The organism is Ruegeria sp. CF2, from assembly GCF_056537385.1.
On the sequence record NZ_JBQFRL010000001.1, the window covers coordinates 336,747 to 391,795 of the forward strand.

A 55,049-nucleotide genomic window follows, 5' to 3' on the forward strand; every position below is an offset into this window, starting at 1 on the left:
CCGAGCTTGCCGCCCACGTCGTTCAGGCTGCGCAAGAGATCACGCGGTTGAGCGGTGGTCAAAGTCCGGATCAGTCAGACCGATCAGACGGGTGATTGACCCCGTCATTCCAAGGAATCGGCCCGTGGGTTCTGGGGTTTCCGCCCTCGATGCAGCCAAGGTTGACGCCACACTCCGCCGGATCCGAGCGTCTTTGGTGATAAACGTATATCCCGCAGGTCTTGCAGAAATAGTGTTTCGCCGTGTGCGTTCCCCACGTGTAGAGGCTCAGGTTCTCGGCGCCTTCAAGAATGCGCAGGCTCTCGGTCGTGGCCGTCACGGCGGCGGCCCCGCGGCGGATGCAGAAGGAACAGTCGCATCGGGCAGCCGTGGACAGGCCACCGGGGAACTCGGCCTCGATCTTCACGGCGCCGCAATGGCAGATGGCAGTCATTCGGGTCAACGGCGAGGTACTCTTGGTATACGGGACTGGCTGAGCTTGTAGCGGTGTTCGGGATGTGGCGGGTGACCATGGGTACGGTTCCAATAAGCTGGTCCGCCTCGTTTCAGCCACATCGGGATGCACAGAACCAAACCGATCACAAAGCCACCAGTATGCGCCCAATAGGCGACACCGCCGGCGTCAGGGTTGCTGGACACGCTGCCAAGGAACTGCATTCCCAGCCAGACGCCCAGCATCACGAAGGCCGGGATGGTGAAGACCCGGAAGTAGATGATCAGAATCAGCAGGATATCGACACGCGCCTTTGGGAACATCAGCAGGTAGCCCCCCATCACGGCCGCAATTGCGCCGGACGCGCCGATGGTGGGAACCAACGACCCGGGAGCCGTGACGATATGGACCAGCCCGGCGCCGATACCCGCGACCATGTAGAACAGCAGGAAGGGCAGGTGGCCCATCTCGTCCTCCATGTTGTCGCCGAAGATCCACAGGAACAGCATGTTGCCGATCAGGTGCATCCAGCCGCCATGCAGGAACATCGACGTCACCAGCGTTTCGAGCGCCACGCCGTCGCTGATGCGGGCAGGGATGATCGCATAGTCGAAATAGAACCGGTTGATCAGCCGGGCGTCGTCCATGAATCCGACATAGCTGAGGAAAATCAGGACATTCGCCGCGATCAGCGCATAGACGACAAAGGGCGTCCGCCCCGAAGGGTTGTGGTCTCGAATTGGAAACATGGGGGGACGCTGGGCTTTTCCCGACCCAGCGTCAAGTCAGCTTATGCCGCTCCGCCCAGTAGTGCGGCGTTTCCTCCGGCAGCCGTGGTGTCGACGCAGACATGGCGCTCGGCCATCACCCGCGACCGGTCGGGTAAGCCGGGAATCAGCGGCAGGATGGGGCCGTCTCGCCGCGCCAGATGGCGCTCGATCTGGCGCGCGGTGTCCGCATCACCCCACCACAGAACCCCCGATATTCCCGGCAGGTTCTCAAGCCGGTGCAGGTCAAGCGCGCCCTCGGTCTGAATCGCGGTGCCGCCAAGCGCGAGAATGGCGTTTGCCTGCGCCTTGGCCGCCTCGGGGCCGGGGCCCAGGCACAGGAACGGCGCGCGGGGAAACTCGGTCAGCCGGTTCGATTCGCCGGTCGGTCCGGGCATCGAACGGGTCGTCGGCGCGGCAGGCTGCCCGATCGGTGCGGGCAGGTCGGCTGGGGCGGACAATTCCGCGGCCACGACCTGTCGGTCCGGGGCGCAGAAACGGGCCAGATAGTTCGGGCCGCCCGCCTTGGGGCCGGAGCCGGACAGGCCTTCGCCGCCGAAAGGCTGCGAGCCGACGATCGCGCCGATCTGGTTGCGGTTCACGTAAATATTACCGGCGTGGATCGCCTCGGTCACGTGCTGCACCCGGTCGTCGATGCGGGTGTGCAGGCCGAAGGTCAGGCCGTAGCCGGTGGCGTTGATGTCGGCGATCACCTGGTCGATCTCGTGTGACTTGAACCGGGCGACATGCAGGACAGGGCCGAAGATCTCGCGTTCCAGCGCATTGATGCCTGAGACCTCGATCAGCGTGGGCGCCACGAAGATCCCCTGGGGCGGCAGCGCCAGTTCCTTCAACACACGACCCTCGGCGCGGGCCTTGGCGACGTGGTCGGCGATGCCCTGTCGGGCCTGTTCGTCGATCACCGGGCCGCAATCGGTCGAGAGCAGCCACGGATCGCCCACCGACAAGGCGTCCATCGCGCCCTTGAGCATGGTCAGCACGTCATCGGCGATGTCGTCCTGCAGATACAGGCAGCGCAGGGCCGAGCACCGCTGCCCCGCCGACTGGAAGGCGCTTTCGATGATCGACTGCACGGCCTGTTCGGGCAGGGCAGTGCTGTCCACGATCATCGCGTTCAGCCCGCCGGTTTCGGCGATCAGCGGTGTTCCGGGCCGCATGTGCTCGGCCATTGCAGCGCGGATCTTCAATGCCGTCGCGGTCGAGCCGGTGAAGGCCACGCCCGAGACGCGCGGGTCCGACGTCAGCGCGGCCCCGACCGATGGCCCGCCCGGCAGCAATTGCAGCGCATCGCGCGGCACGCCGGCTTCGTGCAGCAGCTGCACCGCCCGGTGGGCGATCAGCGGAGTCTGCGGCGCAGACTTGGCCAGAACCGCATTGCCCACGGCGAGCGCTGCCGAGATCTGCCCCGTGAAGATTGCCAGAGGGAAGTTCCACGGGCTGATGCAGGTGAAGCTACCGGCAGGTTCTGCGTCGGGGATGCTGGCGGCGTAGTAGCGCAGGAAATCCACCGCCTCGCGCAGTTCGGCGACCGCGTCGGGCAGTGATTTGCCGGCCTCACGCGCAAGAAGGGCGAAGAGCTCGCCGTAGTTGGCCTCGTAGAGGTCGGCGGCGGCATTCAGGACGCGGCCGCGCTCGACCGCTGAGGCCTGCCACGGAGCAGCTGCGGCCAGCGCCAGTTCCACATCCGCGGCGCTGGCCGGGGCGACCGCGCCGGGCCGGTCCTCGGGCAGGGCGGGGTTGATGACAGGTTCCTCGGCCTCGGGCGCTGCGTCACCGGCCAGCAGGGGCTGCGCGAACCAGTGATGTGCGCGAAAGGCGTCGCGGGCGGCATCGATCCGGTCCAATGTCGGTGTGTGATGCAGGTCGAACCCTAGCGAGTTTGGTCTTTCAGGTTGAAACAGTTCGGGGCCGGTTGGGATGTGGCGTGCAGGTTTCCGCACGGCCTCGAACGGATCAGCGGCCACCACTTCGGGGGCAACGTTTTCGTCCACGATCTGGTTGACGAACGAGCTGTTGGCGCCGTTTTCCAGCAGCCGGCGCACCAGGTAGGCCAGCAGGTCGCGATGCGCGCCAACCGGCGCGTAGATGCGGCAGCGGGTATTGCGTTGGTCCTTGACGATCTGGTGCAGGGTCTCGCCCATGCCGTGCAGGCGCTGGAACTCGAAGGGCTGGCCCTCGGCCATGTGCAGGATCGCGCTGACCGTGTGGGCGTTGTGGGTCGCGAACTGAGGATAGATCCGGTCGGTCATGCCCAAGAGCTTGCGGGCATTGGCGATGTAAGAGATGTCGGTTGCCGCCTTGTTGGTGAAGACCGGGAAGCCGTCGACGCCCTCGACCTGCGCGCGCTTGATCTCGGTATCCCAGTAGGCGCCTTTGACCAGACGCACCATCAGCTTGCGGTCGTACCGCTCGGCCATGTCATAAAGCGTGTCGAGCACCAGCCCGGCACGCGGCCCATAGGCCTGTACCACCACGCCGAACCCGTCCCATCCGGCCAGCGCTGGCTCGGACAGCACCGCCTCAATCACCTGCAGGGACAGCGACAGGCGGTCGGCCTCTTCGGCGTCGACGTTCAGGCCCATTCCGGCCGCTTTGGCCAACAGCGCCAGCGCCCGCAGACGCGGCACCAGCTCGTCCATCACGCGCTGTTCCTGCGCAACCTCATAGCGCGGATGCAGCGCCGAAAGTTTAACCGAGATGCCGGGGTTGGCGCGGATGTCGTCCTGCGTGCAGGCATCGGCAATCGCCGCGATGGCACGGGAATATGAAAGGTGATAGCGCGCGGCGTCCGCCTCGGTGCGGGCGGCTTCGCCCAGCATGTCGTAGGAATAGGTATAGCCCTTGGCCTCCATCCCGGCGGCGCGTTTCATGGCGGACTGGATGGTTTCGCCCAGAACGAACTGACGGCCCATTTCCTTCATCGCGCGGCCCACCGCAGTGCGGATCACCGGCTCGCCCAGCCGCTTGATGGCGCCGCGCAGGGCGCTGACCGGCGAGGCCTTGCCCTCGTCCAGCACCTTGCCTGTCAGCATCAGCGCCCAAGTCGAGGCATTGACCAGCGATGACGACGAGTGGCCCAGGTGCTTGCCCCAGTCCGAGGGTGCGATCTTGTCTTCGATCAGCGCGTCGATCGTGTCGGCGTCGGGCACGCGCAACAGCGCCTCGGCTAGGCACATAAGCGCGATGCCTTCATCGGTGGACAGGCCGTATTCGGCCAAGAACACCTCCATCAGCCCCGGCGCGGTGCTGGAGCGGATGTCGCGCACCAGTTGCGCGGCCGCCGCGCAGATGGCGGTGCGGTCCGCTTGGGTCAGGGTGGCCTGATCGGTCAGGGATTGCAGCAACGCGGTCTGGTCCGCGTAGGTCATGGAATCGATGGTGTGGCGCAGGCTGTGGGTCATGTGTCCTCCGGTCTTTCACGCAGTATACTTGCGATTTTGCGGGACAACGGACCGAAAATGAAATATCTGACACCCGATGTCCTGAATATCGGATTAAATGCCATGCGAAACGACTTTCCGGGTTTGGACCGGTTCGACCGCGCGATTCTGTCCATCGTGGCCGAGGACGGGCGGATCTCGGTCGCTGATCTGGCTCGGCGGATCGGGCTGTCGAAATCGCCGACACAGGCGCGGCTGAAACGGCTCGAGTCCGAGGGGGTCATCACCGGCTATCGCGCCATGCTGGATCCAATCCGCCTAGGGTTGGACCATGTGGCCTTTGTCGAGGTGCGCTTGACCGACACGCGGGAAAAGGCGCTGGCTGAGTTCAACGCGGCTGTCCGCAAAGTGCCCGAGATCGAACAAGCGCATATGATCGCGTCGAATTTCGACTATCTGCTGAAGGTGCGGACCGGGTCGATGACGGAATATCGCGCGGTTCTGGCCGAAAAGATTTCGTCGCTGCCGCATGTAGCCAGCACCTCAACCTTCGTGGCGATGGAGGCGGTGAAAGAGACCGGGCTGGCCGATGCCATCGATGGCGCGGGTTGACGAAAGGGCGATCCGCGTCACCATTGAACTATGAGACACCTTATTCTTTCCACAGTTCTGAGCGCGGGCGTTGGGATCCCGGCAATTGCTGAGACCTGCCCGCCTGCGCCCGATCACGCCGCCCGGCTGGGTGAACTTATCGGTCAGATCCAGCAGGCCGAGACCGAGATGGCCGCGCGCGAGATCTCGAACCAGATGTGGGAGCTGTGGGCCGACGCACCTGACGAGGCCGCGCAGACCGTATTGGATCAGGGCATGTCCAGACGTAATGCCTGGGATCTGTTGGGGGCGCTGCAGGATTTCGACCGTTTGATTGCATATTGCCCCGAGTATGCCGAGGGCTACAACCAGCGCGCATTCGTGAATTTCCTGCGTCAGGATTTTGAATCGGCCCTGACCGATCTGGACCGCGCACTGGAACTGTCGCCGAACCATATCGCAGCGATGAGCGGTCGTGCGCTGACCCTCATGGGTCTGCAGAGAATGGAAGAAGCCCGCGTTGCACTGGCAGAGGCGCTGGAACTGAACCCGTGGCTGCCCGAGCGTCACCTTGCAGCCGATGGTGGGCCTTTGGCGATGCCGGGCCAAGATCTCTGAACAGCACTGTCACCCCCGACCCTTCGCCGGGGGTGATCGCTGAGGTAAGACGGTTCAGCCGACCAGTCCGTTGTCCTTGCGTTTGATCGCGATGATCGAGGAACGCGGCGTGCCCCCATCTGGCCAGGATCCACCGGGGTGCTGGATGCCTACGAACATGGTCCGGCGGTCGGCCGACCATGTCAAACCTGTCACCTCGCAGCCGTTCGGGCCGGTCATGAAGCGAACGATTTCACCCGTGATCGGGTCGCCGGCCAGCATCTGGTTGTTGCCGTGGCCTGCAAAATCGCCTTCGTTGTCGTCGTTCCCGTCGGTCTGGATCCAGACCACACCGGTGCTGTCGATCATCATCCCGTCGGGCGAGTTGAACAGGTTGCCTTCGTTTACGTTCTCGGAGCCGGCATACGCATCGGAATGCACTGTCGGATTGCCGGCCATGACGTACAGATCCCACTGAAACGCGGTTTCTGCATGATCCTGGTTGGCTGGCCGCCAGCGAACAATCTGCCCGTATTTGTTGGCTTCCCGAGGGTTGGGGCCATTGACCGAAGTATCATCGCCACCCGCGTTGGGTTTGACTCCGCGGTTCTTGTTGTTGGTCAGGCAGCAATAGGCCTCGGCAAGAACCGGGCTGGTTGCAACCCATTCCGGTCGGTCCATCGTGGTTCCACCGGCCTCAGACGCAGCGATGCGGGCAAAGATCAGAATCTCGGCCTCGTCCATGCCGGTGGTTTCCGGCGTCAGCGGCACCCATTCACCGGACATGTCGTCGTTGAATCTGGCCACATACAGCGTGCCGTCATCCAGCAAACCTTCGGTATCCCCGCCGGGGGTGTAGACGCCGTTCGAGACGAATTTGTACAGGTACTCGCCCCGCTCATCATCGCCCATATAGACGACAACGCGACCATCCTTGGCCAACTCGACCGCGGCGTTTTCATGTTTGAACCGCCCAAGTCCGGTATGCTTGACCGGGGTGCTGTTGGGATCGGTCGGGTCGATTTCGACCACCCAGCCGACGCGATGTGGTTCGTTGGGGTTCTTCGATGTGTCAAACCGCGGATCGAACAATTCGTACCCGTTCCAGCTTTCGGCCTTGATGCCGTATCGCTTGAAGCCATCCGCGACCTTTGGAGTATATGTCGCGCTTTCGTTGCTGGAGCCGAAGTAGCCGTTGAAGTTCTCTTCGCAGGTCAGGTAGGTGCCCCAAGGTGTCTTGCCCGAGCCGCAATTGTTCATCGTGCCCAGCGACGTTGTGCCGGTCGGATCGGCCTCGGTCTTCAGCAGGTCGTGGCCAGCTGCCGGCCCCACGATCTTCATGGGGGTGTTGTGGTGAATTCGGCGATTGAAAGGGCTGTCCTTGACCACGGTCCAGCCATCCGGGGTTTCGGCAATTTCCATCACCGTCACACCCTGCAGGTTCTGCAACTTTCGAACGTCATCCGCGTTTGCGGGCACACCTTCCTGCGCTGCGGGCAGGTTGATTTTGCGATTGGGATACTCGTGATTGATGGCGATCAACTGGTGCCCTTGGAACGAGAAGGTTTCCATACCATCAGTGTTTTCGCCAAAAACCTTGTCCGAGTTTTCGACCGGTCCACCATCGGTGATGTCATACCCGTCAGCCTCGGAGAACAGCGGATCGCCCCAGCGCATGAGGACTTTCCATTCATACCCCTCGGGTACATGCACGGTGCCATCGGTCTGGGCCGCGATCGGAGTGAAGGCAAAACGAGAAGCGGTCTGTGCGTAGGCTGAGGTCGACCCCAGCAGACCGCTGCCCATGGCCGCAGCGCCCGACCCGAAGGCCAACACTCCGCCCAGAAAGCCGCGTCGCGACAGGGCGCTTTCGACGACGCGGTCAAAGTCGTTTTCGTCGGGGCGGGGAAAATGCAGTTCGTCCCAATCGTCGGCGGAAAGGGTGGCTGGATCAACGTCTTTCATTGGATGATTCCTCGCTGTCGGAATGAATTTGTGAAACGGATTTAGGAACTGATTGTTACAGGTACTTAACAACCCCATTAACCGTTTGGGGCGGTACACACGCTAAGCAGGTTTTCGCGAACGGCAAGCACTGCAATCGTATGCTGCGCCAGTGCGCGACCCCAAAACAAGTGCAATTCAGAGCGATGGGCGGTTGGCCGCGCAGTCTGCAATGGTTGACCGCAAGCAGGCAGTCGCAAAAGCGATGCGTAGGTGGATTTCGGTTCTTGACGACGGCCCGGGCATGGACTACTCAGCCCTTCACCAAGCGGGTATAGCTTAATGGTAAAGCCCCTGCCTTCCAAGCAGGCTATGTCGGTTCGATTCCGTCTACCCGCTCCAACCTCTCCGGAATAAGTTGCGTCAAAAAGCCCTTGTCGGGGTGCTATTGCGCGCAGTCTCCTTGACCCGGCGCGCCTGCGCCGCCAAGAAGCCGTATCGCGAGTCCCAGAAGGTAAAAAGGGTCAGGCATGGCAAGAACACGCTCCGCCAACCAAGCAAACGTGCAGGCGCCCGGTGCTCATGAAGATCGACCCGGATCCCGGAAGCTGAGCGTGCTGGCCTCTTTGTGGCCGTTCATGAAGCCTTATCGACTGCTGATGCTTGGGGCGACGCTGGCGCTGGTTCTGACGGCCAGCATGACCCTGACCTTGCCTTTGGCCGTGCGGCGCGTGGTCGACAACTTCCGCATCGAAGACGGTGAGCTGCTCGATTGGTATTTCCTGGCGGCGCTGGGCATCGCAGCGGTTCTGGCGGTGGGAACGGGTATCCGGTACATGCTGGTGACCCGGTTGGGTGAACGTGTGGTGGCTGACATCCGCAAAGCCGTCTTTGACCGCGTCATCGGCATGAGCCCCGCCTTCTACGAACGCATCATGACCGGTGAGGTCCTGAGCCGTATCACCACCGACACAACGCTGATCCAATCCGTTCTGGGGTCGTCGGTGTCGATCGCATTGCGGAATTTCCTGATGTTCATCGGCGGGCTTGTGCTGATGTTGCTGACCTCGGCCAAGCTGACCGGGCTGGTTCTGCTACTGATCCCGGTGGTGGTGGTGCCGATCCTGGTTCTCGGGCGTCGGCTGAGGGTCATCAGCCGCGAAAACCAGGATTGGATCGCCGCCTCGTCGGGCAATGCAGGCGAGGCGCTGGGCGCCGTTCAGACTGTACAGGCGTTCACCCATGAGGACGCCAGCCGCCGCCAGTTCGGTGACATGACCGAGACCTCGTACCATGTGTCCCTGCGCCGTATCCAGACGCGGGCGGTTCTGACGGTGATCGTGATCTTTCTGGTGTTCTCGGGGATCGTCGGCGTTTTGTGGATGGGGGCGAACGATGTGCGCAACGGCGTGATGACCGAGGGCGTGCTGATCCAGTTCGTGATCTATTCGATCATCATGGCCGGGTCCGTGGCCGCGCTTTCCGAAATCTGGAGCGAGTTGCAGCGCGCCGCAGGCGCCACCGAACGGCTGGTCGAGTTGCTGAACGCCGAGGATACCGTCAACGACCCGGCACAGCCCAAGGCGCTGCCGCAGCCGGTCAAGGGGCAGATAACCTTTGACAACGTCACCTTCCGCTACCCGGCCCGGCCCGACGTTCTGGCACTGGACGACCTGTCGCTGACAGTGAACCCGGGCGAGACCGTGGCCTTCGTCGGACCCTCGGGCGCGGGCAAGACGACCGTGATCCAGTTGATCCAGCGGTTCTACGACCCCGAGGCCGGTCAGGTCAGCCTAGACGGGATCGATCTGGGCGACATGCGCCGCTCGGATTTCCGGCAGCACATGGCGCTGGTTCCGCAGGATCCGGTGATCTTTGCGGCCTCGGCGCGCGAAAACATCCGGTTCGGACGGCTGGACGCCTCGGATGCCGAGGTCGAGGCCGCGGCCCGTGCCGCCGCGGCGCATGACTTCATCTCGGCCCTGCCCGAAGGCTATGACAGTTTCGTCGGCGAACGCGGCGTGATGCTGTCGGGCGGTCAGAAACAGCGCATCGCCATCGCGCGGGCGATTTTGCGCGACGCTCCGGTTCTGCTGCTGGACGAGGCGACCTCGGCGCTGGACGCCGAGAGCGAGCGCGCCGTACAGGCCGCTGTCGACCAGATGCGCGCCGGGCGCACCACCCTGATCGTGGCGCACCGTCTGGCCACCGTGAAAAAGGCCGATCGCATCGTGGTGATGGAGAACGGCCGGATCGTGGCGCAGGGCACCCATGACGATCTGGTGGCGCAAGATGGGCTTTATGCGCGTCTGGCGCGTCTCCAGTTCACCGATGGTGTGGCCGCCGAGTGAAGTGACGCGCGGGCATTTCGCGAACCGCCGTAGCGTCATTCTACTTTTTCCCCTTGCCCGAGGGTAAGCCCTCGCTTGCGCAGGGCTGCATTTGCTTACATCTTGGACGCAAGACAGCCTGCAAAAATGCAGGGTAAAAAAGGGGAGGAACCACATGGCCTTTGTGGGCAAGGAAGACAAACTGAGAATGGAGCAGGAAATGCCGTGGGAGGACCGCGATGTCCCCGTCACGTTCCATCAACTGCTCTCGCGGACGGCCACCAAGTTCCCGGATCGCAACGCGATCAGTTTCCAGCTCCTGTCCGGCCCAAAGGACAAGGCCGAAACCCTGACATGGTCGCAACTGCTGGCCAAGACGAACCAGGCGGCCAACCTGTTCCGCTCTTTGGGGGTCAAGGAAAACGACGTGGTGGCCTATGTGCTGCCCAACTGCAACGAGACGCTGGTCACCATGATGGGCGGCGCGGTGGCCGGGATCGTGAATCCGATCAACCCGCTGCTCGAGCCCGAGCAGATCGCGTCGATCCTGCGTGAGACCAAGGCCAAGGTCGTGGTCACGCTGAAGCCATTCCCGAAAACGGACGTCGCGCAAAAGGTCGCCGAGGCCGTGCGCCACGCGCCGGGTGTCAACACCGTGTTGGAGATTGACCTGAACCGGTACCTGACGCCGCCGAAATCGTGGATCGTGCCTTTGGTCCGGCCCAAGATGACCGACAAAGAGCATCTCGCCCACGCCGACTACCTGGATTTCAACAAGGAACTGGCCAAGCAACCCACCACGCTGACCTTCGAGGACAGCAAAGAGGACCGTGTCGCCTGCTATTTCCATACTGGCGGCACCACGGGTATGCCGAAGGTCGCGCAGCACAAATATTCCGGCATGATCTACAATGGTTGGCTGGGCCACACGCTGCTGTTTTCGGAAGAGGACGTGATCATGTGCCCGCTGCCGATGTTCCACGTCTTTGCCTGCCATGTGATCGTGATGGCGGCGGTGTCGTCGGGCGCCCATGTGGTGTTCCCGACCCCCGCCGGGTATCGCGGCGACGGCGTGTTCGACAATTTCTGGAAGCTGATCGAACGCTGGAAGGTTTCGTTCATCATCACCGTGCCCACGGCGATTTCGGCCAAGATGCAGCGTCCGGTGGATGCCGACATCTCGACCGTCAAGACGGCCTTCTCGGGTTCGGCTCCACTGCCGGTCGAGCTGTTCCGCCGGTTCGAGAAAGCGACCGGTGTGACCATCGTCGAAGGCTATGGCCTGACCGAGGCCACCTGCCTGGTGTCCTGCAACCCGGTGGATGGCGAGAAGAAGATCGGCTCGATCGGGATTCCGTTCCCGTACACCGACGTCAAGATCCTGCGCGACAGCCCCGAAGGCCCCAAGGAATGCGCGGTGGACGAAGTGGGCGAGATCTGCGTGTCGAACCCGGGTGTCTTTGCCGGGAACACCTATACCGAGGAAGACAAGAACGTCGATCTCTACTATTTCGACAAGTACCTGCGCACCGGCGACCTGGGACGGTTCGATGCGGACGGGTATCTGTGGATCACGGGCCGCGCCAAGGACCTGATCATTCGCGGCGGTCACAATATCGACCCGGCCGAGATCGAAGAGGCCTTGCTGGGCCATGACGCGGTGGCCTTTGCCGGTGCCATCGGCCAGCCCGACGCCCATGCGGGCGAGGTTCCCTGTGCCTTTGTCGAACTGGTCGAAGGCGCCAGCGTGACCGAGGAAGAACTGCTGGAATACTGCAAGGTGCACGTGCACGAACGCGCGGCGCATCCCAAGCACATGACCATCCTGCCCGAACTGCCGAAGACGGCGGTGGGCAAGGTCTTCAAGCCCGAGCTGCGCAAACAGGCGATCACGCGGGTCTACAACCAGGCGTTGGAAACCGCCGGCGTACCGGCGCGAGTCGTGTCGGTCATCGACGACAAAAAGCGCGGCCTTGTCGCGCAGCTTGACGCGAACGGCGCATCCGAGGACGATGTGAACCAGGTGCTGGGCAACTTCACCCGGCCGTGGGAATGGGCCGACTGATCCGGAGGGGCAATGGATTATGAACGTCTGATCGACGAGGAGACCTGGGCGTTCATCCGGCGCACCGCCGAAAGCTATCCCGAAGACGCGGTGGATCGGTCCATCGAGGACCAGCGCCGCGTCTATGACGACATGTGCCGCGCGTTTCGGCAGCCGCGTCCACCGGGCGTCGAAACGCGGGACAGCTCGGCCGATGGGGTCGGGGTGCGCATCTATTCCTGCGGAGATCCCACCCGAACCGTCGTCTACATGCATGGCGGCGGGTTCGTCGTGGGCGGGCTGGACAGCCACGATGACGTCTGCGCCGAACTGTGCGCCCAAACTGGCTATCGGGTGGTGGCGGTCGACTACCGCCTGTGTCCTGAACATGTTCATCCGGCGCAGTTCCAGGATTGCTGGACCGCGGTGAACTGGGTGGAATCCGAATTCGGCGATCCGCTGGTTCTGGCCGGGGACAGCGCGGGCGGAAACCTGGCCGCAGCCGTCGCCCATCACGCGCGCGGGCGCATCGGGAGCATCCTGGGGCAGGTTCTGATCTATCCCGGTTTGGGCGGCGACCCGAACCAGGGATCGTATATCGAACACGCCCACGCCCCGATGCTGACGCGCGACGAGGTCCTGTTCTATGAAAAGGTCCGCTGCGGCGGCGCCGTCCCGGAACATGACCCAACATTCGCACCCCTGCACGATACCGACTTTTCCGGGCTGCCGCCGACGGTAGTCGTGACCGCCGACTGCGATCCCCTGCGTGATGACGGAGCCGCGTACTGCGCCAAAATCACCGCCGCCGGCGGGCAGGCGCATTGGATCAACGAGGCCGGACTCGTGCATGGATACCTGCGCGCCCGCCATTCGGTGACCCGCGCCGCCGACAGCTTCGAACGGATCTCGATCGCGGTCGAGGCGCTGGGGCAGGGGTTGTGGAACTACGACTGACCGCGCTCAGCGCAGGAACGGCCTGGCCTTCATCGTCTCGGCCACCGGTGCGCCCATGCGGGTCAGGATCGTGGGCGCCAACTGCAGCTGGTCAATGACCGTTTCCGCATCGGGGCCCTCGGCATCGCCGAAGTAGTACAGTGCCGTTTCCTGCTGCAGCGCGCTGCGCCCGCCGTGGTGGCCGCGCTCGTCCTGGCCGTGATCGGCGGTCACGATCACCTCGTATCCCAACTGCCGCCAGCGGGGGATGAAAGGGGCCAGCATCTCGTCCATGACGAAGCAGGCGTGATCCATCTCTTCACAGTCGTGGTAGAACCGGTGCCCCATGCTGTCGAGCGTACAGGTATGAAGAATGCCGTAATCCAGCCCGAACCGCAGGCACAGGTTGGTCAGGGTCGCGAACAGGTCGACATCGGACGGCGTCATCTGGTTGGCCTTGCCATAGCCCGTCATCGAGTGGAACCGGCCGTGGTTGATGGTGGCGCTGTCCGGTTCGTCGTATTCGATGTCGCGCACATAGTCGAAAGGGTGGCGGTTGAAGAACTGCGACCAGAAGCTGTGGGTAACGGCCCCGGTCACGCCACCGGCCTCGCGCACCTGGCTGAAGATGTCCTTGTGGTCCAGCCGGAACACGTTGCCGTTTCCGGTGCAGCCATGCTCCTGCGGTGTCACGCCGGTGTGGATCGAGGCATAGCAGCTGGCCGAAATCGACGGCAGCACCGAACGCAGCTTCCAAACCCGCGCCTCGCCACTGTCGACCCAGCCCTCGAGGTTGCCGAATTGCCGGCGAAAATTGCGCCAGGGAACCCCGTCCAGAATGATGAGCAGAAGCTTGCGGTCCATCGCATGGCCCTCGTGTTGGTTGGCTTGTTTGCCTCACCCTAAGAGATTCGGTCTGCCAAGGCTGCCCGTTCGCGCCCGGAATGAGAAAATCCCGACACTTCGATAGAAACAAAGTGTCGGGATTTCAGAGTGTTTTGTCGGCGTGCATAGCAAGCGGCTCAGTTGCCGGCGCTCTCCATCTTGCGGTGGGCCACGACCTCTTCCAGCCAGCCCAGATGCATCTCGGGTACCGAGCTGAGCAGCAGGTCGGTATAGTCGTCGAACGGCGGGCTCAGCACCTGTGATTTGGGTCCATAGCGCACCACGCGCCCCTGATACATCACGGCGATGCTGTCGCTGATCGCGCGCACCGTCGCCAGGTCATGGGTGATGAACAGATAGGCCACGTCCTCGATCTTCTGCAGGTCCAGCAACAGCTTGAGAATGCCATCCGCCACCAGAGGATCCAGCGCCGAGGTGACCTCGTCACAGATGATCATCTTGGGCTTGGCCGCAAGAGCGCGGGCAATGCACACACGCTGCTTTTGACCGCCGGACAGCTCGGCAGGATACCGGTCGATGAACCCTTCGCCCAGTTCGATCTCGTCCAACAGTTCGATGATGCGCTTGCGCTTCTCGGCGCCGCGCATGTTGAAGTAGAACTCGAGCGGGCGGCCGATGATCGTGCCCACCGTCTGGCGTGGGTTCATCGCAACATCGGCCATCTGGTAGATCATCTGCAACTCCCGCAGGTCCTCGCGCGAGCGTCCGGCCAGATCGGGGCTGAGCTTGCGCCCGGCAAAGGTGATCTCGCCGTCGCGCGGGGGCAGCAGGCCGGTGATCACCCGGGCCAGCGTGGACTTGCCCGACCCCGATTCCCCCACGACCGCCAGCGTCTGGCCCGGATGTACCTCGACATTGACGTTGTGCAGCACGTCGAAATTCAGCCCCTTGTAACGGGCCGTGATGCCATCGACCTGCAGCACGGGTTCGGGCGTGGGCTGTTTTTCCTCGTGTTCGATCGAACGGACCGAGACCAGCGCCCGCGTGTACTCTTCTTGTGGGTTGTTGATGATCTGGTCGGTGGTGCCGTATTCGACCGTGTCGCCCATGCGCAGCACCATGATGTCATCGCTGACCTGCGCCACGACCGCCAGATCGTGGGTGATGTACAGCGCGGCCACGCCGGTGTCGCGGATTGCTTCCTTGATCGCCATCAGGACGTCGATCTGGGTGGTCACGTCGAGCGCGGTCGTGGGTTCGTCGAACACCACCAGATCCGGCTCGGGGCACAGCGCCAGCGCCGTCATGCAACGCTGCAGCTGCCCGCCCGAGACCTGGTGCGGATAGCGGTTGCCGATGTTGTCCGGGTCGGGAAGGCCCAGCTTGGCGAACAGCTCACGCGCACGGGCCTCGGCCTCTTTGCGGCTGAACTTCTTCTGCTCGACCGCGGCTTCGACCACCTGATCCATGATCTTCTTGGCGGGATTGAAGGACGCCGCCGCCGATTGCGACACATAGGTAACCTCGCCGCCGCGCAGTTTGCGGATATCCGACAGCGACGTCTTGAGGATGTCGCGCCCGTTCACCCAGACCTCACCGCCGGTGATCTTAACGCCGCCCCGGCCATAAGCCATCGATGCCAGCCCGATGGTCGATTTGCCCGCACCGGATTCCCCGATCAGCCCCAGCACCTTGCCGCGCTCGAGGTCAAAGCTGACCCCGTGCACGATTTCGATGTCGCGGGGCTTTTCGCCCGGCGGGTAGACGGTTGCGCCGATCTTGAGGTCACGGACCTTGAGAAGGGTATCGCTCATCCCCGGCCTCCTTTCAGCGATGTGGTGCGGTTCAGGATCCAGTCGGCCACCAGGTTGACCGAGATGGCCAGCGTGGCGATGGCCACCGCCGGGTACAGCGCCGCGCCGATGCCATAGACGATGCCGTCCTTGTTTTCTTTCACGATACCGCCCCAATCGGCCAGCGGAGGTTGAACGCCCAGGCCCAGGAACGACAGGGTCGAGACGAACAGCACCATGAAGATGAAGCGCAGGCCCAGTTCGGCCACCAGCGGGGACAGCGCGTTGGGCAGGATCTCGCGGAAGATGATCCAGCCGCGGCCCTCGCCGCGCAGCTTGGCGGCCTCGACATAGTCCATGACCTCGATGTCAACGGCCACGGCCCGGGCCAGACGATAGACGCGGGTGGCGTCCAGCAGGCCCATGACCACGATCAGAACCGGGATGGTGACCGGCACCATGGCCAGAACCACCAGCGCGGTGATCAGCGACGGGATCGACATGATCAGGTCCACGGTCCGCGACATCACCTGATCGGCCCAGCCTCCCAGCACGGCCGCCAGAAAGCCCAGGATCGAACCGGTGACGAAGCTGAGGATGGTGGCGGCGGTGGCGATGAAGATCGTGGTGCGCCCGCCATAGATCATTCGGCTGAGAAGATCGCGGCCGATATTGTCGGTGCCCAGCCAGAATTCCGAACTCGAGGGCTCCCACACGTCGCCGACCACCTCGGCCATGCCGTAGGGCGCCAGGAAGGGCGCAAAGACGGCGATGATGAAATACAGGGCGGTGAAGGCCAGCCCGATCATTGCAGAGATTGGGATGTTCTTCATTTCGGGTGCCTCAGCCTTGGGTTGGCCAGGATCGCGACGATGTCGGCAACCATGTTCAGCCCGATATAGATGGCGGCAAAGATGACGCCGCATGCCAGCACCACCGGCACATCGCGCTTGGTCACATGGTCCACCAGATACTGTCCCATGCCGGGATAGACGAACACCACCTCGACCACGACGACGCCGACGACCAGATAGGCCAGGTTCAGCATCACCACGTTCACGATGGGGGCGATGGCGTTCGGGAAGGCATGGCGCCAGATGACTTTGAAGTTGCTCAGGCCCTTGAGTTCGGCCGTTTCGACATAAGCCGACTGCATTACGTTCAAAATTGCGGCGCGAGTCATGCGCATCATATGCGCCAGAACCACCATGGTCAGCACGATGACGGGCAGCGCGATCGAGTTCAGCTTTTGCCAAAAGGACATGCTGTCATTGATCATCGCCAGCGGCGAGAACATGCCCAGCTTGACCGCGATGAAATAGACAAGGACGTAGCCGATCAGGAATTCCGGGATCGAGATTGTCGTCAGAGTAACGGCTGAGATCAGCTTGTCGGGCCAGCGGTTGCGGTAGCGTACCGCGACGAGGCCAAGAAAAATTGCTAGGGGGACCGAGACGATGGCCGCCCAAAAGGCAAGAAACAACGTATTGCCCAATCGGTTGCTAACCGACTCGGCGATGTCCAGCTTGTTGGTCAGGGACGTGCCCATGTCACCTTGGACAATTCCGCCAAGCCATTCGAAATACCGGGTCAAGGCGGGACGGTTCAGCCCCATCTCCTCACGGAGGTTGGCAAGGGATTCAGGGGTGGCGGACTGCCCCAGGACGGCTTGCGCGGCGTCTCCGGGTAGGGCCTCGGTCAACCCGAAAATCAGGGCCGAAGCGCCAAACAGCAAGAGGAATCCCAGCGCCAGGCGCTGGGAAACCAGTTTGATAATAGGATGCATACCTGTCGATCCGAGTTAGACGAACCACATCTTGCGGGACATGTTGCCGTTCATCATCTCTTGGGTCGGATCAGTCTCCCAGCCATCCAGCTGGTTGCTGATGCCCTCGACAAAGTCGTTGAACATCGGGCAGATCAGGCCGCCCTGGTCACGGACCATCATGCCCATCTGGCTGTAGATGGCCTTGCGCTTTGCCGGATCCAGCTCGGCACGCGCGGCAAACAGCAGGTCGTCGAACTCTTTGACCTTGAACCGGGTGTCGTTCCAGTCGGCGGTGGACAGATAGGCAGTTGCGTACATCTGGTCCTGCACCGGGCGGCCGCCCCAGTAGGACGCGCAGAACGGCTGTACGTTCCAGACTTCGGACCAGTAGCCATCATTCGGCTCGCGCTTGATCTCAAGCGGGATGCCGGCCTGCTGGGCGGTCTGCTGGAACAGGGCTGCGGCATCCACGGCGCCAGGGAAGGCTCCGTCGGCCACACGCAGAATGATGGGCGACCCGTCATGGCCGGACTTCTTGTAATGTTCGGCGGCTTTTTCGACGCTGAACTCACGCTGCGGGATTGTCTCATCGAACAGCGGGTATGCTGCGTTGATCGGCATGTCGTTCCCGACCGAGCCATAGCCGCGCAGTACCTTCTCGACCAGCTCTTCGCGGTTGATCGCGTATTTCAGAGCGGTCCGCAGCTCGTTGCTGTCGAACGGCGCCGTGTCACAATGCATGATGAACACGTAGTGGCCGCGTCCTGCCGTCGAATGTACGGTCAGGTTGGGCGCACGACCCAAGAGGTCGGCAACCTTGGGCTCAACCCGGTTGATCGCGTGGACCTGACCCGACTGCAGCGCGGCCGTCCGGGCCGTGGCATCGTTGATGACCACCACTTCGACGCTGTCAAAGTTGCCGAAATCCGGGTTCCAGTGGTTCTCGAATTTGGAGAACAGGTGGCGCACACCGGGTTCGTCCGCTTCCAGCTTGTACGGACCGGTGCCGATACCGGCGCCCGGGTTGTCCATTCCGCCGTCCGGCTGGATGATCAGGTGATAATCGGCCATCAGGTAAGGCAGATCGGCGTTCGGCTCGTTCAGGGTGACCTGAAAATATTCGCCATCGGCCTTCATCGACTCGATGCCCTTCATGATGCCCAACGCGCCCGACTTCGAATCTTCGTTCGAGTGGCGCTGCATCGTTTTCAGCACGTCCTCGCTGGTCATGGTCTTGCCGTTGTGGAACTCGACCCCCTGACGCAGTTTGAACGTCCAAACCTTGGCATCGGCGCTGCCTTCAACGCTTTCGGCAAGGCGCGGCTCGATCGTGCCGTCGGGGGCGACTTCGACCAGTTGGTCGCCGAACTGCTTGCCGTTCTGGAACGGAACCGAGCTGGCATAGGTGGCCGGGTCCAGCGAGTTCGTGGATTCACCGCCCTGCAGGCCCAGTTTCAGATCGCCACCTTTCTTGGCGCCGGCGGCGCGGGCCGCGTCGGCGAAGACGGTGCTGGCCATGGCAGCCGATACACCCAATGCGGCTGCCTTCCCCATGAATTCACGTCGGGTCAATTTCCCGGCGGTCACCTGGCTGGCCATGTGAGTGAGTTGTTCGTTCATTCGGATATCTCCCAGTTGAGTGTTTTGTGTGCCCGTTTTACGGGCTTTTTATTGACGCATGAGTCAACGTTGGCGCATTTCGTCGCGGCGGGCAAGGTCAAATCTCGGGGACTTGCCACCAGCAAAATCACATCTGATCACGAGGTATGGTGTCCTCCACGGTTTTGGAAAAAATCTTCTCATCGTTTTCAAAGGCATCAAGCGTCGCGCGCAGATGAAAGTTGGATCGGTCCGACCACATCTCGCAATTGGCCTCGGTTCGCAGTTGGATGCCGTCGCGCCGGGTCTCTTGTACCCATTCGCAGCGGCCCCGCGCGCTCAGCGGATCGTCCGGATGGATGGACCACCGTTCAAAAGCGGTTCCGCCGCTGACCAGACCATGATCCGCGTCTTCGACCAGGCCGAAATCATCTTCGATGACCAGATCGATGACGCCGGTCGTCATGTCTGTTTCGACGCGCCGCGCATGGGCCGCCTCTCGCAATTGGGTCACTTGCCACGGAGAGTCCGCATCGGGCGGGGCAAATTGCCATTCATCCCGATCCGACCTGTCGCGCTGGGGGATCGTGAACGAGCCGCCTGTCAGGTGCAGCTCCGCTGTTTCCGGCGAAGGCCAGATCAGCGGCCAATAGGCGCTTGAGACGGCAACGCGCAGGCGGTGGCTCTCGGGAACCCGGTAGGCGACGTGGTCCAGCACAACTTCGATGTCGTAGACCTGTCCGGGTATCAACGTTTTGGGGGACGAATGCCCCTCCGTATGGGTCAGGTTCAATACACCATAGGTGATCCGAGTCGCAGCTCCGTCGGGGTGGATGTGGTTCAGCCGAACGGCAATTTGGGCTTGTGGTTTGTCGACACTCAGCTTCAAGCGCAGGCGCGGGGCACCGACAATGTCCAGATCTGCGGTCAGAGGGGTCGTGTCGAAACAGGAGGACAGAGCGTCATCTGCCCGCTGGTCGCCCGGCATGTCCGGACCCAGCCAGATGGCGCAATATTCGCCGCCATCCATGCCGCAATGATGCGGCGAGCGGATTTTGGTATCCAAGGGCCCGTCCTCTCCCAGCCCGGCATCGGAAAGCGGAAGGGTGACCGTCGGCAGGTGGGGCGTGGCGCCGGCATCCTCGGCGATCCACCGACCCGGGCGCTCGGCATACCAGCGCGCCGGGCGCACGCCATCCATCAGATAGGCGCGATAGGCCGGGTCCTGTTCGACGCCGGTCTCTTTGTCCTTCAGCCATCGGTCCCACCAGCGCAGCGCCTCTTGCAGGAAGCCGATGCGAGGTTCGGGGACGGCAAAATGCGGGTATTTGTGCACCCAGGGACCGACGATCCCCTTGACCGGCGCAGTCAGGTTTTCGACCAGCCAGGGCACCGTGTTCTTGTAGGCATCGCCCCAGCCGCCCACCGCCAGTGTCGCGGCCCGGATCGCTCCGGGGTCTTCGCAGACAGACCCATGCCGCCAATAGGTATCGCGGGTCTGGTGCCGCAGCCAGACCGAGGGCAGGAAGGGTTCTGCCTTCAACCGCTGCAACCACATCTCGCGCCAGTCGTCACGCAACGCGGGGTCGGGCGGGCGGGACGAGTACGACCACATGGTCGCCCCCCAGCCCAGGTTCTCGTTCAACAGGCAGCCGCCCTTGTAGTGGATGTCATCGGCATAACGGTCGGCGGTCGAACACAAGGTGATGATGGCCTTCAAGGGTGCGGGCTGCAGCGCCGCCACCTGCAGCGCGTTGAAGCCGCCCCAACTGATCCCCATCATCCCGACTGCGCCGCTGCACCATGGCTGTTGGGCTAGCCACTCGATCACCTCGACGGCGTCGTCCAGTTCCTGCTGGGTGTATTCATCCTCCATCAGTCCCTGGCTGTCGCCGTTGCCGCGCATGTCGACGCGGATGCAGGCGTAACCCCGTTTGGCAAACCAGGGATGGGTCAGGGCATCGCGCGCCGTCGTGCCGTCGCGCTTGCGATAAGGCAGGTATTCCAAAATGGCGGGCACCGGGCGCTGCGCCGCATCGACAGGACGCCAGATCCGCGCCGACAGGCGGCAGCCGTCCGACAGAATGATGCCCTGATCCGGAACGTCTTCGATCTCGGCCAGTGAGTTCTTCGCCTGAGTCATGTGCCTAGTCTCAGGCGCATCGGCGGATGGTGTGCGAGGAAAAGCGTCAATTCATTCCTTCGTTGCGACAAGCAGATCCATGACATTGGTTCCCGTGGGGCCGGTCACCAGCAGAGCACCGACCCGGTCAAGGAACGTCCCCGCATCGGCCTCGCGCAAGGCTTGGTCCGCCCCATCGGCCCATGTCGCGCCGGTCACGACACCGCCGGCCGCATCAGTCGGCCCGTCGGTGCCGTCGGTTCCACCGACCACGACACACAGCCCCTCGCATCCTTGAATCTCGCGCGCCAACGCCAGTGCCAGCGCCTGGTTGCGCCCGCCTCGGCCCGGGTTTTCGGGCAGGACGACCGTCGGCTCTCCGCCAAAGATCATCGCGCCCGGCGGCATCTGACGCAGCCGCGCGCCGATATCTGCGGCGACGGACAGATAGTCGTCGTGCAGGGCCTCTTCCTCAACCAAAACGTCCAGACCGGCGGCACGTGCCGCGTCGGCTGCGGCGCAGCGCGCATGGGCGTTCGAGGCAATGATTTCGACACTCGCTTCGAATTGCGGGGCGTTGGGCAAGGCGCCGATGCCCGATCCGATGACGCCGATGTCGTCCCCCGGCACGTCCGAAATGGCCAGGACCGTCGCGCGCGCTCCGCCGAAACCGGTCAGCAGACCGCCGCCCTTGATCCGCGAAATCTTGCGCCGGCGGGCGTTCATGGCGGTGATGTCCAGCCCCTCGGACAGCAGCTGCGCGTTCAGCCGCGCCAGATCTTCGAGGGTGGCCCCCGGCACAAGATCCTCGGCCAGCGAAGACGCACCGCCCGAGACCAGCAGCAACAGATGCGTGCCAGGCTCCATGGCCTGAACAGCCGCGCGCAGGGCCTGGCCACCCTTCAGGCTGCGGGCATCGGGCACGGGGTGAGAGGCTTCGATGACCTGCAGATGTGACGGCAGCCCTTCGGCATGGCCGTCTTTCGTGACCACAAGGCCCGGTGTTCTGCCGAAATGATCCTGCGCCGCATTCATCATCGCCGCCGCGGCCTTGCCCACCGCCAGAATCAAATCGGGGCGCGGAACATTAGGCAGTGCCGCCTTGACCGCTCCATAGCCGTCAACGGCGGCAACGCCCGCCTTCCAGATCGCGATCGCCTGATCCTGCATCGTCATCACATGTCCATCCAGATCGTAACCGGGCCGTCATTGACTAGGGACACCGCCATATCCGCTCCGAAAGACCCGGTTTCGGTCGGAACCCCAAGCGCGGCCAGCGCGCGGGCAAAGTGTTCGTACAGGCGTTCACCGGTTGCCGGATCGGCCGCCGCCGCAAATCCGGGCCGGTTCCCGCGCGACGTGTCGGCGGCCAAGGTGAACTGGCTGACCACAAGGGCCAAGCCGCCGATATCCAACACCGACCGGTTCATCTTGCCCGCGTCATCCTTGAAGACCCGCAGCTTGGCAATCTTGGCCGCCAGTTGCTGGGCCTGGGTCTCGTCGTCGCCCTGCATGGCACAGACCAGCACCAGCAGCCCCGGCCCGCACTGGCCGATGACTTGCCCCTCGACCGAGACCGATGCCTCGGACACCCTTTGTATCAATGCGCGCATGTCGATGTTTTTCTCAAAGTTCGCTTACTCGGTCGAAGCCCCACGCCAGGTGACGAATTCGTCCAGCGTGGCGCGCTCGGTCCGAAATTGGTTGGCCGGATGATTGGCATCCGGATAGCCGAAGGAAATCGCGCACAGGATCAGCCGGTCATCGGGGATGTTGAAATAGCGGTGCAAGAACGGCCCATAGGCGGCCACCGCCGCCTGTGGGATCGTGGCGATGCCCAAGGCCTGTGCCGCCAGGGTGAAAGCCGTGACAAACCCGCCGCAATCCATCGCGCCATAGGGGCCGAGTTCCGCCGGGCTGGACAGGATGGCGCAATGCGGGGCACCGAACAGGTTGAAGTTTTCCATCATCTGCCGGGCCGATCCGGCACGGTCATCCTTCTCAACGCCGACTGCCTCGTACAGGGCCCATCCGCAGGCGCGGCGCCGGTCCTGATAGACGCCGGAATAGCCGGTCGGAAAGGGCAGGTCGGGCTGCGCCTGGCCGGTCTCGGCTTCGACCCGCAAAGCGCTCCGGAACGCATCCGTTTCCGCGCCGCTCGTCACGACCACCTGCCAGGGCTGCGCGTTGCACCAGCTGGGCACCCGGGCGGCGCTGGTCAGGATCTGTTCTATGTCACCCCGTGGCACCGGATCGGGCCGGAAGGCGCGGCAGGAATGGCGCGCGGTCAGAAGCGTGTTCAGATCGGCCAGGGTCACGTCGTCCTCTCCTCCGGGGCAGCCGGCGGCAGGATGGGTGAGAAGCCCGGGATGTTCAAGGGGTTCCGCGGCAGAGTTTTCGGCGGCGGAACCCGGCGGTCATTGCTGTCCGGTCGCCACCAGATACCCGATGCCGGCTGCCGCCAGCAGGCCCAGGACCACCGCAATCGTAATTTTGATCGCCGACCAGGGCCGTTCACCCTGCACCTGACCGGAGCGACCGTTGACGACAAAGCGATAGGTCTGGCCGCGATACTTGTACGCGGCCATCCAGACCGGCAGCAGGATGTGCTTGAAGGTCACGTCGCGGATGTCGGTTTCGATTGCGTGGATGCGCTGCCGGTCGCCGCCGATGTCAAAACGGACGTCACGCTCGATCACGCGGGCCATGTGGCCGCGGGCTTCCTGATAACCTTGCTGCAGATCGACCGTATAAGCCTCGGCCCGGAACCCGGCCAGATACTCGGGCTGATAGGGCTCGAGCGCGGGCAGGTCCCAGGGTTGCAGCGCGTCGGTGTAGGATTTGGGCAGAGATTGCGAGGCCAGCACCAGCACGTCGTCGAAGAACCGGGCCACCCGGCCGGATTTCGGTGTCCAGCGCACCTTGGGCACCTGCTGCTGAACCCGCTTGCCGTCACGCATCACCGTCCGGGTTTCGTAATAGACCACGCCCCGTTCGCCGCGATAGGCCGATTTCGTGTCGGCGTCGAACGTCCAGTAGGGCACATAGATGCCCTGCATCCTGCGGCCTTTGCGGGCATAGTCCTTGAGTCCGTTCGGCGCGAACCACAGCCGCCCCAGCCAGTCGCTCATGGCCTTGTGCGCGGCGCGTTCGTCCAGCGCAAAGGGCAGAACGCCGCGCGGCTTGATGTGCCGGTTCACGCCGGTATCGGTCACGACCGGGGTGGCGCAGAACGGGCATTCCGCGGCGTGGGTGTTGGGGTCGAACTCGACCTGGGCCGCGCAGTTGGGGCAGGTCAGAACCCGCGTCTCTTCGATCTCGCTGTCGGGCAGGCGGTCGGCGATGGCGGCGTCAAAGTCCAATTCGCGCAGGCTGGCGCCGCCCCAGGGGCCAGCCCCGATCGGTTCGGAATGGCCGCAATGGTCACAGGTCAGGGTGCCGGATTGCGGATCGAACCGATAGTCCGCGCCGCAATTGTCACATGGAAAACGATGTTCCGCAGAACCGGGTGGCGGGGCAGGGGGCTGTGTCATGGGTGGTCACGTGTCGAGGGGAAAGTGAAGATAGGCTGCGCGCTGCTCCTCAGGCAGGACATGCGGCAGCATCGCGGCCTCGCAGGCCCCGATCACCCTGAAATTCTCGCGCGCCTCGGCCAGCGTCAGGCCGTGATTGGCGGCGGAGGGCTCGCGGGGGTTCTTGTCGTACAGAATGTCCTCGTCCTCCCAAAAGCAGATCGCACAGATCAAGTAGGCCCCGCGCTCGGCCAGGGTGACATAACCGCAGCACGGGCAGATGAATTGAGGCTGCGGCGCTTTGCGCCCGCCTGTCTTCGAGCGTTTCCGCGATGCGGACATGCCGATACCTCACGCGCCGGGCGGCGGAGGCGGCAGGATCGTGAACAACTGCGCGAGCTCCTGCACCTCGCCCGCTTTCTTCCATCCGTCCTGACCGGGTGTCCACACGAATGTTTCGCGCGTAATTTCTCCCTCGCTGGCCATGCGGCCCATCTTGGCCTTCGAGAACGGACCGTTGGTCTGGCCATCCACCGCGATATGCCACACATGCTCGACCGGCGGTGGGGGCGGCGGGGCCACATGCGCGGATGGTTGCGGGGCAGCGGGCGCGGGCGCTCCCCACGGGCCAGACGGCTGACCCGCTGCCATGTTCGACATCTGGTTCGCCATCGCCATCCCCATGCCCATACCAAGGCCGGCACCCATGCCGCCGCCTCCGTTCGGATTGCTGGCGGCCGCCGTCATCGCCTCGGCCGCCGAATACTGGGTGAATTTGCCCAGATCCCCCGCCAGCCCCATCGAGGTACGCTTGTCCAGCGCCGCCTCGACCGCCGGCGGCAGTGAGATGTTCTCGATGTAGAATTCCGGCATCTCGAGGCCGTAGCCGTCCAGCACGGGCGAGACCTCGGCCGCGATCAGCTTGCCCAGATCGGCGGTGTTGGCGGCCATGTCCAGAACCGGGATGCCCGAGCCCGCGATCACCCGGCTGAATTCCTGCACGATGATGTTGCGGATCTGAAAGCTGATCTCGTCCATGGTGAATTCACCATCGGTGCCGACGATCTCGACCAGGAAACGGGCCGGGTCCTTGACCCGGATCGTGTAGGTGCCGTAGGCGCGGATCCGGGTCGGGCCGAATTCCGGGTCGCGCAGCATGATCGGGTTCTTGGTGCCCCACTTCAGGTCGTTGAACCGGGTCGTGTTGACGAAATAGATCTCGGACTTGAACGGCGACTGGAACCCGTGATCCCAGTGCTGCAGTGTCGTCATGATCGGCATGTTGTTGGTCTCAAGCATGTAGAGGCCGGGCGTGAACACGTCGGCCAACTGGCCTTCGTGCACGAATACGGCCGCCTGGCCCTCGCGCACGGTCAGCTTGGCGCCATACTTGATCTCGTGGCCTTCGCGCTCGAACCGCCAGACCATCGTGTCGCGGGTGTCGTCCACCCAATGAATGACATCAATGAATTCTCCGGTCAGAAAATCGAAAATTCCCATCTGGGTTCTCCTGTCATCGGGGTCAGAGCGACTGCCCCATCAATTCACGGGCGATGATCCGCACCACCGGCGCGGCCTCTTGCGCGGTCATGCCGGGTTTCAGTCGCGGATCATACAACATCGTCAGCAGCTTTTCGTCATGGCTGGTCAGCAGGGCGAATTCGTCGTCATCGTTGAAGATCGACGGCCGCGCCCGTGGGCTGTCGTTGGGCAGGCCCAGCCCTTGGGCGATTTCCTCATGGATGCAGCTCAGCCGCATCAAGTCAGGGTGCTCGGCCCGCACCAACGCAACCGCACCAGTATAAGTGTTCGGTGCCCCGTTCGACGCCGAGGCGAAGACAAAGCAATAGAACGAGCGCGGTAAATCCTGAAACAGGTTCAACTGAGCCTGTCCGATATTGGGAAACAACTGGCGCAGTCGCGTTTGCACGAATTCCGTATCGTCATCGCCGGCGACGAACACATGGAAGTTCGCGTTTCTGGTTGCGGTCGAGATCGGGTGGCCAGTCAAGGACGACATGCGTTCGGTATAGGCCCGGATCTGTGCCTTGTCGGCCGCACGTTGGTCTGGCGATACTGACGGCCCGAATTCTGCCTGTATCCGGACCGGGCCAGACCAGCGGCTTAGCCTTCCGCTGGTACGTTGGCTGCCGCCGGATACGGCGGCGCCGGGATACTCGCTGTAGAACGCGATGGCTTCGAAATTCCGGGCCAAATCATCCGCATCAAACGGGGTGTCCGGCCCGCCACCGTCTGTACGCATCAGACCTCGGGTCAACAGGTCGCGCTCGACGCGCTGATAATAACGCGCCAGATCCTGGCTTGCCGCCGAAGGTTCGACATAAGCATTGGCCAATTGCGGCTGGGACGGGCGCGCCTGCGGGGCAATCGAGGACTCGAGCGCGTCATCGCAATTGGTCAAGATCAGCAATGCAGCTGCCCCCAACCCGTGCCCTAGAAATCTCCGAAGCCGCACCTGCGATCTCTCCTCAGCCCGGAACGGCGGTTCCGGCCGTGTCGCCCAGCCCGTCTTTCCGGGCCTTGGCCGAAGCCAAGGTGTCCCGCAGTTCGGCTTCCATCTTCTTCAGCTCTTCTTCTGCGGCGGCGCGGCGGGCCTTGCCCTCGTCGGCGATGGCGAGGCTTTCATTGATCGTGCCGATCAGATCCTCGTTGGCCTTCTTGACCGCTTCGATGTCGAACACGCCACGCTCCATTTCCTCGCGGATCATCTTGTTCGACTGGCGCAGGTTCGCGGCGTTCGAGGTCAGCAGCTCGTTCGTCAGATCGTTGGCGTCGCGCACGGCGGCGGCGGCCTCGGCGCTGCGCTGGATGGTGACCGCCTGCGCCAGCTGGGTTTCCCACAGCGGCACGGTGTTCACCAGCGTCGAGTTGATCTTGGTCACCAGCGACTTGTCGTTTTCCTGAACCAGCCGGATCGAGGGCAGCGATTGCATCGTCACCTGTCGCGTCAGCTTCAGGTCATGCACACGCCGTTCCAGATCGTCGCGGGCGGCCCGCAGGTCGCGCAGTTCCTGCGCCTTCATCACCTGCTGATCTTCCGGGGCGGCCTGCACTTCGGCCTCTTTCTCGGGGATGTCATGGCTGTCCAGCTCGGTCAGTTTCTCTTCGCCGGCCGCGATGTACAGCGCCAGTTCATCGTAGAAATCCAGCGTCTTTTCATACAGCAGGTCCAGCGACTTGATATCCTTCAGCAGTGTGTGTTCGTGCGACAGAAGGTTGTCGGTGATCCGGTCGATCTGATCCTGCACCTCTTCGTAGCGCGCGGTGAACTTGGCGAAAGGCGCGGCGCGGCCCAGCAGTTTCTCCCACCAGCTGCGCTCGCGGCGCACGTCCAGTTCAGACACGGAAAAGCCGCGGATCGTGGTGACGATGTCGCGCAGGCTGTCACCGGCGGGGCCGACATCTTTGTTGCGCACGTCGGCCAGCATAGCCTGGCTGATTTCCTGCAGCTCGGCCTGCGCAGCCGATCCAAAAGCAACGATCGAGTTGGTGTCGCCCATGTCGATTTCAGACATGCGCTTGCGGATTTCGGCACCCACCGGTTCGTCGGCTTCTTCCAACGGCACGATCTCGGAACTCGGCTCGGGCAATGAAACAGCTGCAACTTCCTGAACCAGCGTTTCGGCCTCGGCCGCCTTTTTCTTGATTTCGTCAGACATGAGAAGCTTCCCTGTTCTTGGTTTGGCCGGTCAGTCGAGCCGGACGCCTTCGCGCTGCAGTCGTTCACGCAGCACGTCGATTTCGACCGTCAGATCACTGCGGTCATCCAATAGCATCTTTCGGGTGCGGGCCGAGAAATTCTGCTCGAGGTCGTCCAGCAGCGCCGAGTAATCGGACAGAGCCTGCGGGTCGCGGGTGCGCGCATAGACATCGGCAAACTTGATCGTCGCATCGCGGGCGCCCTGCAGATAGACGGTCAGGTATTTGCGGGCACCGGCCAGATCGCGCGGGTCCTCCTCGACCGTGCGGAACAGATCGCGAGCGGTGGTCTGAAACCGCTCGACCCGGGCTTCGATCCTGCGGTCGCCGGCCCGTTTGATGGCATCCGTCATTTGGTTCAGATGGGCTTCGGCATCTTCGACCACGCGGGCGACCCGGTCCTGTTGATAGGTGTCCACACCTTCCATGCCTTTGTTTTTCATCGGGTCGAGCCCGAAGGCGACGGAATGCAGGGCCGTTGCCACGCCGCCGAACAAGACCGGCGCCAGCAGGCTGACCTGGCTGGCGGTCTCGGCATCCAGATAGTCGTTGCGATAAGCGGCCAGACCCACCCCCAGCCCGGTCAACACCGACGAAAATATCTTGCGGGGAAAGGCGGGGCGGCGCGCGGTGCGACGTGCGTTGTAGGCATCCTCGGCTTTCAGCCCTTCGCGCAGCAGAAAGGCTGCAGCGGTCAGAATGCCGGCGGCGACCAATCCAAGTGTCATCCCGATCGCGCCGTCGTTGAGCGACAGAAAGACCAGCGGGATCGCCGGAACGAACATCACATTGGCGCGGGCGCCGACCGGGTTCACCCGGGCACCATCGTATTGCCCGCGCGGGGCGGGCGCGTCGGTGTCGGACTGGCCGTCGGGGCTGAACTTTCCGCCGTATCGCTTGGCCATGGCGTCAGAGCCCCCCAAGCCAACCGGTGCAGACGCCGAACAACAGTACCAGTAGGGCCGCGTAGGCCATTTTTTGCACTCCGGTCCCGGACATGACGTCCTCCAACTGCGGTTGTCCCCTTGAAAACCTAGGGGATCAAGGGGCTTGGCGCTAGGGGGAAGGTTCGATAACCCGCGTCAATTGCGTGATTTCTTGCCGACCGGCCTGCGGGATCTTTGAGGGCGGCTTGGGCGTTTCGCAGCAGCCGGTGGGGTTTCAGGTTCCAGACCCAACTGGTCGCGCAGAACGCGGCGGCGGATTTCCTCGACCTCGCCGGGTTTGAGGTTGCCCAGCTGGAACGGTCCGTAGGACACGCGCAACAGCCGGTTCACGGTAAACCCGATGTCTTCGATCGCGCGGCGGATTTCCCGGTTTTTGCCCTCACGCAGTCCGATCGTCAGCCATGCATTCGCGCCTTGCTGGCGGTCCAGCGTCACGGTCATGGGCTGGAACTTTTCGCCCTCGATCACAAGACCCTGGCGCAGGGGGGCGAAATCCTCGTCCTTGGGGCGGCCGTTGATCCGCACCCGGTATTTGCGCAGCCAGCCAGTCGAAGGCAGTTCGAGCTTGCGCTTGATACCCCCGTCATTGGTCAGCAGCAGCAGGCCCTCGGAATTCAGGTCCAATCGGCCGACGCTCATGACGCGGGGCATGTCCTCGGGCAGGTTGTCGAAGATCGTGGGGCGACCCTTTTCGTCGCGGTTCGTTGTCACAAGGCCGGTTGGCTTGTGATACAGCCAAAGACGCGCGGGCTCGGGCTCGGCCACGGGCTTGCCGTCGACGGTGATCCTGTCGCTGGGCGTGACGTTCAGCGCCGGGCTGTCGATGGTCTTGCCGTTCACGGTTACGCGGCCCGCTTCGATCATGCGTTCGGCCTCGCGGCGCGAGGCGATGCCGGCGCGGGCCAGCACTTTGGCGATCCGGTCGCCGGGAGGAGGGGTGTTACTCATGCCTTGCGCATAGCGCATCGGCGCGGCTTGCGAAAGGTGGGTTTCTGGGGCAGTCAGGGGCATGGTCTTCAGAACGCATATGGACAAGGCGCTGGAACAGGCGCGCGCGGCAGGTGATCGGGGCGAGGTTCCGGTGGGCGCGGTGATCGTGGCGCCCGACGGGCGGATCATCGCGGCTGACGGCAACCGTACGCGCGAGTTGCACGACCCGACCGCGCATGCCGAGATCCTGGCCCTGCGCGCCGCCTGCCGGGCCGTCGGGTCCGAGCGGCTGACGGGGCATGACCTGTATGTCACGCTGGAGCCCTGCGCCATGTGTGCCGCTGCGCTGGCGGCGGCGCGGATCCGGCGGATCTACTACGGGGCCGCCGATCCGAAATCGGGCGGCGTGGCGCATGGGGCGCGGGTGTTCTCGCACCCTCAGGCCCACCACAGGCCGGACGTCTATGACGGAATCGCGGCCGAGGACTGCGCCAGCTTGCTGCGCGAGTTCTTTGCCGCGCAGCGCGACGGCGGCGGGCCCAGGGGCTGAAGCGCGCTCAGGCCGGTTTCACGACCAGTTCGCGGGGTATGTCGGCCAAGGGTTGCCCGCCCTTCGGCGTGACCACGAAGGTTTCGGTGATGGCCAGGCCCCAATCGGGGGTCCACAGGCCCGGCATCAGGTGAAAGGTCATGTTGCCCTGCAGAACGGTGCTGTCGCCCGGGCGCAGGCTCATGGTGCGCTCGCCCCAATCGGGCGGATAGCTCAGGCCCACCGGATAGCCCGTGCGATTGCCTTTGACATAGCCGGCCCGGGCAAAGCTGTCATAGACGCAGGCGGCAACCTCTTCGCAGGTGGCGCCGGGGCGGGCGGCGGCCAGCGTGTCCTCGATCGCGGTGAGGATCGCGGTTTCCGCGCGCCGGATATCGGCAGGCGGGTCGCCCAGAAACAGGCTGCGGCTGGCCGGGCAGTGATAGCGGCGGTGGCAGCCCGAGATTTCGAAATAGGTCGCCTCGCCCGGTGTCAGCGGACGGTCGTTCCAGGTGATGTGCGAGGCCGAGGCCTCCGCCCCCGAGGGCGCGATGGGCGCGATCGCGGGATAGTCGCCCCCAAGCCCCGGAGGCCCGGCGATGCCCGCCGCCTGAACCTCGGCCACAAGCACGTTCTTGGGAACCCCGGCGCGGAAACCGTCGCGCAGCACCGTGTGCATATGCGCGGTCAACTGCCCGGCCTTGCGCATCAAGGCAATCTCGGCCTCGCTCTTGACCGCACGCTGCCAGTTCACCAACCCGGTCGCGTCGACCAGCGCATCGCGGCCGAACGCGGTCTCAAGGATCCGGTGGCTTGCGGCCGAGTAGTAATAATTGTCCATCTCGACACCCAGATGGGTCGTCCAGCCGTGGTCGCGCAGCAGCGATGCCAACGACTCGACCGGGTGATGGTCGGGGTGCTGCACATGTTCTTCGGGCCAGTCGAACAGGTCGGCGGGGTCCAGCCAAGTGGTCTGCGCCGCGCCGGGCTTGTCCTGCGTCCGGCCCCACCACAGAGGCGCGCCGTCGCGCGGGACGACCACCATCTGCGGAACGTAGAAGCTCCAGCCGTCATAGCCCGTCAGCCAGGCCATGTTCGACGGGTCCGCAACCAGCAGGGTCTCGATACCCCGCTGGGCCATCGCGGACCGGGTCTTGGCCAGCCGCGCCGCGTATTCTTCCGCCGAGAAGGCCAGCGCGGGTGTCAAAGCTCGATCTCCTGCAGGACCTCGGGCTCGATGACGGTTACGCCCGGCAGCCCGTCCGCCAAGTCCTTGGCGGATTGTTCCAGGATCGGGAAAGTCCGATAGTGGCAGGGGATCACCGTCTTGAAGTCGAAATACCGCCGGGCGGCATAGGCAGCGGCTTTCATGTCCATCGTGAAATAGCCGCCCGCCGACAGAATGCCGATATCGGGTTTGTAATAATCGCCGATCCACTCCATGTCGGCCATGATCGTGGTGTCGCCCGAGACATAGACCGTATGACCATCGGCCGACAGGATGAACCCCACCTCGGACCCACCGGCGCGCGGGCCGTCGGGCGTAGCAAAGGTCGAGCTGTGCGAGGCCGGCACCATGTCGACCTTGACCCCGTTCAGATCGACCCGGCCGCCCTTGTTGAAGCCGATGGTCTCGATCCCTTCGGCCTCGGCCCAATGCGCCATGACGTCGTATTGGCCCACGACGGGAATGTTCAGGCGTTTGGCCAGCGGCAGAACGTCGGCAACGTGGTCGAAATGTGCGTGGGTCAGCAGGATATGCGTGGCGCCCTGGACGGCGGCCTCGTGCTGATCCTCGGGCAGCATCGGGTTGCCGCTGAGCCAGGGGTCGATCAGCAGGACCTGTCCTGCCGCGTGAATTCGGAAGCTGCCATGCCCCAACCAGATGATTTTCATGAAAGACCCTCCTGAAACCGGTTCAGGGTCAGCCTAGCATCGGCTATGTAAAAATCCATGGACTGGATGCGAGAAATCGACGGCTATTGCGAGCGCCTGTCGCCGGCCTATTGGGCCGAACCCGTAAACGCCGTGACCAACGCGGCCTTTCTGCTGGCGGCATGGGTGATGTGGCGGCGGGTGCACGGGCAGGGTCTGCCCTTGGCCCGCCTGCTGGTCGCCATTCTGGCGGTGATCGGTATTGGCAGCTATCTGTTTCATACCCATGCGCAGGTCTGGGCCGCGCTGGCGGATACGACGCCGATCTTGCTGTTCATCCTGATCTATATCTTCGCGGTGAACCGGGACATCTGGCAGCTATCCACGCCGAAGGCGGCGGGGCTAACGGCCTTGTTCATTCCCTATGCGGCGCTGACCATTCCGGCGTTTCAGCTGGTTCCCGGGTTGGGCGGGTCGGCCGCCTATGCTCCGGTGCCGTTGCTGATCCTGATCTATGCGTATCTTTTGCGCGTGCGCAGGCCGCAAGTGGCCCGGGGTCTGGCGGTCGGGGCTGCGATCCTGATCGCGTCGATCACCTTCCGTGCGCTCGATGCTCCGCTTTGCGCCCGCATCCCGATGGGAACGCATTTCATGTGGCACATCCTGAACGCCACCATGCTGGGCTGGATGATCGAGGTTTATCGCCGGGCCATGACGGATGCGGTCAGTCCGGCAGACGCCGCGCCAGATAAAACCCATAGCTGACATAGTCGGAATAGGTTTCATACAAAGCGATCTCGGCCTGTTCGGCATCGACAATGGCTTTGGCCTGCTCGGAATTGCCGTGCCGGTCGAGGAAGGCAGGGAAGCTGCGTTTCAGGGGGAGGTAGTAGTTCTCCATCCAGCAGTCGGTGCCCAGCGGGAAATAGCCGACAGGTTCATAGTCGGCGGTCTCGATCTGGCGGATCTTCTGTCCGGCGGTCGCAACTTCGGGATAGGCGGCATCCCAATGCCGTGTCAGCGGTTCGGGGCGTCGATCGGTCAGCCAAGTCAGCTCGGACACAGCCAGGACCCCGCCGGGTTTCAGGAACCGACGCCAGGCGTTCAGGCCGTTCTCGAACCCCATGTTGTAGATCGCTCCTTCGGACCAGATCACGTCAAGGCTGGCATCGTCGAAGGGCAGGTCTTCCATCGACGCCTCAAGCGTCTGAACCCGGGCCGCCAGACCCAAGTCCTGTGCACGCCTGTTCAGCTCGGCCAGAAACTCCGGCAGGAAATCCACTGCCGTCACCGATGCGCCCAGATGGCGCACAAGGCAGAAGGCCGCGGCTCCGGTTCCGCAGCCAATGTCGGCAACCTTCAGTCCGGGATCGGCTTGCACGCCCGCCAGCTTCAACGCCATTTCCGTTGCCGCGTCGCTGCCGGGGCCTTGCCGGTCGTTGGGCAGGTGCAGGTCGATCAACAGCTGCATGTCATCAGTCATGACCCGTCAATCCTTGAAGGCGCTGGCCAGGTCTTCGGGCAGGTCGAACTCGTCCAGCACGCGTCGGCGCGCCTCGGCCGACATCTTGCGGGCGGTCTTTTCGACAATGCGCTGGATCTTTTCGTCCGAGTGTTTCGTGGCGAAGGGCGCAAAATACCATTTCAGAAAGACAAAGCAGATCACGTCCTCCAGCGCCTGAACGTCGTCGTCGCGCTTGATGCCCTGTTTGCGCAACATGCGACGGGCGGCGTCGATCTCGGCCTGATCGTAACCGGCCTCGGACATCAGCTTGGCCACGACCTGCGCGTGATGCTCGGCCTGGGCCTTGCGCCAGGCCAGATAGCCCGCGCGCCCTTCAGGATAGGCCGAGCGGGCCAGCTTCCAGCGCTCGACATGCTGGCCGCGTGCGGCGATCTGCAACGGCTCGGAGGCGTCGGGGAACAGCCGGTCCAACTCGGCGCTCATCCGTTCGCCATAAAGCAGCGCGGCGGGGCGACCGTCTTCCTGGGTGGGATCGGCCGAATTGGCCGTATCAATTGCATCCAGAACCTTCTGCTTGCGCTCTGTCATGGCATCTCCTGCTTTGGCAACGGCACCTCGGGACATTCGGTCATGCTGACCTGAAACTCTTGAGTGAATGAACGATAGAGCACCGTGCTTCAACAAAAAAGCGCCGACCCATTCAGGGCCGGCGACGCCACGAGGGCAGGTGCAGGATCGGGGCGGAAAAAGGGGGGAGAACCGGCCCGATCCAACAGGGAAGCGATAGGGTTAGTTGCGGAGCGAAGATTTCTCCTGGCTCACCTGATCCGAGGGGTGCTGATCGGGGAAGGTCAGCGTCGGTGTCAGGTCGCCCATGGGAACCCCCAGCGCGAGCGCCGGCGCGGCAGCGGTTGTCAGAACAACGGACACAGCAATCAACATGCGTTTCATGATTATTCTCCGGACTGAACTGTTTCGTTCAGTACATAAAGTAACTTTTTGCGCCGGCTTCAATCGCCAAAGTGAACTAATCCGTTCACTTTTTTGCATAGCGGGTATTCAAATTTGTTTGGCTTGGCGGCAACCGCGTGGACTTTGGACAAATCGCTGTGGCTCAGTGGTCTTGCGACTGCTGCATCAGACGGGTAAATGCCCCTGTAACGCATATGAGGTTTCCCATGTCGATTGACCAAAGCACCGCCGCCAAGGTGGCCAAACTGGCCCGGATCAAGGTCGAGGATGACGCGTTGCCCGCGCTGGCCTCGGAATTCAACACGATCCTGGGGTTCATCGAACAGCTGAACGAAGTTGACGTCGAAGGGGTCGAGCCGATGGTCTCGGTGACGCCAATGCGGCTGAAGCGGCGCGAGGACGTGGTGACCGACGGGAACATGCAGGACAAGATCCTGTCCAATGCCCCCGACGCGCGCGAGGGCTTTTTCGCGGTTCCCAAGGTGGTGGAGTAAGACATGTCCGATCTGAACAAACTGAGCCTTGCCGAGGCCCGCGATGCCCTGCGCAACGGAGATGTGACCTCGGTCGAGCTGACCGAGGCCTGCCTGAAGGCGATCGACGCAGCCGATGTCCTGAACGCTTTCGTGCACAAGACCCCGGAAATCGCGCTGGAGCGTGCGAAGGCCGCAGACGAACGCATCAAGGCGGGCGACGCGCCTGCCATGTGTGGCCTGCCGATCGGTATCAAGGATCTGTTCTGCACCAAGGGCGTGCCCTCGCAAGCTGCGTCCAAAGTTCTGGACGGGTTCAAGCCCGAATACGAATCCACCGTCTCGCAGCAACTGGCCGATGCGGGCGCGGTGATGCTGGGCAAGCTGAACATGGACGAGTTCGCCATGGGTTCGTCCAACGAAACCTCGGTCTATGGCAATGCGGTGAACCCTTGGCGGCGCGGCAATGATGACGCGCAGCTGACCCCGGGCGGTTCCTCGGGTGGTTCGGCGTCTGCCGTCGCAGCCGATCTATGCCTTGCAGCGACCGGAACCGACACCGGTGGCTCGATCCGTCAGCCCGCCGCCTTTACCGGAATCACCGGCATCAAGCCGACCTATGGCCGTTGCTCGCGCTGGGGCATCGTGGCCTTTGCGTCCTCGCTGGATCAGGCCGGGCCGATGACCAAGAACGTGCGCGACGCGGCCATCATGCTCGAGGCGATGTGTGGGCACGACCCGAAGGACTCGACCAGTGCCGAACTGGCTGTTCCGAATTTTGAGGCCATGCTGACCGGAGACATCAAGGGCAAGAAAATCGGCATTCCAAAGGAATACCGGATGGATGGCATGCCCGCCGAGATCGAAAAGCTGTGGGCGGATGGGGCCGAAATGCTCAAGGCCGCCGGGGCCGAGATCGTCGACATCTCGCTGCCGCACACCAAATACGCGCTTCCGGCCTACTATGTAATCGCGCCAGCCGAGGCGTCGTCGAACCTGGCGCGCTATGACGGCGTGCGCTATGGCCGCCGTGCGCAGCTGGCGCAGGGCGACGGCATCACCGAGATGTATGAAAAGACCCGCGCCGAGGGCTTTGGCCACGAGGTGCAGCGCCGCGTCATGGTCGGCACTTACGTGCTGTCAGCCGGTTTCTATGACGCCTATTACAACCGCGCCCGCAAGGTGCGGACCCTGATCAAGAAAGACTTCGAGGATGTCTTTGCCGCAGGTGTCGATGCGATCCTGACACCGGCGACACCTTCGGCGGCGTTCGGTCTGGGCGAAATGACCGAGGCCGACCCGGTGCAGATGTATCTGAACGACGTGTTCACCGTGACCGTCAACCTCGCGGGTCTTCCGGGTATCTCGGTTCCCGCCGGTCTTGACGGGCAGGGCTTGCCGCTGGGGCTGCAGCTGATCGGTCGTCCGTGGGAAGAAGGTGACCTTCTGAATACCGCCTACGCGCTTGAGAATGCCGCCGGGTTTGTGGCCAAGCCGGGCAAATGGTGGTAACCCTCAGGCAGCGGTAACAACGCGAGGACGGAGCAGTTCCATGCGCAAAATGCTTCTCATTCCGGCCTTCGGGTTCATCGCGGCTTGCGATACCGTGGCGCCAGTCACGGACTCCGGCTTCAACACGCCGCAGTATCAGGCCGAACGCGAGGCGCAGCTGGCCGGGCAGGGCGTCGCGGGGAACCCGCTGCTGCCGCCTCCGGCCATTTCGCAGGAGCAGTTGAATGCCGAAGTCGGTCCCGCCCCCTTCACGACGGGCGACAGCGCCACGGACATTGCCAACCAGACCGCGGCGGCATTGGCGAGCACATCGGCGCAGCCGACTGCACCGGTGGCCGTAAGCTCAAACGGCATTTCGAACGAGCAGGATTTCGCAGCTGTCTCAAGCAGCCGCAGCATCCAGGATGATGCCGCGCTGATTCAGCAGAACCGTCAGACATACGAGGTTGTCGCGCCGACGGCCGTTCCTCAGCGCGGGTCGGACGGACAGCCCAATATTGTCCAATATGCTCTGACCACGACCAATCCGGTTGGCACTCAGCTCTACAGCCGAGCCGGGTTCAATTTGCAGGCCAAGGCGCAACGCAACTGCGCGGGCTACGCATCGCCCGACCAGGCACAGATCGATTTCCTGGCAAATGGAGGCCCCCAGCGCGACCGCAAGGGCCTGGACCCGGATGGCGACGGATTTGCCTGCGGCTGGGACCCCAGCCCGTTCCGCAGTGCCGTCGGCAACTGAGCTCTCGCCGATCTGGCACCCATCCCCCAATTTCGGCCCCCGCCGAGATGGGTTGAAGCCATCTCTGGTGGTGCTTCACTACACCGCGATGAACTGCGCTCAAGCCGCGCTCGAGCGTTTGTGCGACCCGGACACCGAGGTATCGGCTCACTATCTGATCGGCTGCGACGGAACGCTCTGGCAGATGGTCCGTGAGGAAGATCGCGCCTGGCACGCCGGTGCAGGCGCGTGGCGGGGGTTCAGCGACATCAATTCCCGCTCCATCGGGATCGAACTCGACAATCGCGGCGATCATCCTTTCTCCGAACCGCAGATGGCGGTGCTGGAAAACCTGCTTTCACATCTGCAAGAGCGGTTGGGGATCAAGCCCTGGAACGTTATCGCCCATTCGGACATGGCCCCCGAGCGAAAGCTTGATCCCGGTCCCAAGTTTGATTGGGATCGTCTCGCGCAACAAAAAATGGCAGCGGGGCCGGCCGTTCTGAAGGGTATATGCCTTGATGAATTGCCGCCAGACGACCAATACTTTGCATTGGTTGCGATGAGGGCTGGGTATCCCAAATCCCCTACCGCTGATCTGCTGAAAGCGTTCAGAAGCCGGTTTGCCCCATGGCGGCGCGGGCCCCTGTCCAAGAAGGACATGGGCGACATCGAACGACTGGCTGGTTTGATGGAACACCTTGACGGTATTCGGGTGGACGTTTAACCCGGCAACCGCGCGGAGGGCCGGATGGCCGCTGGGGCTCAGGCCCGAGAGGAAAGTCCGGACTCCACAAGGCAACGGTGCCGGGTAACGCCCGGGCGGGGAGACCCGACGGAAAGCGCCACAGAAAACAGACCGCCATAACGGATCGGAGGTTCGCCTCTGGCACATCATGGCAAGGGTGAAACGGTGGAGTAAGAGCCCACCGCGCCGCTGGCAACAGCGGCGGCACGGCAAGCCCCACCGGGAGCAATGCCGAATAGGGTCCCCGCGCGGGCCGGTCGGCGTCAGCCGATACCGCCGCTAGGCTCGCCTTGGCCGAGAGGGACCGGGTTGGCAGCTCGAGCCGCGCAGCAATGCTCGGCCTAGAGGAATGGTCATCGAAGGGGGCAACCCCGGAACAGGATCCGGCTTACAGGCCCTCCGCGCGTATTTTCTTCATCCTCCGGGCGGCGTGTAGGCCGCGACCAGTTTCGCGGCTTTCTCGGTGATGGCAACAAATTCGTCGGCCGACCAGGCCCGAACCGTCTCGACCCGCGAAACCGCCCCCGAAGCCGCAACGGCCATACCAACGGCCACGGCATCCGTTCCGTCCGGAGCTTCGCTGATGACCACCACGTCATTGCTTCCGGTCGTCACGTAGAACGCCAGCAGTTTGCCGCCAACCTTCTCCAGCAGCGCCGCCACCGGCCCGGTGCGGTTTTCCGGTTTCTTAAGCATCCCTTTGACACCGGCGTTGGAATAAGAGGCATAAGTGATGAAGACAGGCATGACGATCTCCTCGTGAACGAAATGTGCAGAGCGCTCCAATTGGCCGGCTCCTTGGCCCGGAAGACAGGCTTGCCGCATCAAACCAATGCGGTGATCAACACCCAGGCTCCCAATCCGATCAAAACGACACCGGCGACCGGCGTCAGCCATCCCGCCCGGGGCAACAGCTTTTCCAGCGCGACGTAGACGGCGATTGCGACGATCCACCAAAGGTTCATGATGCCGCCGACGAACAGCAGTGCCATCAAGGCCCAGCAGCAGCCCAAGCAGTAGGCTCCGTGCAGGGCGCCGCATCGAAACGCACCCCAATGCCCGGGCCGGTTGTGGCGGGTCAGAAAGGCAGCCGGGCTCTGACAATGGCGGAGGCACGCGGATTTCAACCCGCTGAACTGATACATCCCGGCAGCACAGAGAACGATGCCCGCCAGGATTCCGGACCGGATGGTCATCATCGGGCCATCCATCGCTCCGATCTGTTGCAGGCCCCATTGCAGTCCGGTTGCCCCAAGGCTGAACACGGCCCAGGCAAAAAGATACCCCGACAGAAAGGCCAATCCGAAGCTGGCGCTGCGCTGCCTGTCGGGTCCAACCCGTTTCAACGCCACAAACAATAGGGCAGTCGGGGCCGCGCTGGGCGTCATCATTGCGACCATCATCACCCACCACATGGCAAAGACCAATGCGGCGTACCAAAGCGTCCAGACGGCACCGGCCCCCATCGGCATGGGCTGGCCAATTGGACCGGCCATCCGAGTCATCTCGACGGCCGACATCTGCATCCCGACACCGGCGACCGTGTACCAGACCGCACCCGAAACGATCAGAAGGACACTTCCAGCGACGATCAGACGTTCTTTTCGCAGTACTCGCTCGAGGCTGATCGTTCGGGCAGGGCGGGCCTGTTCCGACGCGTCTGCACTATGGCCCGACAACGCCATGACCCGAGATATTGAGATGCGCCAGATGGGCATGTGAGGACTCGAAGGTCAGGTTTATGGCTGAACCGCTTGTCCGGGCCGTTCCCGAGGCGACCTCGGCGTGGCGGTATTCGAATCCATACGGCAATTGGATCGACGCGCGATGCGGTTGGCCCGAGACGATATGTGCGATCGGCTTGACGTCCAAATCGAACACGTTCTTGACCTTCGCGTAACCGGTCCGGTCTTCGCGGCTCCAGTTCACGTCGATTTCAGCAAACAGTGTCTCATGCTTGGTCGGCGCCATGGCGCTGTAGACATACCACATGGTGGCCATTTCATCGGTGTCCTCACCGGACATGATGGCCTGCAGGGCGGCCCGCTGATCGGCATCCGCCCGTTCGTCGATGATCAGTTGCATCTGCCCGTTGCCCTCGTGAATCGGGCCTGGCCAGTGGTAGACACCCGCAGCCCGCAGGCCGGAAAGATCCGTGTCCCCGTAATGGCCGCTTGTGATGTCAAAGACGACCACGGCCTCGCAATTCCCGTGACTGGGCAGGCTGCTGAACTGGCAGGGGCAACCGAAATCACAGTTGCAATTGGCCAGCGTCTCGCCCTGAAGTTTCCATTCTGTCATGATTTCCCCCTAGCAGACGTACAAGAAAACTCTGCTGACAGAGGGTCTTGCCCGGTTTCGCTGCCTCACGCCGCACAACCTTGGACAGCGGCGTTCTGGGATGCTGTGACGCGATCATATCACGAAACCGTGATCTGTCCAAACCGGGCGCTGATCCACTGTGTGTCGGATACTGTGATTTGTGTTGAAACACCGCCGATTCCGGTTGACTCGGGCGCGCGACCGGGTAAAAGCGCACGCTCATAGGAATTCAACCGAAAGGCCCCTGCCTTTCCGGACGCAGGAGATAACCATGGCGAAGCCGACGACAATCAAGATCCGTCTGAACTCGACCGCGGGCACGGGCCACTTCTACGTGACCAAAAAGAACGCTCGCACCATGACCGAGAAAATGACCGTTCGTAAGTACGACCCGGTCGTTCGGAAGCATGTCGAGTACAAGGAAGGCAAGATCAAGTAATCTGCCTTTTTTCGACGCGAAAGCTTAGGGGGTTCTGCTTCGGCAGGACCCTTTTTCGTTGTTTTGACCGTGTCGTGTAGCCCTGACGCCGCCCGATCCGGCCGTTTCGGGCCGTTGCAGAGGCGCATCAGGCCGACAGGTATTCTGATTGGTGTTGGCTTGCTTTTTTGCCCCGCCTGCCAGTACGGTTCAGCAAACCGCCACAAAATGTTGAGCGCCATGAAAAAAATCTTGTTGCCCGCAATCGCCATTCTGACACTTTCGGCCTGTGAAGACCCGTTCAACCGCCAAGGCGTCGGGTTCACCGGCATTGATGGCGAACCAAGAACCGTTTCGGACGTCAAAGGCGCCGTTGCCTTTGTTCCGCCTGCGACGAACGTCCCAGCTGAGTTGGCAGAATTGCCGACCATTCAGGCCAGCACTGACAAGACAGAATTCGACAAGGTCGCGGGCGTTGCCATAGACAATGGCGGACGGTCCGACACCACGGCCGTACAGTTGACCGGCAGCAGCAGCACCATGTTCCTGAGCACGGTGAGCGTGAACGGAACCCTGTTCGGCGTGTTGCGCACCGAAAACAACAGCACCAAGGTGGATAACTCGGTTGGGGCCGCGTTCGGCAGCCAGACCGAGCGCTTTACCGGATGTCTGCCTGCCGGCGACGTATACCGCAAGGGCGGGTCGTCGCGCAGCTCGGGTTTCGCGGTTCCGCTGAACTGCAGCTGATCGGATCCGTTGCGATTACAATGATGTAAGGCCCTTGCCATTTGGCTGGGGCCTTTTTCTTTGGGCTGGCTTTGCTGACGCCGGAACAAAAAAGGGCGGGCCTTTCGGGCCCGCCCTTTGATTTGGTGTTCCGGCAGTCTTACTCGCGATTGCCGAGCAGCTGCAGCAGGAACATGAACATGTTGATGAAGTCCAGGTACAGGTTCAGCGCACCCATGATGGCGGCCTTGCCCAGCCACTCCTGATCGCCCGCATGGGCCATCTGAATGTAGGTGGTCTTGATCTTCTGGGTGTCATAGGCGGTGAGGCCCGCAAAAATCAGAACGCCCAGGATCGACACGGCGAACATGATGGCTGGCGATTGCAGGAACAGGTTGATGACCATGGCCACAATCAGGCCGATCACACCCATCATCAGGAAGGTGCCCATACCGGACAGGTCCTTCTTGGTGACGTAACCGTACAGCGACAGACCGGCGAAGGCGATCGAGGTCACCAGAAAGACCTGGGCGATCGAAATGCCGGTAAAGGCCACGAAGATCCAGCTGAGCGACAGGCCCATCACCGCCGCAAAGGCGTAGAAGAACAATTGGGCGCCAGCTGCGCTGAGGCGGTTGATGGCCGCGCCGAAGGCAAACACCATGATCAGCGGGGCGAACATGACGATCCAGCCCAGAATGTTCGGGCTGAGGGTCACCGGATCGCGGAATACCGACAGCAGCTGCGGGCTGGTGCCGACGGCCCATGCAACCGCAAAGGTGATCAGCATGCCCACGGACATCGTGCCGTAGACCTTGTTCATGTGGGCGCGCAGGCCCTCGTCAATCTCGGCAGCGCGCGCGCCAGTCGCCGTCCGGATCGTATCGAATTGTGCCATAGAGGTCTCCCTTGGATTCAGCTTTCAGCCCCCGGTTGCGGGGCGATTTCCCTGCAAATATCGGAGAGTGTAGCGCATGTTTCAAGGGTTTTGGGGCCAAAACTCAGCAATATGGTCAACAATTTCAGCGCCGCTTTGGAAGGTGGCGCTGAAATCCGTTCCAGGTTGCGCATTCAGGGCCGCTTGCGCCAGGTTTCGGGCGCGTCCCAGAACGGGCGGGATGCTTCTGTCAGGGCCTCTGATCGGGTGATCCCGATGTCTTGCAGGGCGCGGTCATCCAGCCGAGCCAGCTCCCGCCGTTGATGAGCGGCCGCAAGCATACGCTGAAACCAATTGCCCGTTCTGATCGATGTCGAGGCACAGGGTCGGTGTGCTGCAATTTGAGTCATGACTTATGTCCTTTCATCGGTCGGTGATGTAAAGCTGTTTTCGCATCAACTTCCTTGAACTATATGGCGGGTTGTGGCATATTTTAAAAATGAATGTTTTTGAATTGATCCATAAGGATTGTTGATGATGCGGAACCTGGACATCACCACCCTGCGCTCATTCGTGGCGGTCGCGGACCACGGGGGCGTGACGCGCGCCGCCGGTTTCCTGCATCTGACTCAGTCGGCTGTGTCCATGCAGCTGAAGCGTCTGGAAGAGCTGTTGGGCCTGGAATTGCTGGACCGGTCTGGGCGGACCATCGCGTTGACGGCCTCTGGCGAACAGCTGTTGGCTTATGCCCGGCGAATGGTGGCGTTGAATGACGAGGTCATCTCGAAACTGACCGATCAAGCCTTTGAAGGCGAGGTGGTGCTCGGGGTGCCGCACGATATCGTCTACCCGGCTATTCCACGGGTTCTGCAGCGGTTCAATGCCGACTTCCCGCGCGTGCGGGTGCAGTTGGTTTCATCCTATTCAATCCAGTTGAAAGAGATGTTTCGGCGTGGCGAATGCGACGTGATCCTGACGACCGAGGCTGCGAACTCGGATGGCGGGGAAACCATTGCAGAGCTGCCCCTGCGCTGGATCGGCGCTTCAGGAGGCTCGGCTTGGCGGCGCCGGCCGCTTCCTCTGGCGCTGGGTCGGCGCTGCCTCTTCCGGCCTCAGGTCATTGCCGCCTTGGATGCGGCAGGCATTCCATGGGAGCTGTCGGTCGAAACCGAGAACGACCGCACGATCGAGGCAACCGTCAGCGCGGACCTCGCCGTCCACGCCATGCTTGAGGGGACCGAGGCGGCACATCTGGAGAAGATCGATTCAGGTGGGGTTCTGCCCGAATTGCCGGCGCATATGATCAACCTTTACGGAGGCGATCAGGGGCGCGGCGAAGTGGTTGAGGCCCTCGCCGCGCTGGTGCGGCAGAACTTCCACATGCTTGGCGGAACACCGCTGCGCGCCGTGGTGGGCTGATCCGGTCAGATCGTGATGACGACTTTCCCGGTCGACTTTCGTTCCTTGAGCAGAGCCATGCCCTGCGCCACTTCGGACAACGGCAGGGTATGGCTGATATGGGGCCGGATGCGTCCCTCGGCATGCCAGGCGAAGAGGGTCTCAAAGCTGGTGCGAACGACCTCGGGCCGGAACCTCAGATAGCCACCGATGTAGAACCCGATCACGGTCAGGTTCTTCACCAGCAAGTGATTGGCCGGTATCTGCGGGACTTCGCCGCCGGCAAAACCTATCGGCAGCAGGCGGCCTTCGGGATTGGTCGCCCGGAAGGCAGCCTTGAACACGTCGCCACCGATGGCGTCATAGACGACGTCTGCGCCACCCAAGGCCAGCACGCGCTCGCGCAGATCTTCGTCCGCGTCGATCAGGTGATCGGCCCCGGCCGCGCGGGCGACCGCCAGTTTATCGGCGCCCCGGGCCTGTGCGATCACCGTCGCGCCCATAAGCTTGCCAATCTCGACCGCCGTCAGCCCGACCCCGCCGGCGGCACCGGTCACCAAGAGGGTCTCGCCCGTCTGCAGCCGCGCCCGATGGTCCAGCGCCATATGGCTGGTTCCGTAGGCGATCTGGATGGCCGCCGCGTCTTCAAAGCTGCACGACTGGGGGATGACCACGGCACGGTCGGCGTCAAAAACCCCGAATTGCGCCAATCCACCCTGGCCTGAGTATACCGCGACCCGGTCTCCGGGCTTCAGATGGCCGACCCCTGCGCCGATTGCGTCTACGACCCCCGCAACCTCAAGCCCCAAGATGAAAGGGGCCGCTGGCGTATCCTGGTACGTGCCCTTCTGCATCAGAAGATCGGCAAAGTTCAGCCCGCAGGCGCGAATGGCCACGCGGATCTGGCCTTCGGCGGGTGCGGGCACGGGTATCTCGCGCAATTTGGCCTGCCCTCCGGCAGACTGGATCTGGTAGGCCAGCATCTCAAATCTCCATGTTGGCGCAATTGATCGGGGCCTCCCCTGACTTGTCAATCATTCCGGAAGGGAATGGCCGGGGCGTCTTTGTCGCACTGGCCAAATCGTGCACAACCGTAAACCTTCCTTCAGGCGCGCAGATTCAACCATCTTGAAAATTTTCCAAAAAGCGGCAATATTGCTTGTCAGTGCTGTTTCGGGGGGCACGTTCCGTATTAGAGAGTTCTTTACAAGCGTCTCGCTAGTGTGCGGTCATGGTTCAGTTAGCGTTTTCCCGGGCGGTTGTGTGTAACAGAGGAGAATACCAATGACCCATCACGTCGATGTCCATGTGGGCAAGCGCGTACGGCATCGCCGCTGGTTGATTGGCATGACGCAGCAGCAGCTGGCACAGCAGGTCGGTATCAAGTTCCAGCAGATCCAGAAATACGAAACCGGGGCCAACCGCATCAGCGCATCACGCCTGTGGGACATTGCCGAAGCTCTGGACGTTCCGGTCAGCTTTTTCTTTGAAGGTCTGGAGGATGCCCAGAAGGAAGACTCGGGCAAAAAATCGGTTCCTGCTGATCTGATGGGCGACAAGGAAGCGTTGGATCTGGTTCGGTCCTACTACGCGATCCCGGAAAACCAGCGTCGACGCCTGTTTGAGCTTGCGCGCGTTCTCAGCGACGTGGCCTGAGACCGGGGCTTGACTTCGCACAGGGCTGAGCGCACCAGTGGCGTATGACCAAAGCCTCTGCAAGTGACCTTGAAGTTGCCGAGAAAATGGCCGACGCGGCGCGTGCGGCCATTTTGCCGTATTTTCGCCAGTCGAATCTTGAAACCTCAAACAAGCTGCAAGGCGGGTATGACCCGGTGACCGTGGCCGATCGCGCCGCCGAGCAGGCCATGCGATCCGTTCTGGCCGAGCTCCGCCCCGACGACGGCATCTTGGGCGAGGAGTACGGTGCGGTCGAAGGCAAATCGGGGCTTACCTGGGTGTTGGACCCGATCGACGGCACCCGCGGTTTCGTCAGCGGCACACCGACATGGGGCGTTCTGATCGCGCTAGGCGACGATAGCGGGCCGATCATGGGGGTGATTGACCAACCCTATATCGGCGAACGGTTTGTGGGTCATGCAGACGGTGCGTTCATGACCGGTCCTCTGGGCAGAACCAGCTTGGCGACCCGTCGGACGGATGCCTTGCGGGACGCAATCCTGTTCACGACATTCCCCGAAGTTGGCACGACCGCCGAAGGAGACGCCTTTCGCGCCGTGGCTGGACAGGTGCAACTGACGCGCTACGGCATGGACTGCTACGCATACGCGCTGCTGGCGGCCGGGCAGGTCGACCTGGTGATCGAGGCTGGACTGAACGCGTATGACATCCAGGCACCGATAGCGGTGATCGAGGCCGCCGGCGGCGTAGTGACCGACTGGCAGGGCGGGCCGGCCCATCAGGGGGGGCGGGCACTGGCGGCTGCGAACCCTGAAATCCACGCCGCGGCCCTCGAGATTCTGCGCGACTTCTGACGACGGTTGCCGCTGCGGCCGCGATTGATTAGGGTCTATGCGCCGGTTCTTGCGCCCGTTTTCCACCGGCACACGCATTTCTGGCATGAGGCGGGCAGATGCAGGAGTGCGAGATGCCCGAAATCCTTCTTAGAAACGCCGATGCGATCCTGACCATGGACGACAGCCGGCAAGAACTGGCCGGCGCAGATTTGCTGATCCGTGACGGGCAAATTGCCCGCATCGGCCAAGATTTGACCACCGACGGAGAGGTGCATGACCTTGGCGGCTGTGTCGTGACGCCGGGATTGGTCAATACCCACCACCATCTCTACCAGACACTGACCCGAGCTGTTCCGGCGGGCCAGGATGCGCTGCTCTTTGGCTGGCTGCAGACGCTCTATCCGATCTGGGCGCGGTTCGGTCCCGACGAGATGTTCACTTCGGCTCAGATCGGTCTGGCCGAGTTGGCCTTGTCGGGCTGCACGCTCAGTTCCGACCATCTGTACCTGTATCCGAATGGGTCACGCTTGGATGACACGATCGCGGCCGCTGCAGAGGTGGGGCTGCGGTTCCATCCGACCCGCGGGGCGATGAGCATCGGCGAAAGCGACGGCGGTCTGCCGCCCGATACGTTGGTCGAGGCCGAGGCCGACATCCTGAATGACATGATCCGAGTGGTCGACGCGTTCCATGACCCGTCCGAAGGCTCAATGTGCAGGGTTGGACTTGCGCCCTGTTCGCCCTTCTCGGTCAGTCGGGATCTGATGCGCGACGCCGCACTGCTGGCACGGGACAAAGGGGTCATGCTGCACACCCATCTGGCAGAAAACGACGAGGATATCCTGTATTCAGAGTCCCAGTTCGGCTGTCGACCCGGCCAGTATGCCGAGGAACTTGGCTGGACCGGCCCCGATGTCTGGCACGCCCATTGCGTGAAGCTGGACGGGGCAGAGATCGACCTGTTCTCTCGGTCACGCACCGGGGTTGCGCACTGTCCCTGCTCGAATTGCCGTCTGGGCTCGGGGATCGCGCCGGTGCGCGCGATGCGTGACAACGGGGTCAGGGTTGGCTTGGGCGTTGACGGTTCCGCAAGCAACGACAGCGGCAACCTGATGGCCGAGGCGCGGCAGGCGATGCTTCTGCAACGCGTGGCGAACGGTGCCGATGCCATGTCCGCGCGCGAAGCTCTGGAAATCGCGACGCGGGGTGGGGCGGACGTGCTGAACCGGCCGGACTGCGGCCGCCTGATGCCGGGCAAACGCGCGGATATCGCTGTTTGGGACACAAGGGGTGTGGAGTGCGCGGGCAGTTGGGACCCGGCCGCCTTGCTGCTGGCAGGTCCGGTGCACGTCAAACACCTGTTTGTCGAGGGGCGACAGGTCGTCCGGGACGGCAACATTGCCACATTCGACCTGCCGCGCGCGATCGAACGGCAGAACAGGTTGGCCCTCGCATTGCAGGGCTGATCTGCCTTCAGGTCGAAACGCGCCGTCCGCCGATCCACACATCGGCGATGGCGCGGTCATCTCCCATCATTATTGTCGGGAACACCGCCTCCCAAAGGGACTGGGCATTGGCCTCTCGCTGGGCAATCGCGGGGGTCGAGGCGAGGTCGAGCACGATCAGGTCCGCCTCCATTCCGGGGGCGATATTGCCGATGCGGTCGTCCATCCGCAGCGACCGGGCCGAGCCTGCGGTGCCCAGCCACAGCAGTTGCGCCGGGTGCAGCGGATGTCCGCGCAATTGGCCGATTTCATAGGCGGCCGCCATGGTCCGCAACATGGAAAAGCTGGACCCGCCGCCGGTGTCGGTTGCCAGGCCGATACGATGGCCATCCCGCATCAGCCCGTGCAAATCGAACAGACCCGAACCGATGAAAGTGTTCGAGGTGGGGCAATGGATCAGCGACGCATCGACCTCACGCAGGCGGTCTCGCTCGCGCGGTTCCAGATGGATCACGTGACCATAGAGGCCGTTCGCGCCGAGCAGTCCGAATTTTTCATAGGTGTCCAAGTAGTCGCGCGCCTCGGGGAACAGCGACCGAACCCATTCGATTTCGTCCGTCTGCTCGCTGAGATGCGTCTGCATGAGGCAATCTGGGTGTTCTGCCCACAGCGCACCCATCGCCTCAAGTTGTTCGGGGGTCGAGGTCGGGGAAAACCGCGGCGTGATCGCATAGGAAATCCGGTCGACACCTTGCCATTTTCCGATCAGAGCCTTCGACTGGTCATAGGCTGTTTGGGCCGTGTCCCGAAGACCTTCGGGCGCGTTGCGGTCCATGCAGGTCTTCCCGGCCACGACACGCTGACCGCGCTGCTGGGCGGCCGTGAAAAAGGCATCGACGCTTTCGGGATGAATGGTGCAGAAACTGCACATGGTCGTGGTGCCGTGTGCGGCGGTCAGGTCAAGATATCGGTTCGAAATCTCGGCAGCGTAGTCTGCATCACCGAACTTCATCTCTTCTGGAAAAGTGTAGGTGTTCAGCCAATCAATCAGCCGTTTGCCCCAACTCGCGATCATCGCCGTCTGGGGGTAGTGGACATGGGGGTCGATGAAACCAGCCAGGATCAGGTTTTCGCCATGGTGATGAATGGCCGCCTCGGGGTGCGCGGTTTGCAAATCAGCGGTACTTCCCAACTCCCGGATTTTCCCGCCCTCGATCAGAACGGCTTCGTGCAGCCGGACCGCCTGATCCGGTTGCGTTTCGAAGGGGGAGTGTTCGAAACTCAGTACGCGCCCTGTCAGAAGCGTCTTTTGCGCCATCCGCCGTGATCTCCGCCTTGGTGAATCTGGCTTGCAGCATAGGCATGTGAAAGATGCGGGTAAATCGCACCATTGTCATTGTTTTCCGGTAGCAGCTTCTTCTATTTAGGGGCCAATTCCCAGAACAAGGGGCAGCGCATGACGACCGGCACCGAAGACAACAGAACCGACCCCTCCCGCGATGATGACGTCTATGCGCTGGACCGGCGAACGGTGGCCGCAATCCTTTACGCCGTGGATGTCGAGGATCGCGAGAAGCTGATCGAGCTGATGGAGCCGCTGCACGCGGCCGATATTGCCGACCTTCTGGAACAGATCAACCCCTACGACCGGACGCGGCTGATCCGCCTGTATGACCGGGAATTCGACGGGGACATTCTGTCTGAACTGGACGAATCCGTCCGCGAAGAGGTCATTGGAGTTCTGCGGCCCGACGTTCTGGCCGAGGCCGTACGAGAGATGGAAAGCGACGATGTCGTGGACCTTCTGGAGGATCTGGAGGAGCCGCAGCAGGAAGCGGTGCTGGAGGCCCTTGAGGCCTCGGAACGGATCGCGGCCCTGCAGGCGCTGGCCTATCCCGAGAACTCGGCAGGCCGACTGATGCAGCGCGAAGTGGTAATGGCTCCCGATCATTGGACGGTGGGGCAGGCAATCGACTACATGCGATCGCAGGACGATCTGCCCGAGCAGTTTTATCACGTTGTTCTGGTCGATCCGCGGCTGAAGCCGGTGGCGCAAGTCATGTTGGGCAAGTTGATGGCCGCGCGGCGCGATACCAAGTTGCAGGACATCGCCGAGGACGAGTTCCACATCATCCCGGTCGATCAGGATGAAGAAGACGTTGCCTATGCTTTCAACCAATACCACCTGATTTCCGCGCCGGTGGTGGACAGTGACAAACGGCTGGTCGGGGTCATCACGATTGACGACGCGATGGCCGTTCTGGATGAAGAAATCGAGGAAGACATGCTGCGACTGGCAGGTGTCAGTGATGACAGCTCGATTTCAGACAGTGTTGCAGCAACCAGTCGTCGTCGTTTGCCCTGGCTGACGGTCAACCTGTGTACTGCCATTTGTGCCTCGCTGGTGATTTCACAGTTCGAGGCGGCAATCGAGCAGATCGTGGCGCTGGCAATTCTGATGCCCATCGTTGCCTCGATGGGTGGCAACGCCGGAACACAGTCGCTGACCGTTGCCGTACGGGCGTTGGCGACCCGCGACCTGACGGGCTCGAACGTGGCGCGAGTCATCCGCCGAGAATTGCTGGTGGGCATGTTGAATGGGCTGTGTTTCGCCATCGTTCTGGGGACGGTGGGGATGATGTGGTTTGAATCCCCGCTGCTGGGTGTCGTGATCGGTTCCGCCTTGGTCGTGAACATGATCATCGCCGGGTTCGCGGGTACGGTAGTACCAGTGGTGCTGGATCGCCTGGGTGTAGACCCGGCATTGGCCTCGGGAACCTTCGTTACGACGACGACGGATGTGATGGGGTTCTTCATCTTTCTAGGGCTTGCGAGCGTGGTGCTGCTGTGACCGATCTGACCGAAATCAAGGCCGCAGCGCGCAAGGCTGCCTTTGCCCGACGCAAAGCGGCCTTTGACGCGGGGCCGCCGGCCGCCGCGGGCCGCCTGTCCGAGGTGCTGGCCGGATTTCGTGGGGTTCCGCTGACTGGCTACATGCCGATCCGCACCGAAATCGACCCTCTGCCCGCGATGGCCGAGGCCGCAGCCTATGGTCCCGTGGGTGTTCCGGTCATCCAAGGCGCCGGACGGCCTCTGCGGTTTTCGCGCTGGACACCCGAAGGGCCGCTGAAAGATGGTCCATTTGGCGCCAAGGTGCCCGAGACGGACGACTATTTTGACCCTGAAATCCTGATCGTGCCCCTTGTGGCATTCGATCCGCAAGGCGGGCGATTGGGTTATGGGGGCGGGTTTTATGACCGCACGCTTGAAGGGCTGCGCGCCAAACGTCCCACATTGGCCATCGGTTTCGCCTTCGACGCGCAAGAGGCCGAAGCCTTGCCGCTGGAACCGACGGACCAGCCGCTGGACATGATCGTTACCGAGACCAGGGTCCTGACGTTTTAGGCGTCAGTTCTCAAAGTGGCTCCGCAGATAGTCCCAGGCATCAACCTCGGTTCCATCCTCAAGGATGCACACGCCGTATTCCGATCCATCGGTGTTTTTGCGGATCTGATATTCGCCGCCGTTTTCGATGCAGAAGGTCGCGGCCGGATTTGCCATTGTGGTCTTGGTCGTCGCGTGAGCAAAGCTGCCCGATATAGCGAGAGAGACAGTTGCGGTCAGGACTATGCGTTTCATCGAAATCTCCGAGTGAAAAAACCGATTGCGCCAGAATTGCAGGTTTCCACCGGAATTCAACCCGCATGCGGCCCGCGAATTGCATCGTTCCGCCTTGTTATTGCCGTTTGCAGGGCCTAGGACCGCGATATGAGAATCTTGTTCCTGGGTGACGTGATGGGGCGCGCGGGCCGCGCCGCCGTTCAACAGCATCTGCCCCGTCTGCGCGACGAGTGGCGGCTGGATTTCGTGGTGGTCAACGGCGAGAATGCCTCGAACGGCATGGGGTTGACCGGCGATCATGCCAAGCTGCTGCTGGAGTCGGGCGCAGATTGCCTGACGTTGGGCGACCACGCTTTCGACCAGAAAGACATGCTGCAATTCATCGAACGCGAACCCCGGATCGTGCGCCCTGTTAATTTCGCCAAGGGTGCTCCCGGTCGCGGACATCGACTGTTCACCGCGCCGGGCGGACGCAAGGTGTTGGTGGTTCAGGTGCTGGGACAGGTGTTCATGAAGCGGCCGTTCGACGATCCGTTCTCGGCGGTGGAACCGATCCTGAAGTCTCACCCGCGGGGCGGTCAGGCGCAGGCCATCATCGTGGACATGCATTGCGAGGCGACTTCGGAGAAGATGGCCATGGGCCACTACTGCGACGGACGCGCCAGCCTTGTCGTGGGAACCCATACCCATGTTCCGACCGCCGATGCCCAGATCCTGCCTGGCGGCACCGCTTACCTGACCGATGCGGGCATGTGCGGCGACTATGACTCGGTGATCGGTATGGACAAGCAGGAGCCGATGCGTCGCTTCATCACGGGGATGCCCAAGGCACGGTTTACCCCGGCCAATGGCGAAGCGACGCTAAGCGGCGTTTTCGTAGAAACTGATGACCGTGACGGGCAAGCCAAGACAATCAGCATGGTCCGGGTTGGCGGGCGCCTGCAGCAGGCTGCACCGTGAACGCACGTCAGGCTTGCTCTGCGGCCTGCAATACGTGAAACTGACTCTCAGGCGCTTGGGCCGGGACAGGTTTCGGACAGAACACCACGAATGCAACTCCTTCAATTGTCAGATATGGGCAGCGCGATACTTGCGCTGGCGGTTGTTGCGGGCATGTTCGTCATGTTCATGCGCGAGGTCTATCCGACCGAGGTCGTTGCCATAGGCGGCGTCTCGGTGATGCTGGTCACCGGCGTGCTTCCATACCAAAGCGCACTGGCGGTTCTGTCGAACCCGGCGCCCTGGACCATCGCGGCGATGTTCATCATCATGGGCGCCCTGGTCCGGACCGGTGCCCTGCACGCCTTTACAGCGACGGCGCAGAAACAGGCGCAGGTCAACCCGCGCATTGCCATCGGTTTGCTGATGGCATTTGTTGTCCTGGCCTCGGCGGTCGTCTCGAACACGCCCGTCGTCGTCGTGATGATCCCGGTGTTCATACAGATTGCCCGCACGTTGAATATTTCGGCTTCCAAGCTGCTGATCCCGCTCAGCTACGCTGCGATTCTCGGCGGGACGCTGACCCTGATCGGAACCTCGACGAACCTGTTGGTCGATGGTGTGGCCCGGGCACAGGGCCTGCCGGCCTTCACGATTTTCGAGGTCACGCCGTTGGGCATCATTCTTGTCATTTACGGCATGATTTACCTACGCTTCATCGCGCCGCGCCTTCTGCCCGAGCGTGACAGCATGGCAACCATGCTCAGCGATCGGTCGAAGATGAAATTCTTCACCGAAGCAGTCATTCCGCCCGACAGCAACCTGATCGGCCGTGAAGTGACCGGCGTGCAGCTGTTCAAACGTCCGGGCGTGCGGCTCATCGACGTGATCCGCGGCGACGAGTCGTTGCGGCGGAACCTGAAAGGGGTCGAACTGAAGGTTGGTGACCGCGTGGTGTTGCGCACGGAAATGACCGAGCTGCTGAGCCTGCAAAGCAACAAGGAACTCAAACGCGTTGATCAGGTTTCGGCGGTCGAAACACGCACGGTTGAGGTTCTGATCACCCCCGGTTGTCGCATGGTCGGGCGCACATTGGGTGCGTTGCGGCTGCGTCGTCGCTATGGGGTTTATGTCTTGGCCGTGCACCGGCGCAATCAGAATATCGGGGGGCAACTTGACGATCTGGTCGTCCGGGTCGGTGATACGCTGCTGCTCGAAGGCTCGCCGGCCGATATCAGCAAACTGGCTGCCGACATGGACATGGTCGACGTCACCCAGCCGTCGGCCCGCGCCTTCCGGCGCGGTCATGCTCCGATCGCGATTGCTGCGCTGATTGGGATCGTGGTGTTGGCGGCGCTTGGTGTGGCGCCGATTTTCCTGCTCTCGATTCTGGCGGTTGCGGTTGTGCTGCTGACGCGATGCATCGACGCGGACGAGGCGTTTTCCTTTGTCGAAGGCCGTCTGCTGGCGCTGATCTTTGCCATGCTGGCCATCGGGGCTGCATTGGACAGCTCGGGTGCGGTCACCCTGATCGCCAACGCGATTGCTCCGTCCTTTGCCAACCTGCCGCCGTTCCTGATCGTCTGGGCCATCTATCTGCTGACCTCTGTGCTGACGGAACTGGTCTCGAACAACGCCGTGGCGGTTGTCGTCACGCCGATCGCCATCGGTCTGGCGCAGGCTGTGGGGGTGGACCCCCGCCCGCTGGTGGTGGCGGTGATGGTCGCGGCCTCGGCCTCGTTTGCGACGCCGATCGGGTATCAGACCAACATGATGGTCTACGGCCCCGGTGGGTACCGGTTCACGGACTTCATGAAGGTCGGGATTCCGCTGAACCTGACGGTTGGATTGCTGGCTTCGCTGATCATCCCGTTCCTCTGGCCGCTTTGATCTCCGGCACGAATTTGCCGTTTGGAACTGAAAAACCTTGTAAAACGCGCTGATGTCCCGATCTTTTGTGCTGGAAACTGGTGACAAAGGGATCGGACAATGCAAACCGCAAAAAACCTGCTGGCAGGAACCGCGTTGTGGGCAGCCGTGTGGGGCGCCGCCCAGGCGGGGACCGTCGAGGGAACAGCCACATATCGCGAACGTATCGCGGTTCCGCCCGGGGCAACCCTGTTCGTCGAACTGCAGGACGTTTCACTGGCTGACGCGCCAGCCGTCACGCTGGCTGCGCAGCGCTATGCTTTGACGGGCGTGCCTGCCCAGTTCGAGCTGACTTATGACGACGCGTTGGTTCAGGATCGGCACCGCT

At 62.6% G+C, this 55,049-nt stretch carries 56 protein-coding genes, 1 tRNA gene and 1 other RNA gene (2 of these 58 cut by a window edge); 25 read left to right on the forward strand and 33 right to left on the reverse strand.

The genetic code is table 11. The annotated features are described in order from the left end of the window. Window positions 1-95, forward strand: the final stretch of a protein-coding gene (locus ACR0IR_RS01650) for an IclR family transcriptional regulator (protein ID WP_170364730.1). The gene continues 745 nt to the left of window position 1, outside the view; the window shows 95 of its 840 coding nt (coding positions 746-840); the start codon falls outside the window, past its left edge; its stop codon occupies window positions 93-95. On the opposite strand, the gene ACR0IR_RS01655 is transcribed toward ACR0IR_RS01650, so the two are convergent. Genes ACR0IR_RS01655 through putA form a run of 3 tightly spaced genes read right to left on the reverse strand, consistent with a single transcriptional unit; the run spans window position 71 to window position 4,622 of the window. Next, the gene (locus ACR0IR_RS01655) at window positions 71-433 is read right to left on the reverse strand and encodes a GFA family protein (RefSeq protein WP_170364729.1); all 363 of its coding nucleotides are present in this window, start codon (window positions 431-433) and stop codon (window positions 71-73) included. The two genes, ACR0IR_RS01650 and ACR0IR_RS01655, sit on opposite strands and share 25 nt — an antisense overlap. Before the next feature lie 5 nt (window positions 434-438). After that, window positions 439-1,182, reverse strand: a complete 744-nt coding sequence (locus tag ACR0IR_RS01660) for a rhomboid family intramembrane serine protease (protein WP_170364727.1) — start codon at window positions 1,180-1,182, stop codon at window positions 439-441. Between the two features lie 41 nt (window positions 1,183-1,223). After that, window positions 1,224-4,622 carry a bifunctional proline dehydrogenase/L-glutamate gamma-semialdehyde dehydrogenase PutA gene (putA, locus tag ACR0IR_RS01665; protein ID WP_170364725.1) on the reverse strand — a complete coding sequence of 1,133 codons (3,399 nt, stop codon included), beginning with the start codon at window positions 4,620-4,622 and terminating at the stop codon, window positions 1,224-1,226. 102 nt (window positions 4,623-4,724) lie between these two features. Between putA and ACR0IR_RS01670 the strand changes: the two genes are divergently transcribed. Both ACR0IR_RS01670 and ACR0IR_RS01675 read left to right on the forward strand, forming a co-directional pair. Continuing rightward, window positions 4,725-5,213, forward strand: a complete 489-nt coding sequence (locus ACR0IR_RS01670; RefSeq protein WP_170357186.1) for an Lrp/AsnC family transcriptional regulator — start codon at window positions 4,725-4,727, stop codon at window positions 5,211-5,213. A 30-nt stretch (window positions 5,214-5,243) separates the two neighbouring features. After that, window positions 5,244-5,810, forward strand: coding sequence for a tetratricopeptide repeat protein (locus tag ACR0IR_RS01675; RefSeq protein ID WP_170364724.1), 567 nt, complete (start codon window positions 5,244-5,246; stop codon window positions 5,808-5,810). Window positions 5,811-5,864: 54 nt separating this feature from the next. Here ACR0IR_RS01675 and ACR0IR_RS01680 read toward each other — a convergent pair whose 3' ends face one another. After that, the gene (locus tag ACR0IR_RS01680) at window positions 5,865-7,754 is read right to left on the reverse strand and encodes a PhoX family protein (protein ID WP_170364722.1); all 1,890 of its coding nucleotides are present in this window, start codon (window positions 7,752-7,754) and stop codon (window positions 5,865-5,867) included. Between the two features lie 307 nt (window positions 7,755-8,061). Here ACR0IR_RS01680 and ACR0IR_RS01685 point away from each other — a divergent pair. The 4 genes from ACR0IR_RS01685 (at window position 8,062) to ACR0IR_RS01700 (ending at window position 13,064) form a co-directional block, all read left to right on the forward strand. Further along, window positions 8,062-8,135 (forward strand) — tRNA-Gly (locus ACR0IR_RS01685). Between the two features lie 128 nt (window positions 8,136-8,263). Then, entirely contained in the window at window positions 8,264-10,084 is a 1,821-nt protein-coding gene (locus ACR0IR_RS01690; RefSeq protein ID WP_170364720.1) for an ABC transporter transmembrane domain-containing protein, read from the forward strand. Between the two features lie 154 nt (window positions 10,085-10,238). Next, window positions 10,239-12,128 (forward strand): acyl-CoA synthetase, encoded by a 1,890-nt coding sequence (locus ACR0IR_RS01695; RefSeq protein ID WP_170364718.1) that lies wholly within the window; start codon window positions 10,239-10,241, stop codon window positions 12,126-12,128. Window positions 12,129-12,140: 12 nt separating this feature from the next. Continuing rightward, window positions 12,141-13,064 (forward strand): alpha/beta hydrolase, encoded by a 924-nt coding sequence (locus tag ACR0IR_RS01700; RefSeq protein WP_170364716.1) that lies wholly within the window; start codon window positions 12,141-12,143, stop codon window positions 13,062-13,064. Window positions 13,065-13,070: 6 nt separating this feature from the next. On the opposite strand, the gene ACR0IR_RS01705 is transcribed toward ACR0IR_RS01700, so the two are convergent. The 16 genes from ACR0IR_RS01705 to ACR0IR_RS01780 form a co-directional block, all read right to left on the reverse strand. Next, window positions 13,071-13,907: an alkaline phosphatase family protein gene (locus tag ACR0IR_RS01705; RefSeq protein ID WP_170364714.1), complete on the reverse strand. Its 837-nt coding sequence runs from the start codon at window positions 13,905-13,907 to the stop codon at window positions 13,071-13,073. Between the two features lie 158 nt (window positions 13,908-14,065). Further along, entirely contained in the window at window positions 14,066-15,703 is a 1,638-nt protein-coding gene (locus tag ACR0IR_RS01710) for an ABC transporter ATP-binding protein (RefSeq protein WP_170364713.1), read from the reverse strand. Continuing rightward, window positions 15,700-16,515, reverse strand: a complete 816-nt coding sequence (locus ACR0IR_RS01715) for an ABC transporter permease (protein WP_170340710.1) — start codon at window positions 16,513-16,515, stop codon at window positions 15,700-15,702. Before ACR0IR_RS01715 ends, ACR0IR_RS01710 begins: the two co-directional genes overlap by 4 nt. Next, complete coding sequence (locus tag ACR0IR_RS01720; RefSeq protein ID WP_170340107.1) at window positions 16,512-17,468, reverse strand: ABC transporter permease; 957 nt, start codon at window positions 17,466-17,468, stop codon at window positions 16,512-16,514. Before ACR0IR_RS01720 ends, ACR0IR_RS01715 begins: the two co-directional genes overlap by 4 nt. 15 nt (window positions 17,469-17,483) lie before the next feature. After that, window positions 17,484-19,070, reverse strand: coding sequence for an ABC transporter substrate-binding protein (locus tag ACR0IR_RS01725; RefSeq protein WP_170340108.1), 1,587 nt, complete (start codon window positions 19,068-19,070; stop codon window positions 17,484-17,486). Window positions 19,071-19,197: 127 nt separating this feature from the next. After that, a complete protein-coding gene (locus ACR0IR_RS01730) occupies window positions 19,198-21,192 on the reverse strand; it encodes a CocE/NonD family hydrolase (protein ID WP_170364711.1) in 1,995 nt (664 codons plus the stop codon). 51 nt (window positions 21,193-21,243) lie between these two features. Further along, the gene (locus ACR0IR_RS01735; protein ID WP_170364709.1) at window positions 21,244-22,347 is read right to left on the reverse strand and encodes a glycerate kinase type-2 family protein; all 1,104 of its coding nucleotides are present in this window, start codon (window positions 22,345-22,347) and stop codon (window positions 21,244-21,246) included. Further along, on the reverse strand, window positions 22,347-22,784 hold the full coding sequence (gene dtd / locus ACR0IR_RS01740; RefSeq protein ID WP_170364708.1) for a D-aminoacyl-tRNA deacylase: 438 nt from the start codon (window positions 22,782-22,784) through the stop codon (window positions 22,347-22,349). The genes ACR0IR_RS01735 and dtd overlap by 1 nt, the downstream gene beginning before the upstream one ends. Before the next feature lie 24 nt (window positions 22,785-22,808). Further along, entirely contained in the window at window positions 22,809-23,489 is a 681-nt protein-coding gene (locus tag ACR0IR_RS01745) for a nitroreductase (RefSeq protein ID WP_170364706.1), read from the reverse strand. 99 nt (window positions 23,490-23,588) lie between these two features. Continuing rightward, a complete protein-coding gene (locus ACR0IR_RS01750) occupies window positions 23,589-24,704 on the reverse strand; it encodes a TFIIB-type zinc ribbon-containing protein (protein ID WP_170364704.1) in 1,116 nt (371 codons plus the stop codon). Between the two features lie 6 nt (window positions 24,705-24,710). Next, window positions 24,711-25,025 carry a CPCC family cysteine-rich protein gene (locus ACR0IR_RS01755; protein WP_170364702.1) on the reverse strand — a complete coding sequence of 105 codons (315 nt, stop codon included), beginning with the start codon at window positions 25,023-25,025 and terminating at the stop codon, window positions 24,711-24,713. Window positions 25,026-25,034: 9 nt separating this feature from the next. Beyond that, window positions 25,035-26,183: an SPFH domain-containing protein gene (locus ACR0IR_RS01760; protein WP_170364700.1), complete on the reverse strand. Its 1,149-nt coding sequence runs from the start codon at window positions 26,181-26,183 to the stop codon at window positions 25,035-25,037. A 22-nt stretch (window positions 26,184-26,205) separates the two neighbouring features. Continuing rightward, window positions 26,206-27,159 carry a DUF2927 domain-containing protein gene (locus tag ACR0IR_RS01765; RefSeq protein ID WP_170364698.1) on the reverse strand — a complete coding sequence of 318 codons (954 nt, stop codon included), beginning with the start codon at window positions 27,157-27,159 and terminating at the stop codon, window positions 26,206-26,208. A gap of 13 nt (window positions 27,160-27,172) precedes the next feature. Beyond that, window positions 27,173-28,363: a toxic anion resistance protein gene (locus tag ACR0IR_RS01770; RefSeq protein WP_170364697.1), complete on the reverse strand. Its 1,191-nt coding sequence runs from the start codon at window positions 28,361-28,363 to the stop codon at window positions 27,173-27,175. 30 nt (window positions 28,364-28,393) lie between these two features. Further along, complete coding sequence (locus ACR0IR_RS01775; protein ID WP_170364695.1) at window positions 28,394-29,308, reverse strand: 5-bromo-4-chloroindolyl phosphate hydrolysis family protein; 915 nt, start codon at window positions 29,306-29,308, stop codon at window positions 28,394-28,396. A gap of 177 nt (window positions 29,309-29,485) precedes the next feature. Next, window positions 29,486-30,298, reverse strand: coding sequence for a pseudouridine synthase (locus tag ACR0IR_RS01780; RefSeq protein WP_437342615.1), 813 nt, complete (start codon window positions 30,296-30,298; stop codon window positions 29,486-29,488). A gap of 61 nt (window positions 30,299-30,359) precedes the next feature. Here ACR0IR_RS01780 and ACR0IR_RS01785 point away from each other — a divergent pair, with 61 nt between their 5' ends. Further along, window positions 30,360-30,830 (forward strand): nucleoside deaminase, encoded by a 471-nt coding sequence (locus ACR0IR_RS01785; protein ID WP_170364691.1) that lies wholly within the window; start codon window positions 30,360-30,362, stop codon window positions 30,828-30,830. 7 nt (window positions 30,831-30,837) lie between these two features. Here the strand turns inward: ACR0IR_RS01785 and ACR0IR_RS01790 are convergent, their stop codons facing one another. Both ACR0IR_RS01790 and ACR0IR_RS01795 read right to left on the reverse strand, forming a co-directional pair. Further along, window positions 30,838-32,016 (reverse strand): M24 family metallopeptidase, encoded by a 1,179-nt coding sequence (locus ACR0IR_RS01790; RefSeq protein ID WP_480778957.1) that lies wholly within the window; start codon window positions 32,014-32,016, stop codon window positions 30,838-30,840. After that, a complete protein-coding gene (locus ACR0IR_RS01795) occupies window positions 32,013-32,705 on the reverse strand; it encodes a metal-dependent hydrolase (protein WP_005981720.1) in 693 nt (230 codons plus the stop codon). The genes ACR0IR_RS01790 and ACR0IR_RS01795 overlap by 4 nt, the downstream gene beginning before the upstream one ends. A gap of 57 nt (window positions 32,706-32,762) precedes the next feature. Here ACR0IR_RS01795 and ACR0IR_RS01800 point away from each other — a divergent pair, with 57 nt between their 5' ends. After that, window positions 32,763-33,449, forward strand: coding sequence for a ceramidase domain-containing protein (locus tag ACR0IR_RS01800; RefSeq protein ID WP_170364687.1), 687 nt, complete (start codon window positions 32,763-32,765; stop codon window positions 33,447-33,449). Here the strand turns inward: ACR0IR_RS01800 and ACR0IR_RS01805 are convergent. The 3 genes from ACR0IR_RS01805 to ACR0IR_RS01815 all read right to left on the reverse strand — a co-directional run bounded on the left by ACR0IR_RS01805 (window position 33,409) and on the right by ACR0IR_RS01815 (window position 35,100). Next, window positions 33,409-34,167, reverse strand: a complete 759-nt coding sequence (locus ACR0IR_RS01805) for a class I SAM-dependent methyltransferase (protein ID WP_170364685.1) — start codon at window positions 34,165-34,167, stop codon at window positions 33,409-33,411. The genes ACR0IR_RS01800 and ACR0IR_RS01805 overlap by 41 nt on opposite strands. Before the next feature lie 6 nt (window positions 34,168-34,173). Further along, on the reverse strand, window positions 34,174-34,737 hold the full coding sequence (locus ACR0IR_RS01810; RefSeq protein ID WP_170364683.1) for a DUF4202 domain-containing protein: 564 nt from the start codon (window positions 34,735-34,737) through the stop codon (window positions 34,174-34,176). Window positions 34,738-34,938: 201 nt separating this feature from the next. Then, window positions 34,939-35,100, reverse strand: a complete 162-nt coding sequence (locus tag ACR0IR_RS01815) for a hypothetical protein (protein WP_170340142.1) — start codon at window positions 35,098-35,100, stop codon at window positions 34,939-34,941. A gap of 227 nt (window positions 35,101-35,327) precedes the next feature. On the opposite strand from ACR0IR_RS01815, the gene gatC reads away from it, so the two are divergent. The 5 genes from gatC to rnpB all read left to right on the forward strand — a co-directional run bounded on the left by gatC (window position 35,328) and on the right by rnpB (window position 38,979). After that, complete coding sequence (gene gatC, locus ACR0IR_RS01820) at window positions 35,328-35,615, forward strand: Asp-tRNA(Asn)/Glu-tRNA(Gln) amidotransferase subunit GatC (RefSeq protein WP_005981734.1); 288 nt, start codon at window positions 35,328-35,330, stop codon at window positions 35,613-35,615. A gap of 3 nt (window positions 35,616-35,618) precedes the next feature. After that, entirely contained in the window at window positions 35,619-37,106 is a 1,488-nt protein-coding gene (gene gatA, locus ACR0IR_RS01825; protein WP_170364681.1) for an Asp-tRNA(Asn)/Glu-tRNA(Gln) amidotransferase subunit GatA, read from the forward strand. 40 nt (window positions 37,107-37,146) lie between these two features. Next, the gene (locus ACR0IR_RS01830) at window positions 37,147-37,845 is read left to right on the forward strand and encodes a hypothetical protein (protein ID WP_170364679.1); all 699 of its coding nucleotides are present in this window, start codon (window positions 37,147-37,149) and stop codon (window positions 37,843-37,845) included. Continuing rightward, window positions 37,784-38,551, forward strand: a complete 768-nt coding sequence (locus tag ACR0IR_RS01835; RefSeq protein WP_170364677.1) for an N-acetylmuramoyl-L-alanine amidase — start codon at window positions 37,784-37,786, stop codon at window positions 38,549-38,551. Before ACR0IR_RS01830 ends, ACR0IR_RS01835 begins: the two co-directional genes overlap by 62 nt. Window positions 38,552-38,563: 12 nt before the next feature. Beyond that, window positions 38,564-38,979: RNase P RNA component class A (rnpB, locus tag ACR0IR_RS01840), an RNA gene on the forward strand. 7 nt (window positions 38,980-38,986) lie between these two features. Here rnpB and ACR0IR_RS01845 read toward each other — a convergent pair. From ACR0IR_RS01845 to ACR0IR_RS01855, 3 genes are all read right to left on the reverse strand, one after another. Continuing rightward, entirely contained in the window at window positions 38,987-39,319 is a 333-nt protein-coding gene (locus ACR0IR_RS01845; protein ID WP_170340147.1) for a GYD domain-containing protein, read from the reverse strand. Window positions 39,320-39,396: 77 nt separating this feature from the next. Then, window positions 39,397-40,290, reverse strand: a complete 894-nt coding sequence (locus ACR0IR_RS01850) for a DUF2182 domain-containing protein (RefSeq protein ID WP_254441571.1) — start codon at window positions 40,288-40,290, stop codon at window positions 39,397-39,399. Continuing rightward, window positions 40,238-40,873: a DUF1326 domain-containing protein gene (locus ACR0IR_RS01855; RefSeq protein WP_170364675.1), complete on the reverse strand. Its 636-nt coding sequence runs from the start codon at window positions 40,871-40,873 to the stop codon at window positions 40,238-40,240. Before ACR0IR_RS01855 ends, ACR0IR_RS01850 begins: the two co-directional genes overlap by 53 nt. Before the next feature lie 292 nt (window positions 40,874-41,165). Between ACR0IR_RS01855 and rpmG the strand changes: the two genes are divergently transcribed. Both rpmG and ACR0IR_RS01865 read left to right on the forward strand, forming a co-directional pair. Then, window positions 41,166-41,333 carry a 50S ribosomal protein L33 gene (rpmG, locus tag ACR0IR_RS01860; RefSeq protein ID WP_007799108.1) on the forward strand — a complete coding sequence of 56 codons (168 nt, stop codon included), beginning with the start codon at window positions 41,166-41,168 and terminating at the stop codon, window positions 41,331-41,333. Window positions 41,334-41,552: 219 nt separating this feature from the next. Next, window positions 41,553-42,059, forward strand: a complete 507-nt coding sequence (locus tag ACR0IR_RS01865; protein WP_170340151.1) for a lipoprotein — start codon at window positions 41,553-41,555, stop codon at window positions 42,057-42,059. A gap of 139 nt (window positions 42,060-42,198) precedes the next feature. Here the strand turns inward: ACR0IR_RS01865 and ACR0IR_RS01870 are convergent, their stop codons facing one another. After that, window positions 42,199-42,936, reverse strand: a complete 738-nt coding sequence (locus tag ACR0IR_RS01870) for a Bax inhibitor-1/YccA family protein (RefSeq protein ID WP_170340154.1) — start codon at window positions 42,934-42,936, stop codon at window positions 42,199-42,201. A 173-nt stretch (window positions 42,937-43,109) separates the two neighbouring features. Beyond that, window positions 43,110-43,325: a DUF1127 domain-containing protein gene (locus ACR0IR_RS01875; protein WP_170364673.1), complete on the reverse strand. Its 216-nt coding sequence runs from the start codon at window positions 43,323-43,325 to the stop codon at window positions 43,110-43,112. Between the two features lie 127 nt (window positions 43,326-43,452). Here ACR0IR_RS01875 and ACR0IR_RS01880 point away from each other — a divergent pair, with 127 nt between their 5' ends. Further along, window positions 43,453-44,334 (forward strand): LysR family transcriptional regulator, encoded by an 882-nt coding sequence (locus ACR0IR_RS01880; RefSeq protein WP_093965049.1) that lies wholly within the window; start codon window positions 43,453-43,455, stop codon window positions 44,332-44,334. A gap of 5 nt (window positions 44,335-44,339) precedes the next feature. Here the strand turns inward: ACR0IR_RS01880 and ACR0IR_RS01885 are convergent, their stop codons facing one another. Continuing rightward, window positions 44,340-45,296: an NADPH:quinone oxidoreductase family protein gene (locus tag ACR0IR_RS01885; protein WP_170364671.1), complete on the reverse strand. Its 957-nt coding sequence runs from the start codon at window positions 45,294-45,296 to the stop codon at window positions 44,340-44,342. Between the two features lie 301 nt (window positions 45,297-45,597). Here ACR0IR_RS01885 and ACR0IR_RS01890 point away from each other — a divergent pair, with 301 nt between their 5' ends. The 3 genes from ACR0IR_RS01890 to ACR0IR_RS01900 all read left to right on the forward strand — a co-directional run bounded on the left by ACR0IR_RS01890 (window position 45,598) and on the right by ACR0IR_RS01900 (window position 48,253). Continuing rightward, on the forward strand, window positions 45,598-45,969 hold the full coding sequence (locus tag ACR0IR_RS01890) for a helix-turn-helix domain-containing protein (protein WP_093964756.1): 372 nt from the start codon (window positions 45,598-45,600) through the stop codon (window positions 45,967-45,969). Window positions 45,970-46,013: 44 nt separating this feature from the next. Beyond that, the gene (gene hisN / locus ACR0IR_RS01895; RefSeq protein WP_170364670.1) at window positions 46,014-46,805 is read left to right on the forward strand and encodes a histidinol-phosphatase; all 792 of its coding nucleotides are present in this window, start codon (window positions 46,014-46,016) and stop codon (window positions 46,803-46,805) included. A 113-nt stretch (window positions 46,806-46,918) separates the two neighbouring features. Next, a complete protein-coding gene (locus ACR0IR_RS01900; protein WP_170364668.1) occupies window positions 46,919-48,253 on the forward strand; it encodes an 8-oxoguanine deaminase in 1,335 nt (444 codons plus the stop codon). Between the two features lie 7 nt (window positions 48,254-48,260). Here the strand turns inward: ACR0IR_RS01900 and guaD are convergent, their stop codons facing one another. Next, window positions 48,261-49,550, reverse strand: coding sequence for a guanine deaminase (gene guaD, locus ACR0IR_RS01905; protein ID WP_170364666.1), 1,290 nt, complete (start codon window positions 49,548-49,550; stop codon window positions 48,261-48,263). 138 nt (window positions 49,551-49,688) lie between these two features. Here guaD and mgtE point away from each other — a divergent pair, with 138 nt between their 5' ends. Further along, window positions 49,689-51,083, forward strand: a complete 1,395-nt coding sequence (mgtE, locus tag ACR0IR_RS01910) for a magnesium transporter (RefSeq protein ID WP_170364664.1) — start codon at window positions 49,689-49,691, stop codon at window positions 51,081-51,083. Next, entirely contained in the window at window positions 51,080-51,637 is a 558-nt protein-coding gene (locus ACR0IR_RS01915; protein ID WP_170340768.1) for a 5-formyltetrahydrofolate cyclo-ligase, read from the forward strand. Before mgtE ends, ACR0IR_RS01915 begins: the two co-directional genes overlap by 4 nt. Before the next feature lie 3 nt (window positions 51,638-51,640). On the opposite strand, the gene ACR0IR_RS01920 is transcribed toward ACR0IR_RS01915, so the two are convergent. Beyond that, window positions 51,641-51,871 (reverse strand): putative hemolysin, encoded by a 231-nt coding sequence (locus tag ACR0IR_RS01920; RefSeq protein WP_170357220.1) that lies wholly within the window; start codon window positions 51,869-51,871, stop codon window positions 51,641-51,643. A gap of 129 nt (window positions 51,872-52,000) precedes the next feature. Between ACR0IR_RS01920 and ACR0IR_RS01925 the strand changes: the two genes are divergently transcribed. From ACR0IR_RS01925 to ACR0IR_RS01935, 3 genes are all read left to right on the forward strand, one after another. Next, entirely contained in the window at window positions 52,001-52,813 is an 813-nt protein-coding gene (locus ACR0IR_RS01925; protein ID WP_170357221.1) for a TIGR00282 family metallophosphoesterase, read from the forward strand. Between the two features lie 90 nt (window positions 52,814-52,903). Continuing rightward, window positions 52,904-54,682: an SLC13 family permease gene (locus ACR0IR_RS01930; RefSeq protein ID WP_170364662.1), complete on the forward strand. Its 1,779-nt coding sequence runs from the start codon at window positions 52,904-52,906 to the stop codon at window positions 54,680-54,682. 99 nt (window positions 54,683-54,781) lie between these two features. Further along, window positions 54,782-55,049: the start of a YbaY family lipoprotein gene (locus ACR0IR_RS01935; protein ID WP_170364660.1), read on the forward strand. The gene runs 470 nt beyond the window's last position; 268 of the gene's 738 nt are visible here — the first part of the coding sequence; its start codon is at window positions 54,782-54,784; its stop codon lies beyond the right edge, outside the window.

Bases quoted from the DNA above. Each gene is read 5' to 3' on its own strand.
- ACR0IR_RS01750 (WP_170364704.1), bottom strand. From the start codon at position 24,704: ATGACACAGCCCCCTGCCCCGCCACCCGGTTCTGCGGAACATCGTTTT.
- putA (WP_170364725.1), bottom strand. From the start codon at position 4,622: ATGACCCACAGCCTGCGCCACACCATCGATTCCATGACCTACGCGGAC.
- ACR0IR_RS01885 (WP_170364671.1), bottom strand. From the start codon at position 45,296: ATGCTGGCCTACCAGATCCAGTCTGCCGGAGGGCAGGCCAAATTGCGC.
- ACR0IR_RS01705 (WP_170364714.1), bottom strand. From the start codon at position 13,907: ATGGACCGCAAGCTTCTGCTCATCATTCTGGACGGGGTTCCCTGGCGC.
- ACR0IR_RS01930 (WP_170364662.1), top strand. From the start codon at position 52,904: ATGCAACTCCTTCAATTGTCAGATATGGGCAGCGCGATACTTGCGCTG.
- ACR0IR_RS01690 (WP_170364720.1), top strand. From the start codon at position 8,264: ATGGCAAGAACACGCTCCGCCAACCAAGCAAACGTGCAGGCGCCCGGT.
- mgtE (WP_170364664.1), top strand. From the start codon at position 49,689: ATGACGACCGGCACCGAAGACAACAGAACCGACCCCTCCCGCGATGAT.
- ACR0IR_RS01815 (WP_170340142.1), bottom strand. From the start codon at position 35,100: ATGAAACGCATGTTGATTGCTGTGTCCGTTGTTCTGACAACCGCTGCC.
- ACR0IR_RS01700 (WP_170364716.1), top strand. From the start codon at position 12,141: ATGGATTATGAACGTCTGATCGACGAGGAGACCTGGGCGTTCATCCGG.
- ACR0IR_RS01760 (WP_170364700.1), bottom strand. From the start codon at position 26,183: ATGGGAATTTTCGATTTTCTGACCGGAGAATTCATTGATGTCATTCAT.
- ACR0IR_RS01755 (WP_170364702.1), bottom strand. From the start codon at position 25,025: ATGTCCGCATCGCGGAAACGCTCGAAGACAGGCGGGCGCAAAGCGCCG.
- ACR0IR_RS01865 (WP_170340151.1), top strand. From the start codon at position 41,553: ATGAAAAAAATCTTGTTGCCCGCAATCGCCATTCTGACACTTTCGGCC.
- ACR0IR_RS01850 (WP_254441571.1), bottom strand. From the start codon at position 40,290: ATGCCCATCTGGCGCATCTCAATATCTCGGGTCATGGCGTTGTCGGGC.
- ACR0IR_RS01880 (WP_093965049.1), top strand. From the start codon at position 43,453: ATGCGGAACCTGGACATCACCACCCTGCGCTCATTCGTGGCGGTCGCG.
- ACR0IR_RS01670 (WP_170357186.1), top strand. From the start codon at position 4,725: ATGCGAAACGACTTTCCGGGTTTGGACCGGTTCGACCGCGCGATTCTG.
- ACR0IR_RS01730 (WP_170364711.1), bottom strand. From the start codon at position 21,192: ATGACTCAGGCGAAGAACTCACTGGCCGAGATCGAAGACGTTCCGGAT.
- gatC (WP_005981734.1), top strand. From the start codon at position 35,328: ATGTCGATTGACCAAAGCACCGCCGCCAAGGTGGCCAAACTGGCCCGG.
- guaD (WP_170364666.1), bottom strand. From the start codon at position 49,550: ATGGCGCAAAAGACGCTTCTGACAGGGCGCGTACTGAGTTTCGAACAC.
- ACR0IR_RS01675 (WP_170364724.1), top strand. From the start codon at position 5,244: ATGAGACACCTTATTCTTTCCACAGTTCTGAGCGCGGGCGTTGGGATC.
- rpmG (WP_007799108.1), top strand. From the start codon at position 41,166: ATGGCGAAGCCGACGACAATCAAGATCCGTCTGAACTCGACCGCGGGC.
- ACR0IR_RS01695 (WP_170364718.1), top strand. From the start codon at position 10,239: ATGGCCTTTGTGGGCAAGGAAGACAAACTGAGAATGGAGCAGGAAATG.
- ACR0IR_RS01830 (WP_170364679.1), top strand. From the start codon at position 37,147: ATGCGCAAAATGCTTCTCATTCCGGCCTTCGGGTTCATCGCGGCTTGC.
- ACR0IR_RS01805 (WP_170364685.1), bottom strand. From the start codon at position 34,167: ATGACTGATGACATGCAGCTGTTGATCGACCTGCACCTGCCCAACGAC.
- ACR0IR_RS01725 (WP_170340108.1), bottom strand. From the start codon at position 19,070: ATGAACGAACAACTCACTCACATGGCCAGCCAGGTGACCGCCGGGAAA.
- ACR0IR_RS01710 (WP_170364713.1), bottom strand. From the start codon at position 15,703: ATGAGCGATACCCTTCTCAAGGTCCGTGACCTCAAGATCGGCGCAACC.
- ACR0IR_RS01715 (WP_170340710.1), bottom strand. From the start codon at position 16,515: ATGAAGAACATCCCAATCTCTGCAATGATCGGGCTGGCCTTCACCGCC.
- ACR0IR_RS01925 (WP_170357221.1), top strand. From the start codon at position 52,001: ATGAGAATCTTGTTCCTGGGTGACGTGATGGGGCGCGCGGGCCGCGCC.
- ACR0IR_RS01785 (WP_170364691.1), top strand. From the start codon at position 30,360: ATGGTCTTCAGAACGCATATGGACAAGGCGCTGGAACAGGCGCGCGCG.
- gatA (WP_170364681.1), top strand. From the start codon at position 35,619: ATGTCCGATCTGAACAAACTGAGCCTTGCCGAGGCCCGCGATGCCCTG.
- ACR0IR_RS01735 (WP_170364709.1), bottom strand. From the start codon at position 22,347: ATGACGATGCAGGATCAGGCGATCGCGATCTGGAAGGCGGGCGTTGCC.
- ACR0IR_RS01855 (WP_170364675.1), bottom strand. From the start codon at position 40,873: ATGACAGAATGGAAACTTCAGGGCGAGACGCTGGCCAATTGCAACTGT.
- ACR0IR_RS01720 (WP_170340107.1), bottom strand. From the start codon at position 17,468: ATGCATCCTATTATCAAACTGGTTTCCCAGCGCCTGGCGCTGGGATTC.
- ACR0IR_RS01775 (WP_170364695.1), bottom strand. From the start codon at position 29,308: ATGGCCAAGCGATACGGCGGAAAGTTCAGCCCCGACGGCCAGTCCGAC.
- ACR0IR_RS01920 (WP_170357220.1), bottom strand. From the start codon at position 51,871: ATGAAACGCATAGTCCTGACCGCAACTGTCTCTCTCGCTATATCGGGC.
- ACR0IR_RS01770 (WP_170364697.1), bottom strand. From the start codon at position 28,363: ATGTCTGACGAAATCAAGAAAAAGGCGGCCGAGGCCGAAACGCTGGTT.
- ACR0IR_RS01680 (WP_170364722.1), bottom strand. From the start codon at position 7,754: ATGAAAGACGTTGATCCAGCCACCCTTTCCGCCGACGATTGGGACGAA.
- ACR0IR_RS01890 (WP_093964756.1), top strand. From the start codon at position 45,598: ATGACCCATCACGTCGATGTCCATGTGGGCAAGCGCGTACGGCATCGC.
- ACR0IR_RS01780 (WP_437342615.1), bottom strand. From the start codon at position 30,298: ATGAGTAACACCCCTCCTCCCGGCGACCGGATCGCCAAAGTGCTGGCC.
- ACR0IR_RS01800 (WP_170364687.1), top strand. From the start codon at position 32,763: ATGGACTGGATGCGAGAAATCGACGGCTATTGCGAGCGCCTGTCGCCG.
- ACR0IR_RS01810 (WP_170364683.1), bottom strand. From the start codon at position 34,737: ATGACAGAGCGCAAGCAGAAGGTTCTGGATGCAATTGATACGGCCAAT.
- ACR0IR_RS01900 (WP_170364668.1), top strand. From the start codon at position 46,919: ATGCCCGAAATCCTTCTTAGAAACGCCGATGCGATCCTGACCATGGAC.
- ACR0IR_RS01660 (WP_170364727.1), bottom strand. From the start codon at position 1,182: ATGTTTCCAATTCGAGACCACAACCCTTCGGGGCGGACGCCCTTTGTC.
- ACR0IR_RS01795 (WP_005981720.1), bottom strand. From the start codon at position 32,705: ATGAAAATCATCTGGTTGGGGCATGGCAGCTTCCGAATTCACGCGGCA.
- ACR0IR_RS01870 (WP_170340154.1), bottom strand. From the start codon at position 42,936: ATGGCACAATTCGATACGATCCGGACGGCGACTGGCGCGCGCGCTGCC.
- ACR0IR_RS01875 (WP_170364673.1), bottom strand. From the start codon at position 43,325: ATGACTCAAATTGCAGCACACCGACCCTGTGCCTCGACATCGATCAGA.
- dtd (WP_170364708.1), bottom strand. From the start codon at position 22,784: ATGCGCGCATTGATACAAAGGGTGTCCGAGGCATCGGTCTCGGTCGAG.
- ACR0IR_RS01655 (WP_170364729.1), bottom strand. From the start codon at position 433: ATGACTGCCATCTGCCATTGCGGCGCCGTGAAGATCGAGGCCGAGTTC.
- hisN (WP_170364670.1), top strand. From the start codon at position 46,014: ATGACCAAAGCCTCTGCAAGTGACCTTGAAGTTGCCGAGAAAATGGCC.
- ACR0IR_RS01835 (WP_170364677.1), top strand. From the start codon at position 37,784: ATGGCGACGGATTTGCCTGCGGCTGGGACCCCAGCCCGTTCCGCAGTG.
- ACR0IR_RS01845 (WP_170340147.1), bottom strand. From the start codon at position 39,319: ATGCCTGTCTTCATCACTTATGCCTCTTATTCCAACGCCGGTGTCAAA.